Here is a 51,912-nt window from a genome sequence, read left to right as displayed (position 1 = left end):
TTTTTTCGGGGGGGTGGTTCTGGGTGCCATGGGGGCACCCGGACCCGCGCCGTTGTGCGCCGCACCTCTCTACACTGGACTGCGTGGCTACCACCGACTGGCAGAGCGACCTTCGGGCGCGCGGATACCGGCTCACTCCGCAGCGCCAGCTCGTGCTGGAGGCCGTGGACAAGCTGGAGCACTCCACGCCCGACGACATCCTCGCCGAGGTCCGCCGCACGGCCGGCAGCGTCAACATCTCGACGGTCTACCGCACGCTGGAGCTCCTGGAGGAGCTGGGACTGGTCTCCCATGCGCACCTCGGGCACGGCGCGCCCACCTACCATCTGGCCGACCGGCACCACCACATGCACCTGGTCTGCCGGGACTGCACCGATGTGATCGAGGCCGAGCTGTCCGTCGCCGAGCCCTTCACAGCGGCCCTGCGGAAGCGCTTCGGCTTCGAGACGGACATGAAGCACTTCGCGATCTTCGGCCAGTGCGCGAAGTGCATCGCGAAAGCCGGCGACGACGGCGACAGCGACGGTGACAACGACGCTGCGGCCGATGCGGGCGGCAAGCCGGAGAGCCGCTCCTAGCCCGTCGTGGCCGTCGTGGCCCGTCGTAGGCTGGGCGTATGTCCTCCAGCAGTTCGAGCAACAGCGCCGCCGCTCCCGCCCCCAGCCCCCTGCTGGCCCTCCCCGGCGCGGTAGCGGCCGAAGCCCCCGACGAGGGCGTCGCGGCCCACTACGGCGACCTGTTCAAGGAACAGCGCGCCCTCGCCGACGGCACCGGTTTCGTGGACCTCTCGCACCGCGGTGTGGTCACCGTCTCCGGTGAGGACCGGCTCCCCTGGCTGCATCTGCTGCTCACCCAGCACGTGGAGCAGCTCCCGGCAGGCCAGGCCACCGAGGCGCTGATCCTCTCCGCCAACGGGCACATCGAACAGGCGCTTCAGCTCGTGGACGACGGGACGACGGTGTGGATGCACACCGAACCCGGCAAGCAGGGCGAGCTGATCGCCTACCTGGAGAGCATGCGGTTCTTCTACCGCGTCGAGATCGCCGACCGGACACCGGACGTCGCCGTCGTCCATCTGCCGGCAGGCTCCATCGCCGATGTGCCGGGCAGCGTCCTGGCCGTACGGGAGACCTCGTACGGGCGCGATCTGTTCCTGCCGCGCGGCGAGCTGGCGGACTTTGCCGCAGCGCACGGGCCGGCCGTCGGGGTGCTGGCCTACGAGGCGCTGCGGGTCGAGGAGCGGCGGCCGCGCCTCGGGATGGAGACCGACCACCGGACCATCCCGCACGAGGTGGGCTGGATCGGCTCGGCCGTACACCTGGAGAAGGGGTGCTACCGCGGGCAGGAGACCGTGGCCCGTGTCCACAACCTGGGGAAGCCGCCGCGACGGCTGGTCTTTCTGCACCTCGACGGGAGCGAGGTGCGGCTGCCGGTGCACGGCGACGCGGTGCGGCTCGCCGCCGACGGCCTGGAGGGGCGGCAGCTCGGGTTCGTCACCACCTCCGCGCGCCACCACGAGCTGGGACCGATCGCGCTGGCGCTGGTGAAGCGGAACGTCGATCCTGCCGCGGCGCTGATCGTCGGGCCCGACGCCACCGCCGCGGCACAGGAAATTGTCGTCACCCCCTGAGCCGGTGACGTCTCCTGCTAAGGGGCCCTCATACGTCCAGCAGCACCGTGAAGGGGCCGTCGTTCGTCAAGGACACCTTCATCGCGGCGCCGAAGACGCCGGTGGCGACGGTGGCGCCCAGCGCCCGTAGCTGGGCGACCACCTCGTCGACCAAGGGTTCGGCGACATCGCCGGGCGCCGCCCCGTTCCACGTGGGCCGCCGCCCCTTGCGCGCGTCACCGTAGAGAGTGAACTGACTGATCACCAGCAGCGGCGCTCCGATGTCCGAACACGACTTCTCCTCATGCAGGATGCGCACGGACCACAGCTTCCGTGCGAGCTGTGCCGCCTTCTCCTTCGTGTCGTCGTGCGTGACTCCGACCAGCACGCACAGGCCCTCGCCGACTATCTGACCAACGGTTTTACCGTCCACGGTGACGCTCGCGCCGTCCACTCTCTGCACCACTGCTCGCATGCCGCCATGATGCCGTGCCGCCGTCCGGCGGGTCGGGCAGCCGCCGCCCCGGGGTGAGGAGCGCTGCGAGCAAGGGCACAGAATGGCACGATGCGCACACGCGGTGCGTTCAGCAGGTACCGCGCAATGGGGATGAGGGGACACAAGCCCATGAGCACTACCGGAGCGGGCCGGTCCCGGACGCCGCGACAGTCCGGGGCCCTGGAGGCGCTGCGTGAGCCGGAGCAGCCGGAGCTGCACACGCTCTGCCTGCACGAGCTGCGAGCCCTGCGAGGCTCGGCACAACAGGACGAGGCGGATCTGAGCTATGTGCGCAGACTGCTCCAGGGGCGTATCGACATCCTCCGCGCCGAGCTGGCCCGACGCAGCTCCGCGGGCTCACCGCTGCTGGATCTGCTGCCGCAGATCCTCGCCGACGGCCCGCCCAGCCACCGCTCCTCGGCCCGGCATGTGACGCTCGCCGCACCGCGCAGCGAGGAGTACCGCGCCCTGGCCGAGGAGATGCTGGCCGAGGTGGAGCTGAGCGACCTTCAGGCCCGTACGGACGGTGAGCTGCACGACGCGATGGCCCGGCTCGTCCGCTACGAGCAACAGGTCTCGCGCCGCCGCCAGTCGCTCCAACGCACCGCCGACGAGTGCAGTACGGAGATCGCCCGACGGTATCGGGAGGGCGAGGCGCAGGTGGACGACCTGCTGCCGTAGCCGGGACCGTGCGGGAGGGGTGTCCCTTCTGCGGTACCGGGGGTCCGGTTACCGTGAAGGGTCGCACAACCGACTGCCCCGCATGCCGCCGTACGGCGTACACCATTTGGAAGGTCCCGAGATGCCCGAGATATCCCCCGTGCTCGCCGAGGTCGTCAGGTCCGGCTTCACCGAGGGACGGCACCGGGGCTCGCTGGTGGTGCTGGCAGCCGACGGGAGCGTCACGTTCGCGCTGGGCGACCCGGAGGCGCCGGTCTTCCCCCGCTCCGTGAACAAGCCGTTCCAGGCCGCCGCCGTGCTGAGCTCCGGACTGGAGCTGTCCGGTGAGCGGCTGGCGCTGGCCGCGGCGAGCCACTCCGGGGAGGGGTTCCAGCTCGACCTGGTCCGTACGATGCTCGCCGAGCAGGGGCTGGCCGAGTCGGATCTGCAGTGCCCCGCCTCCCTCCCGCTGGACGAGGAGGAGGCCGAGGCGTTCCTGGCGGCCGGCTCAGCGCGTACGCCGCTGGCCATGGACTGCTCCGGCAAGCACGCCGCGATGCTCGCCGCCTGCCGGACCAACGGCTGGCCGGTGGACAGCTATCTGGACCCGGACCACCCGCTGCAGAAGCTGGTCCGCGAAACGCTGGAGGAGGCCACCGGCGACCCGGTGGCGCACACCGGTGTGGACGGCTGCGGCGCCCCGCTGATGGCCGTCTCGCTGACCGGGCTGGCGCGCGGCTTCCGTGCGTTGGCGCTGGCCTCCGCGCAGACGCCTCAGGGACGGGTCGCCGAGGCGATGCGCACCCACCCCGAATACGTGGGCGGCACCCGGCGGCACGACACCTGGCTGATGCGGGAACTGCCCGGCGCCGTCAGCAAGATGGGCGCCGAGGCCGTACAGGGCTTCGCGCTGCCGGACGGCCGCGCTCTCGCCCTCAAGGTGGAGGACGGCGCGGCCCGGGCGCTGGGCCCCGTGCTGGCGCGGGCACTCTCCCTCCATCTGGGAGTGAGCTCGTCGGTGCTGGAGCGGATCGCGACGGCTCCGATACTGGGCGGCGGCGTGCGGGTCGGCGAGGTCCGCGCGGCGTTCTGAGGGCGGTCCGCGCGGCTGCCGGACGGTGGAAATCCGGGTGCGGCTCCGGGGGCGCGTGCCTAGCGTGAACGCATGGCGAACCCTGTCGAGCGCATGGCGAACCCCGTCGAGATCCGTACCCTGACCAGTTCCGACGAGTTTCCGGAGTGGCTCCGCGCCGTCTCCACCGGTTTCTTCCGCGGCCCCACCGTCGGTGAAAAAGAGGTCGCGGCCCGCGCGCTGGGCACGGAACTCGACCGTATCCAGGGCGCCTACGACGGCGGACGGTGCGTGGGCACGTTCCGCACACTGCGGCAGTCGTTGACCGTCCCGGGAGGCGCGGTGCTGCCCGCCTGCGCGGTCTCCGGTGTCACCGTCTCGCCCACGCACCGGCGGCGCGGGCTGCTGAGCAGGATGATGGCGAACGCGCTGGGCGCGGCCAAGGAGCGCGGCGAGGTGTGCGCGAGCCTGATCGCGGCCGAGTACCCGATCTACGGGCGGTACGGCTTCGGCCCCGCGACCTGGACCACCGAGTGGGAGGTCCTCATCGCCCGTACGGGCCTGGACCGGCGCTACGCGGGCCCGGCCGACCTGGGGGACGGCGGACGGGTGGATCTGGTGGACGCCGCCGAGTTCCGGGCGCAGATGCCGGCCGTCCACGAGCGGTTCCGTACCGGGGCGCAGCGGCAGGGCGCCATCGACCGCGACGGGAAGTGGTGGCGGACCGCGACCGGCGACCTGCGCTTCCCGGACGACGGCTTCACCCCCGCCTTCCACGCCGTCTACCGCGACGCCGACGGGCAGCCGCAGGGCGGGGTGACCTACACCTCCGACGACGTATGGCAGGCAAAGCAGCCCGAGCAGACCGTGACGGTTCGGGACCTGTTCGCCACGACGGCCGCAGGCGAGGCGGCGCTGTGGAGGTTCGTCCTGGCGATGGACTGGGTGCTCCGGGTACGGACAGGCTGTCGCGCCCCGGACGACGTACTGCCGCTGCTGCTGCCGGACCCGCGTGCCGCGCGCACCGTCACACACGCCGACTGGCTGTGGATCCGGCCGCTGGACGTGCCCCGCATGCTGGCGGCCCGCAGCTACGCGGTCGAGGGCTCGCTGGTGCTGGAGGTGCGGGACAAGGACGGCTACGCGGGCGGGCGCTTCAAGCTGGAGGCGGCCGGGCCGGAGGGCGGGGCCCAGTGCGCGGCCACCCGGGAGGACCCGGAGCTGTCGCTGGACGTCGCCGAGTTGGGCGCCCTCTTCCTGGGCGACGAGTCGGCCGTGCGGCTGGCGGCACTGGGACGGCTTGCCGAGCACCGGGAGGGGGCGGCGGAGCGGGCGGAGGTGCTGTTCCGTACGGCCAGGCGGCCGTGGTGCCAGGACGTGTTCTAGGAGACAGGCCCCCGGAGTTCGGGGGAGTGCCGTCGTCAAGCCGCCTTCCCCATTGGCGTGGGTTGATGGGAGGGGAAGGCGGCATGACAGCGGCCCCCGGTCGGGGCGAGCGCCCGTGCGCTCAGGGCGCCCCGTGCGGTCAGGGATGGAGCAGCAGGGTGGCGAGCACGAGGGCTCCCGCGGTGCTGCATCCGGTGTGCCGGGCCTTGAGGCCGATGCTCAGCAGCAGGAAGCCCACGAGGCCCAGGACCCCGTAGCGCACCTGGACGAGCTGTTCGAAGGCGACGACGGCGATGGCTACGGCGAGCGCGAAGAGTGGCATGGCGGTCCCTCCTTCTCAGGCACGAGAGGAACGGCTGTGCTGGGAGTGCGGGTTCGCCCATGGGACGTCGGACGGGCGGATGGCTCAAGGCCGACCAGAAGCGGGATGGCACTGTGCAACTGTGGAACCGTTGGACTGGTTGGCGAGGTTGTCTGCCAGGTAGGAAAGTTGGCGACCAACTCGCTTACTACATTCCCACTTGTCCACCATCTGAAAACGTATGGCAGACAACTAACGCCGAGTGACCGGAAGTTGTATGGTCATCGCGTGACCAGGAAGCCGACCTCCGCAAGCGGCCACCGCCCGCGCGATGTGGTCGCCGACACTCTCCGTGAACGGATCCGGACCGGAGAGCTCCGGCCCGGCACCCGCCTTCCCACCCAACGGGAGCTGGAAGCCGAGTTCTCCGTAGGCCGCAGCGCCGTACGGGAGGCCCTGGCCGCCCTCACCCAGGAGGGCCTGCTGGAGAACGTGGGCCGAGGAGCCTCACCGACCGTAGCCGAGCCCACGCATCACGCGGACGCCCCGCGCAGTGCCGGAGTGGAGCTGACGGACCGCCTCCACGAGGCATTTCAGGCCGAGGATGTGACCATCGACGCGTTCTCCCTTACCACCGAGACCCTCAACAACGCCCTGGCCTGGCCCATCCGCCAGGTCATGGACCGGCAGCTCACCCCCCGCTCGGTCACCGCGCGCGTGCTCATCCCCAGCCTCGAGGCCCGGCTGGCCCTCCCCCGCCTCATAGACGACCCCGAGAACCCCAAGCCCCGCGAACGGCTGCACCAGATACAGACCACCTACGTCAACGCCCTCAGCAACTCCCTGGGCTCGCTCTCCCAGTTCAACACCGAGGTGACGCTGACCGTCCGCGCCGTTCCGCTCACCCCCACCCACAAGCTCTACCTGCTCAACGGCGACGAGGCCCTCATCGGCTACTACCAGGTCGTCAAGAACGAGGAGGCCGCCTTCGAAGGCGAACAACTGGCCCTCTACGACGTACTCGGCCTCACGGCCAAGCTCTTCCGCTCCAACCGGGGGCCGGAGGCACGGGACGAGCAGGAGGTCAGCTTCGTGGAGGAGTCGCAGGAGTTCTTCGACTCCCTGTGGACCACCATCGCCGCTCCCTTCCGCTGACAGACGATGGCTGCTCCCTTCGGTGACCTTCGGTGACCTTCGGTGACAGACCATGGCCGCTTCCTTCGGGTGACAGACCTTCGGGTGACGGGCGAGGGAGCCGCGAGATGGGGAAAAGAAGAGCCCGGTAAAGTTCCGGCACCCCGGTGATCCCCGTGGCCCGGCCCCATCGCCCCTGAGGACAGCGCCGATGACCTCACCCGCCCTGCAACAGGCCGAAGCGATCGGCGCCGTGGACGGACCGCTGGCGGGCTACCACCGCGAGTGGTACGTCGTCCGGCCACAGGGCGAACTGACCCGGCTGGGACGGGTCAAGATCGGTGAACCCCGGGCGGGGGCCCTGTGGTTCGACCGGCGGTACTTCGCCTCCGAGGACGAACTGCTGCTGGAGCTCGCCCGGCTCGGCGTACCGCGCGTGCCGCCCGTCCACCGGGTCCGCTCGACCGGGACCGTCTTCCACGGGTTCATCGAGGGCCGGACCCTCGCGGCGCTCTCCCCGGGGGGTCATCCCGTGGAGCCCGCCCAGCTGCGGCAGATCATGGAACGGTTCGCCTCGCTGTGCCGGCTGCGGCCCGGCGACGTACGTGCCTGTCCGCTGGGCTCTGACGACGGTGACAGCAGCGACAGCTCCGGCTTCTTGCGCGGGCTGCTGGAATTCACCCGCGAGCGCGCCTACCACGCACGCCTGCCGCGCTTCGGCCCGCTCTTCCAGCGGCTCGGTGTGCCGCGCGACGCGCTGGGACCCCGCTCCAGGCTGGCGACCGAGGCCGCGCGACAGACCGACCGGCCAGTATGTCTACTGCACGGGGATCTGCACCGGGCCAACTTCATCGTCGACCCGGCAGGCGCGCTGTGGACCATCGACTGGGAGCTGGCCTCGTTCGGCGACCCGCTGTACGACCTGGCCACACATCTGTACCTGATGGACTACCCGGCCCGGCAGCGCACCGAAGTCGTCGAGGGGTGGCGGCGGACCGTCACCCCGCTGCTGCCCGGAGCCGACGCCGGGCTGGCGGAGGATCTGCCGCGCTACCTCGACTACAAGCGGGCCCAGTCCGTCTTCACCGACGTGGTCCGGCAGGCCGTCGTGGTCGCCGACGCCGTGGGCTCACCTGCCTTCGCCGACCTGCTGGGGCAGGTGGCCAAGCTCGTGCACGACGTACTCGTACGGGGCGCCGAGCCCCTTGAGCTGGCCGACGTGCCGAGCCCGGGCGCCGTCGAGCTGGCGTACGCCGAGTTCTGCACGGGGTCGAACGGACCGCTGCCCGCGCGCGGGTGAGCCTGCAACAATCGCTGCCCGACGTGCGACCCACGACGGGGCGACGGGGGACAGAGGATGGTGGCGGCAGTGGAGCATGCGATCAGCTCGGCGCGGTGCGTGATATTCGACTTCGACGGCCCGCTGTGCCACCTCTTCGCCCGGCGCACCGCCGCCTCGGTCGCGCGGCGGCTGCGCGAGACGTACGCCGACCGGCCCGACAGCTCCGCCGGAACATGGCCCGAGACCACCGACCCGCTGCGGCTGCTGACCGCCGCTTTCGACGACGTGACGCTGCTACCGCAGGAGCGCGTGCGAGAGATGGAGCGGTCCTTGTCGAGCGAGGAGGTCGCGGCGGCGAAGGTGGCCTTCCCCACCGGGTACGCGGACACCCTCGTACGCACACTGTGCGCTACGGGCCGCACGGTGGCCGTCGCCACCGACAACTCCGCCGAAGCAGTGGAGCATTACCTCGCCGGCCGCTCCCTGCTGGAAGCCTTCGGAGGGCGCGTGTGCGGCCGGGTCAGCGACGGCACCGCGCCGCTCCGGCTGAAGCCCGACCCGGACTGCGTACTGCGCGCCCTGGAGTCGACGGGTGCCGACGCCGCCGAGTCGCTGATGCTCGGGGACTCCGCACGCGATGTCGCCGCCGCGCGGGCCGCCGGGGTCGGCTTCGTGGGCTACGCCCGTAACGAGCGCAAGGAGCGGGAGCTGCGGGAAGCCGGCGCCGAGTGGGTCGTCCCCTCCCTCCGCGATGTACTCCTGACGGTCGACCCGCTGGCCCATGCGTGAGGGGGGCTGGGGCGAAACCCTTCGTGGCCCGCGATGATCCGTACGCTGGCCCCATGAGCGACGCACCCACCCCCGCGAGCGACGAGCCCGCCCACGACCCCGAGGTCCTCGAACTGGCGCAGAAGGTCTTCGACCTGGCGCGGCACGGCGACACCGACACCGTCGCCGCCTACGTCAAGGCGGGCGTCCCCGCGAACCTGAGCAACGACAAGGGCGACACCCTCCTGATGCTGGCCGCCTACCACGGCCACCCGGAGACGGTCCGCGCCCTCCTCGCCCAGGGTGCCGACCCGAACCGCACCAACGACCGGGGGCAGTCCCCGATCGCCGGTGCGGTCTTCAAGGGTGAGGACGAGGTGGTGCGGGTCCTCGTCGAGGCAGGCGCCGACCCGCACGCCGGGACGCCGTCCGCCGTGGAGACGGCCCGCATGTTCGAGAAGCGGGAACTGCTGGACCTCTTCGGCGAGCAGTAGGCCCGCGCGGGCGGCTTGCTCCCCGTGCGCCGCCCGCAGGCGCTCAGTGGTGCCCGCCGCCGTGTCCGCCCCCGGGGCCGTGGTCGAACTTCAGTACCTCGCCCGGCATGACGGCGAACGGTCGCATCATGCCCATGTCCTCGTGTTCCAGCAGATGGCAGTGGTACATGAAGCGGCCGTGTGCGCCGTCGAAGCGACCGAGAACGTTGACCATCTGGCCCGCAGGCACCTGGAAAACGTCCTTCCAGCCGGCCTCGTTCGGCGCGACCGGCACGGAAGCGCCCGGCGCGAAGGTGACCGGTCGGCCCTCGCTCGTACCTCCGAGTGCTCGGTCGAAGCCCGAGACGTCGAAGCCGTCGCGGGAGAGGATCTGGAAGTCCGCCAGATGGATGTGCATGGGATGGGTGGGACCGCCGAGGTTGAGGAAGCTCCACTGCTCGTAGTCGTCGTGCGCCACCTTGAAGCCCAGCGTGTCGTCGAATGTCCGGGCGATCCGCCGGTACGTCCGCAGCTTGCCGTCCCTCCCCCGCACCTGGATGACGCCGTCCGCCCGCGGGACCGCGCGGTGGCCGACCTCCTCGGTGATGTCGGCCATCTCCCAGATCTCCGGGTGCCCGCCGCCGCCCACGGTTCCGGGCGGGGTGAGCACGACGAGGCGGTGGTGGTGCGGAATGTCATGGGTGAGCTTCTGGAACGAGGCGGAGAGCGTCGCAGGCAGCACGAACGGGTCCTCGACCGGCTCGGCGCCCACCCGGAACTCCATGACGTGTGGATACGGGATGTTCCGCGCCGGGTCGGGCACGCCGAAGCCGGTCGCACCCACGTTGACCAGGCGCAGCTTCCTGCCCCGTAGCGCACGGAAGTCGACCAGCAGATCGAACCGTTCGGCCGGCGCGGCCGACAGCACCCGGCGCCGCGCGGGGTCGGGATCATCGGTGAAGCCGAGATCCACCGGGCGCGGCAGCAGACCGCCGTCGCTGCCGATCTGCTTGACCGTGCCGTCGGGCACCGGAACGCCCTCCTCGTCCACGAACGCGAGCTCGTAGGTGCGCGCGTTGGACGCGTTCAGCAGCCGGAAGCGGTACCAGCGCGGCTCCACCTCCATGTACGGCCAGATGGTGCCGTTGACCGTGGTGTACGGGCCGGTGAACGGGAGGGTGACGTCCTTGCCCGTCTCCGGGTTCGGGCCGAGGCTGAGCACCTTGTGCAGGAGGCGGCCGTTGAGCGGGCCCTCGTCGCCCGCACCGCCTGTGCCCTCCGCCTCGTCCCGGTCGAGGTTGCGGTCGGCCAGGATCAGCGGCAGCTCGTACGGCGCACGGGGCAGCCGCAGCGCGTCCTCCTCCGCGTCGCGGATCAGATACGTGCCGACCAGTCCGGCGTAGACGTTCCACCGGGTGATGTTCATCCCGTGGTCGTGGTACCACCACTGGGTCGCCGGGTGGTCGTTCGGATACTCGCAAAGCTGCGCGTCCCCGTGGCCGACCGCGTTCTCCGCCCAGCCGTCGTTGCCGCCGCCGGTGACCGCGCCGTGCAGATGGGTCACGATCCAGCCGGGCAGCGCCGCCACATCCGGGTCCGGCTTGACCCCGTCCCGGCCCGGGTGGTTGCTGTTGGGATCGGTCGGCTCGCCGCGCGGGACGGCGACGGCTGTGACGGGGAACGGCCCGGTCAGCCGGTTCGTCCACGCCACCCGGATGCGCCGGCCGCGCCGTACCTCGAACGTGGGCCCGGGGAAGTGACCGTTGTACGCCCACACCCGGGTGGGCGGCAGCTCGGAGTGCAGCCGCGTCCAGGTCTCGGTCAGCTCGATCTCGACCTGGCTGCCGCGCGGGTCGCTCGTCGGCTCGGGGCGCAGGGTGGGCGGTACGCGGAGCGGGTCGATGTAGGGCGTCAGCTCCCCGGGCGTGGGTGCGGGTGCGGACGTGGGTGCGGGCGCTGAGGTGGGTGCGGGGGCGGGCGTGTATGCGGGTACGGGTGCGGGTGTTGCCTCCCCGTTCCCGTTGCCGTTTCCGTTGCCACGCCCGTCCGCGTCCCGTACGTGCTCGATCTTCTCGATGGAATCGATGGAGTCGATGGAGTCGATGGAGTCGATGGAGTCGGTCACCGTGTTGTCCCCCCGTTGGGCTGTTGCTACGGGGGGCGGGACGTGACGTGACCGCGCCTGGGTTGCCGTATCGCGGATTGAGCGGTCGATCCACGCCGACTGTCGAACAGGTGGGGGAGGCTTGTCGTAGCCGTCGGACGCATTCCCGTCTGGTCGCGCAACCCGGACGCGCGGGCTCAGCCTCCTACGGGCCGGGCTTGCGGGCCTCGATGAGGAAGCGTGCCGAGTGCGCGACGAACGGGCCCTCCGTCTCGATCCGGTCGTGCAACTCCCGCATCCGGTCGCGGTACCGCTCCACGGTGAAGTCCGGGACCATCCACACGACCTTGCGCAGGAAGTAGACGACCGCGCCGATGTCGAAGAACTCCATCCGGAGCCGCTCGGACCGCAGGTCCACCACCTCCAGCCCCGCCCCCTCGGCCGCCGCCCGCTCGTCCTCGGGCCGCCGATGCCGCCGGGCCTCAGGTTGAGGGCCGAGGAAGTACTCCACCAGCTCGAACACCGACGCCGGACCCACATGCTGGGCGAGACAACTGCCGCCCGGCTCCAGCACCCGGGCGATCTCCGACCACCAGGCCCGCACCGGGTGACGGCTGACCACCAGGTCGAACGCGCCGTCGCCGAACGGCAGTGGCGGTTCGTCCGGGTCGGCGACGACCACCACCCCGCGCGGCCGCAGCAGCGCGGTCGCCTTGGCGACGTTCGGCGGCCATGACTCGGTGGCGGCCATGGTGGGCGGCAGCTTCTCCGCCTCCGCGAGCACCTCGCCGCCGCCGGTCTGGATGTCCAGCGCCGCGGAGGCCGCGCCGAGCCGGGCACTCATCAGCCGCTGGTACCCCCACGAGGGGCGCTCCTCCGTCGCCCGCCCCTCCAGCCAGGAGAAGTCCCAACCCTCCACGGACACGGCAGCGGCCTCCGCCACCAAGTCATCGAACGATCGCGCCATACCCCCATCGTCACGCCCCCGCACCGCCCGGACCAACCGGTTTGTCCCGCGCAGCCACAACCCAGCCGCAGCCTGCGGACGTCGGGCAGGGGCACCCCCTCGCCAGCCGAAGGCTCACTCAGCGTGCAGCCAGAAGCCGGACCGCGTCAGCCACAGCTCCAGCAACTCCGCGTCGCCGAAAACCTCGACGGCTCCCTCCGCGCGCGGCGGACGCCCGTAGGTCCGCAGCAGCAGGTCGGTGAGAGGGCCGCGCAGCGCGACGGCGGCCTTCTCGTGTCCGTGACGCCATACGGGGGTCTCCCCGCTCAGATCGACCAGCCACTCACCCCGCGCCGAGTCGCCCGCTCCGCCCGAGACATCCGTCGCATGCAGATGCACCGTGCGGCCGGGGCCCAGCAGCGGGGGTCCGCCGGGTGGGGTGTCCGTCGCCTCCGGCAGCACCCCGTACTCCATCCACTCGTCCAGCGCGTCCAGCGCCACCTCCTCCGCCACCTCGTACCGGGCGCCTCCGCCGACCGCGAACGCCACATCTGCTCTGTGCACCACCGTCTCGTGCGTCATCCGGCGGGCCCAGAACGCCGATGTGGCATAGGGCTCCGGCGCCGGCGACCACACCTTGGCGTCGGGCCCCGCCTCGCGCAGTGTGCGCGCCAGCCGCTCGGCGCCGTCGATGAGCCACTCGCCGAGTTCGGCGACGGCCCGGCCGTCCGTTGCTGTCTCGTCCGGCTGCTCCGGGGTTGCGTTGACCTCCTCGTCGGAGACAGGCTCCTGCGCGCGGGTCCGCACGGTCAGCTCCGCCCACCGGTGTGCCGCGCCCAAGTGCCGCACCAGCTGTCCGAGGGTCCAGCCGGGGCAGGTGATCGCGGGGACCCGGAGGTCGGCGCCCACCAAGTGCTCTCTCAACTTCGCGGCCTGAGCCGGGATTTCCGCGCAGAACTGCTCGTGTATCAAGCTGGTCATGACGTCACCATACTGAGCCGGACCACCTCTCCCAGCTCCAGCGCGACATAGAGGTCGCCGTCCGGGCCGACGGTGAGGCCGTGCGGCTCCGAGCCCGGGGTGGGCAGCGGGTGCTCCACGATGTGGCCGGACGGGGCGCGGGCTGCCACGCGGTTGGCCGCCCACTCGGTGACCCAGCAGGTGCCGTCCGGGCCGACGGTCACCGCGTGCGGCCTGGACTCGCGGTCGGGCAGCGGGAATTCGTCGATGCTGCCGTCCGTACCGATCCGGCCCAGCTGACCGGCACCGATCTCCACGAACCACAGCTCCCGCGTACCGCAGGCGATTCCCACCGGTGCGGCACCCTTGGTGGGCAGCTCGTACAGGGTGACGCTGCCGTCGAGCGCGATACGGGCGATCGCGTCCGCCTGGTTGAGCGTGCACCACAGCGCACCGTCCGGCCCTGCCACCAGTGCGGAGGGAAAGCACCCGCTGGCCGGGAGGGGGAACTCGGTGACCTCTCCATGGGTGGTGATGCGGCCGATGCGGTGGGCGCTCGTCTCCGTGAACCAGAGCGCGCCGTCCCCGCCCACCGCGATGCCGTACGGGGCGCACTCCGGTGTCGGCAGCGGGAAGGACTCGGCCTGCCCGTCCACCGTGATCCGGCCGATGCGGTGGTCCTTGGTGCGGGTGAACCACAGGGCGCCGTCGGGGCCCGGCGTGATCACTGTCGGACCGCAGTCGGCGGCGCCGAGCGGGAACGTCGTCGCCCGGCCCTCCGGGGTGACGCGGGCGACGGCGCCCGTACCCACGAGCGTGACCCACAGCGCCCCGTCGGGACCGGTGACGACGTCGTAGGGAGCCGCTTCGGAACCGAAGACCGCCGTGGTGGTCACGGCCACCGCCGGCGCGGGTTCGGCAACCGGCCCCTCGGGAGCGGCAGGTGGGGTGGGGCTCTGGCGGTCGGGATTCACAAGTAGCTCCTCTCCTCGGCCGTCCCCTCGGGGAGCGACGCGGTCGGTTCTTCCAGGGCGAGCTGCGCGCCTCGCCAGCGCTGCCGCAATCTGCGGTCGTGGCTGACGACGACCAGCGCGCCGTCGTAGGCGTCCAGCGCCGCTTCCAACTCCTCGACCAGCGCTGGTGAGAGGTGATTGGTCGGCTCGTCCAGCAGCAGGACGTCGACCGGTTCGGTCACCAGCCGGGCCAGGGCCAGGCGTTGCCGCTGGCCCGTGGAGAGCCGGGCGGCGGGCACTGCCGGCCGCTCGACGTCGAACAGGCCCAGCGTGAGCAGCCGTCGGGCGTGCTCCTCCAACGATCCGGGACGGCCCTGGGCGTACGCCTCCAACAGCGTCTGCCCGGTGTCGGCGGGGAGCTCCGGGTCCTGGGGGAGGTAGCCGATGCGGCCCCTGCGGGAGACGCGACCGGTGTCGGGCGCCAGCTCTCCGGCCAGGACGCTCAGCAGGGTGCTCTTGCCGGCCCCGTTGGGCCCCGTCACCAGCAGCCGTTCACCGGCGGCGAGGGTCAGACCCGTAGGGGCCAATCTGCCTCGGACACCGGCCTCCTCGGCGTCCAGCACCGTGCCGCGCAGTCCGGCGCCGCGCAGGGCCTGGGCGGTGAAGCGCAGTGGTACCGGCGGGGGTGGCACGGGGTCCGCCAGCAGTCGGCGCAGCCGCTCCTCGGCGTTGCGGACCCGGCTGGCGAGGGACTGCTGGACGCGCCCGGCGGCCCGGTCGTACGCCATCTTGTTGCCGTCCTTCATCGCCCGGCCTGGGGCCACTCGGCGGGCTGTGGTGGCCGCGGTCTCGCGCAGCCGTTCCGTCTCGGCCCGCCAGCGCTCGTGCGCTTCCGCCCAGCGCCGCCGGGCGGCGGCCTTCTCGGCGAGATAGCCCGCGTATCCGTTGCCGTAGCGGACGACTTGGCGGCGGTCGGCGTCGACTTCCAGCAGCGTCGTCGCGACGCGCTCGAGGAAGGTGCGGTCGTGGGAGACGGCGATCGTGGTGCCGCGCCGGGCCCGCAGATGCTCCTCCAGCCAGCGCAGCGCGGCGTCGTCCAGATGGTTCGTCGGCTCGTCGAGCAACAGCACCTCGGGGCCGGCAGCGAGCAGGGCGGCCAGCCGGAGCCGTACCCGTTCGCCGCCGGAGAGGCCACCCACCGTGCGGGCGCGGGGCAGCAGGCCCAGTCCGAGCCCGTGCAGGGCGCGTTCGACGCGGGCCTCGGCCTCGTAGCCCCCGCGCAGCTCGAAGACGGTCAGCAGCTCCCCGTACTGCCCGAGAGCCGATTCGTCGCCCTTCGACATCGCCGCTTCCAGCGTGCGCAGGCGCTGTTCCATGGCGCGCAGCTCGCTCATCGCGCGGTCGACGACCTGCTGCACGGTCAGCTCCGGGGGCAGCACCTCTTCCTGGGCGAGGTAGCCGACGCCGCCCTCGGCATGCAGGACGATCTCTCCCCCGTCCGGCTTCTCCTCCCCCGCGAACAGGCGGAGCAGGGTCGTCTTGCCGGAACCGTTCTCTCCGACGATCCCCGCGCGCTCACCCGCCGAGAGCGCGCAGCTCACCCCGTCCAGGACAGTCCGGCCGTCGTACGACTTCGTGACGGCCGAGGCCGTGATCTGAGTAGGCATCCGTGCTCTCCAAAGCGATCAAGGGTGAGACGTCCAGGGGGGACAGGACCGGGTGAACGCTCTGGTTGAGCATCGGCAACTCCTCTTCCGTGTCGCCGCATGTGTGATGCGCGACGGATACGACCGGGCACGCGACCGGCGAGACTTTACAGCGACGCCTGTCGCGTTAAGATAGTGACACGTCGTCCCCACCACGGCAAGTGGGAATCCCGAGCGGGGCGAGCGAGGACGGGAACGAGCAGGGCGGCGAGGACGAGCAGGACGGCAAGGACGGGAAGCGAGATGGTCGTGACGTGACAGCGGGACTGACAGCGGGAAAGCCCGGAGAAGGCAACGACAACGCGGCCGACGAGGCCGCCGCCGACGCTGCGGAGCCGCCGACCCCCGGCTCGCGGCGGCCCGGCGGGCGTACGGCGCGCGTCCGCGAGAAGGTGCTGGGAGCCGTCGGCCCGCTGCTGGTGGAGCAGGGGTTCGACGGCCTGACCGTCGACGCCGTCGCCGCGCGCTCGGGCGTGCACCGCGCGACGGTCTACCGCCGCTGGCGCGATGTGGGCGGACTGCTCGCCGACGTGCTCGACGCGGCGGGGGACGACGGCTGGCGCCCGGCCGACACCGGCTCTCTGGAGGGTGACCTGCGGGCGCTGAACGAGGAGGTGCAGGAGGCGCTGACGGAGGAGCCGTCAGTCGCACTGGCCCTGATCGCCGCCTCCTTCCGCTCGGAGGAGGCGGCGCGGGCGCTGAGACGGTTCTGGGAGGAGCGGTACGCACGCTGCGAGGTGGTGGTGGACCGCGCGGTGGCGCGCGGGGAGCTGAGTCCGCCGGTCGACGCGCGGAAGCTGGTGGTGAGTTCGACGGCCCCCGTCTATCACCAGCGGGTGCTGCTGCACGCCGAACCGGACCCGGAGCTGCCGGCGGAGGCGGCCCACGCGGCTGCGCTCGCCGCGCGGGCCGGGGCGTTCGCCGGCGCCTCCGCGGGAGGTCACGCCAGTTCGTAGATCCGTCCCGTATGGCTGCCTTCGACGGAGCGGACGTACGCCTGGGCGACGTCCGCAAGGTCCACTGGCAGGACGCCGGGGAAGAAGTCGCCGTAGTCCGGGACGCTTTCGGTGAAGATCGTGGGGCTGACGGCGTTGACGCGCTGCGGAGCGATCTCGACGGCCGCGGCGCGTACGAAGGCTTCCACGGCGCCGTTGGCCATCGAGGCGGCGCTGCCTGCGGGGATGGGCTCGCGGGTCAGCACACCGGTGATCAGTGTGAACGAGCCTCGTTCGGCGATCCGCGGGATGCCCTGCCGGACCAGTTCGAGCTGGCTGAGCACCTTGCCGTGGAAGGCTGCGGTGTAGTCGGCGGCCGACATCTGGACCACCGGCTTGTACGGCACATCGCCGGCCGCGCTGACGACGGCGTCCAGCGGCCCGCCCGCCGCGCGCGCCGCCGCATCCGCCGCTTCGTACAGGCCGGTGACCTGTTCGGGGTCGGCGATGTCGTAGCGCAGGTCGCCGCCGGTGCGGCCGACGGTGAGCAGCTTGTGGCCGCGCTCGGCCAGCGCGGAACGCACGGCGGCGCCGAGCCTGCCCGTCGCGCCGATCAGAAGAATGTTCATGCCGAGGACGCTAGGTCCCGTTCTCAGCGCAGTAAAATGCCGATTGTGCAGGACTTATGCTCGGTGATTATGAATGTGGAGCTGCGTCATCTGCGGGCGCTGGCCGCCATCGGCGACGAGGGCACCATCACGGGCGCTGCCCACGCCCTGCACATCAGCCAGCCCGCGCTCTCCCGCACCCTCGACCAGTTGGAGGCCAGGCTGGGGACCCGGCTCGTCGAGCGGACCACCCGTCGGCTGGAGCTGACCGAGCCGGGACGGCGGCTGTGGGAGCGCGCGCACCGGATGCTGCGGGAGCTGGACGACGCGCTGGCGGAGGTCGTGACGGGCCCGCGCCCGCTGCGGATCGGCTTCCCCTGGGGAGCGCTCGGCCGCCACACCGTGCCGCTCCTGCGCTCATGGCGTACGGAACACCCGGGCACGCCCCTGGGTGTGCGCCGGTGCGACGACCCGGAGGCCGAGCTGCGGCGGGGCGAGATCGATGCGGCCTTCCTGCGGACGCGCCCCGCACCCGGCGCGGGGCTGCAAGCGCTCGCCCTCTACCAGGAGTCCCGGGTCGCGGCCGTCCCCGACGGTGATCCGCTCGCCGAGCGCGGCACGGTGCGGCTGGCCGATCTGGCGCCGCGTCCGGTCGCGATCTGCGCCACCGCCGCCACCACCAGCGCCGAACTGTGGCCCGAGGAGGCACGGCCCGACACCTTCGAGGTGGCCAACGTGGACGAATGGCTCACCACCATCGCCACGGGGGACTCCGTCGGGGTGACCGCCGAGAGCACCCTCCACAGCTATCCGCACCCCGGCGTTCGCTATCTCCCGCTCGCCGACGCGGACCCGATCACCGTCAGCCTGGTGTGGCCGCACACCCCGACCCACCCGGCCACCCGCGCCCTCTGCGACCACGCCGCCCGGCTGCTGCGCGGGGGCGCCCCGCGCGGGCAGTCCGGACAGCGCGGGCCGCGCGAACCGCGGCGGCCTTGACCACGGGATGAGCAGCCTTCGGTGATGCGGGTCAGCCAACAGCAGCGCCGGCAGCCACCACGTCGGCGACGGCCAGCAACTGCGCGTCGGCGTATGCCGTGTCCTGGTTGCTCTCCAGTACGCGTCCGGTGTCGGAGTGGGCGGCATAGCGGATGTTCAGGGGGACGTCGGGGGCTTTGGAGGTATGAGATATGGGGTCCACGTCCTTCCGTGACAGGTGGTCGACGAGGAGGGTGGCCAGGTCCCGGCGCGCCGCGAGTTCCGCCTCGGTCTCCGCCCAGTACGCCCGCACTTCCCGCGCGGCAGCCGAGCCCGCCGCGGCGGAGTCCGCCGCCGCGGAGCCCGTTGCCGTCGCATCCGCTGCCGCCGCTGCCTCCGCGTCCCCTGTCGTCGCCAGGTCGCATACGAGTTCCGCTCGGCAGCCGGCCGGCCGCCGAGCGGGGTGCCGCAGCACCGGATGTGCCGTCCCTCGCGGGCCTTGGCCGTCCGGCCCGTCCCGTCCGGCCCGTCCCTGCAGTACGCGCCGCATCCGGGCGGCCGGTCAGTGCCGCCCAAGCACCTCCGCGACCCGCATGAAACCGTCCGCCCCGTGCCCCAGTCCGATGGTGCGGCGGGCCCAGCCCTCGACGGCGCGCATGACTGCCGCGTCGATGCCGTGCTCCTCGGAGGTGTGCACGATGTGCGCCATGGAAGAGGCCCCCGAGGTGAGCGGGTTCCCCTCCCCCGAGAACGTGCCGTTGTCCATGTCGCTCGCCAACTCCTCGAAGAGCGGCGGAAGGATCGCGCCGATCCCCTTGGCGAACGGCGCCAGCTCCCGCGCGCTGATGCCCTCCGCGCGGGCGACCGCGAGGGCGTGCGCGTAGCCCGCCATCGCGGTCCAGAAGATGTCGAGCAGGGCGATGTCGTGGGCCGCCGCGCGACTGATCTCCGTACCGAGGTGGGTGTGGGTGCCGCCCAGCGCCTCCAGTACGGGCAGGTGCTGCTCGTACAGCTCGCGCGGTCCGCTGTGCAGGAAGACGGCGTCGGGGGTGCCGATGGTGGTGGTCGGCGTCATGATCGCGCCGTCCAGGTAGTGGATGCCGTGCCGGTCCGCCCAGTCGCCCGTGTCCCGGGCACGGCCTGGGGTGTCGGCGGTCAGATTCACGACCGTACGGCCCTTGAGCGCGTCGGTGACGGCATCGCGCCGCAGCACGGCGTCGGCCGCGTCGTAGTTGACCACGCAGACGACGGTCAGCTGGGCCGCCGCGACCGCCTCCTCGGCCGACGCCGCGCTCGATGCGCCCCGTTCGACCAGCTCCTTGTCCTTGCCGGGGGTCCGGTTCCAGACGGTGGTCCGTACCCCCGCGTCCAGGAACGCACCGGCCAGTGCCTGCCCCATCGGCCCCAGCCCGAGCACCGTGACGGCGGACCGGCCGTCGGAAGACGGACGGCCGGTGGATTGTTCGTCGGATGGGGACGTGGAGGAAGAGGCGGAGGAAGACGTGGACGAAGACATGGCTCAACTCCCTTGTAAATAGGATGAATAGCAGCAAGAAGTAACTGTTGATGACAAAGGGGGCGACGATGACGCGCAGCCGTGCTCAGGACCCGAACGTGTGCGGGGTGACCGCCGCGATCTCCGTGATCGACGGCAAGTGGAAGACCGCCCTGCTCTGGCAGTTGGAGTCAGGCCCACGCCGCCCCGGTGAGCTCCGCAGAAACCTGCCGGGGCTCACCGAGAAGGTGCTGACTCAGGCACTCCGCGAGATGGAGACGGACGGCCTCGTGCACCGCGAGGTGTACGACGTGCTGCCGTTGAAGACCGAGTACTCGCTGACCCCGTTCGGCCGCGACCTCGCCGAGGCGCTCGGGCCGCTGTCCGACTGGGGCCACCGCCGACTGGAGATGCTCACCAGGGCGCTGGAGCCGCAGACGCCGGTCTCCTGACATCGAGCCACCCGAAGCCCCTCTCGCCGGTTGTCCGTCGTTCATACCGGCCGGTCGGTCGCCCGACCGGCCACCACCAGACTCGCCCGGCCGCCTGCCGCTGCCAAGTACCCACAAAAAAGTGGCTGCCGCCCAAAGCGGCACGCTGTGAAGCCGAGGGCGAGGGGGCGCAGGCAGCTTGACCTTCACGCCGGCATCTCGTTGTCCACCGGCGTTCGGAACTCGGCGTTCAATCCGGGCATCGCCGCGGCCGTCCGGCTGAAAAGCCCGGCCGTGGTGGTCCGGCTCATTCACTCGCTGCCGGTATCAGGGAAATATTCCAGTAATCGGCGTAACGGCCACCGCGGCGCAGAAGTTCGTCGTGGCTGCCCTCCTCCACGATCCGGCCGCCGTCCAGAAAGGCGATGCGATCGGCGCGTTGGACGGTTCGCAGCCGATGCGCGACCATCACCACCGTCCGGCCCGCCATCAGGCGTTCGATGCCCTCGTGGACCGCCGCCTCGTTCACCGGGTCCAGCGCGGAGGTCACCTCGTCCAACAGCACGACGGGCGCATTCTTCAGCAGCGCCCGCGCGATCGAGACACGCTGGCGCTCACCGCCCGACAGCAGTGCGCCGCCCTCGCCGACATGCATCGCCCACCCGCCGGGCAGCCGCTCGATCACCTCGTCCAACCGCGCCACGGTCGCTGCCGCCCGCACCTCGGCTTCGTCGGCATCGGGGCGCCCGAGACGCACGTTTTCCTCGATCGTGCCATCGAAGAGATGGACATCCTGGAAGACGATGGAGATATGCGCCATCAGCTCCTCGGTGTTGATGGCGCGTACGTCCACGCCTCCGACGCGCACCGCGCCCGCGTCCACGTCGTAGAACCGTGCGAGCAGCTGCAGCAGTGTGCTCTTGCCCGCGCCCGACGGGCCGACAACGGCAAGCCGCCGTCCCTCAGGCACGGACAACGACACGTTGTCGATCACCGTACGGTCGCCATGCTGGAAGGAGACGGACTCGAACTCCAGGTCATGGCTTGTCGGCTGGACGGGTTCGGGAGCTTCCGGCAGCGGTTCGGTGCGCAATACCGTGTCGAGTCTCGCCAGCACGGAACGTGCGCCGCGGAGTTTGCCACCGATATCCGACAGCGAAAGCAGCGGATCCGCACAGCGGGCGGCCAGCACCAGAATCGTCAAAGTCTCTGCCACCCCGATATTCCCGCCGAGCGCGAGGTAGGCACCCAGGACCAGCAGCGCGGTGAACATCGCCTGCACCGTGACCGTCAAGCCCAGTACGCCGGGCAGCGCCGACAGCGTGGAACGGCGGGACGCGCGCTGGACCTCCCGCAACGAGTCGTCGAGCAACCGGAAACGTTCGACGGTCCGGCCGCCGGCTCGCAGTACCGGCTGGGCCTGGAGATATTCGATGACCCGCCCGGTGGCCTCATGGTCGCGTTCTTGGCGCTCCGCGTCGTCGGCAGCCATCGAGCGTCCCGTCCAGATCTGGATCGCCGCCACGGCCGGTACGGCAGCCAACGCGGCCAGCCCCATGTGCCAGTTGAAGGCAAGCATCACGGCAACGATCGTCAGCGGCGTCACACAGGCGGAGATGAACGGTGCCAGCAGATGCGCGATCACGCTCATCGCCTGCAGGACGCCGCGACTGGCCAGGACGGACACCTCCCCGACGCGGCCGGCCCCGTACCAGCCGATGGGCAAGCGGGCCAGATGATCGCCGAGACGGTGGTACGTACCACGCAACAGCGCGGCCCCGACGCGGAAACCGGACAGATCGCTGATGTAGCGGAGCGCCGCGTAACCCGCGACCGCGGATCCGAACGCGAGCAGCCAGGGCCAGGCATCCGAGGGCGTGCCCCCGAACAGCGCCCGCAGTACGGGAACCAGCAGTGCGTAGGACAGCCCCTCGGCCATCGCGGTCGTCGTCATCAGGGCCACGGTGCGGCGCATCGGCCGGGCGTACTCGCGCCCCAGCACGCGCAGCAGGGTTTGAATCATCGCGGCTGGTCTCCTTGCAGCACGCCGGCGTGGGGCTTCACAAAGATGTGATCACTGAGTTCGTGCGGGAACGTCGCCTGCTCGTCGCCGGTCACGCGCACGCCGCCCTCGGTGGCCATGACCGTGACCTTGTGAGCGGGTCGCATCCCGACGCGTTTCAGGCGCAGCAGGACCGAGGGATGGTTCTGGAGTTGTTCGCTGATCCGGACGACCATCACCGTGCTCTCTGCGGCGGTGGCCGCATCCGTCATGGTGAGGACGGGCTCAAAGACGGCGTCGCTCTCGTCCCGAGTGGGAATGGGGCTGCCGTGCGGACAAGTGGCGGGGTGGCCGAGGATCTCCGTCAACCGGGTCTCCACCGCGTCGGACATGACGTGCTGCCATCGGGATGCCTCGACATGAACGTCCTCCCATTGAAGACCGATCACGTCCGCCAGAAGGCACTCGGCCAGGCGGTGTTTCCGCATCACCCGCACGGCCCGCCGACGGCCCGGCCCCGTCATCACCAGCCGCCGGTCGTCGGCCACCCGCACCAGGCCATCGCGCTGCATCCGGGCCACCGTCTGTGAGACGGTCGGCCCGCTCTGCTGAAGTCTCTCGGCGATCCGCGCCCGAAGTGGGACGACGCCCTCTTCCTCCAGCTCGAACATGGTGCGGAGATACATCTCTCTCGGATCGACCAAGCCATGCGTTCTCACGGTCGTTCTTCCTTCCTCGCACGCTTCTTCGCACCCCCGCCTGTCGGCATCGCCCGGACCTCTTCGGCCGACCGGTCGGTATCGATCTCCTCGGTGCTCACCGATTCGGTGCTCACCGACCGGTGGGATTGCCAGAACGCGGCGAACTTTCCGTTCTGTTTCAGCAGCTCGGCGGGGCTGCCGCGCTCGACGATCGACCCGTTCTCCAGCATCACGACGGTGTCGGCGTCGGCGACCGTCTCAAGGCGATGGGCGATGACCAGAACGGTCCGCTCGCCCTCCGGCGTCACCAGGGCCCGGCGTACTGCCTGTTCGGTCTGCGGGTCGGCGAAGGCGGTCGCCTCGTCGAGCACCAGAACGGGCGCGGCGGTGAGCAGTGCGCGTGCGATCGAGATCCGCTGTGCCTCGCCGCCCGACAGTCCGGCGTCCTCACCGATCACCGACTCGTATCCGCGCGGCAGTTCGCAAATTCGGTCATGAATGTTTGCCAGCCGGGCGGCGCAAACCACGTCGTCGAGGTCGGCATGCGGTACGGCCAGCGCAATGTTGTCCGCGATCGAAGCGCGCAGCAGGCGAACGTCCTGGAAGACGAAGGAGACCTTCCGGTAGAGCTCCCGGCTGCCGAGTTCGCGCAGATCGACACCGCCCAGGGAGACCGAACCGTGGGTCGGGTCGAAGAATCGCGGCAACAGCTGAACGAGCGTCGACTTTCCGCTGCCCGACGGCCCGACGATCGCGGTGACCGTCCCCGGTTCGAGCACCAGGTCGATCCCTCGCAGCACCTCGCGGTCGGCTTCGTATCCGAACCGGACGTCACGCAGTTCCACGCGGTGCCCCTGTGGTGCGACAGGGTGCGCGGGCTCCGGCAGCGACTGCACCGCCAGTACGTCCCGGATCCGGCCGACCGCACGCCGGGCGGCCTGCATGTCGTCGAAGCCGTGGCCGAGGGCTGCCACCGGAGCGGTCAGGCCCAGCCCGAGCAGCAGGAAGGGCAGCAGGTCGGCCGGGGGCATGTCCTCGCTCGTGATCAGAGCCGCGCCGCCGATCAGCACGACCAGCAGCACGAATGGCGGCGACAGCACCATCTGCATCCCCGCGGCGATCCCGGAGACACCGCGCACCCACCGGTAGAAGGTGTCGACGAAATTGTCTGCGGCCGTGCGGAATTCACGATGGGCGCGCCCGGATCCGCCGAACGCCTTGACCACCGAGATGCCCTGCACGAATTCGACGACGGAGTTGGAGATCCGCCCCATGCCCTCGTCGAATTCCCTCTGCTCGCGCTGCCGGGCCGGGGTCATCATCAACGGGACCAGCGCGATTGCCAGCACCACCGGTATCAGCGTGATCAGGGTGAGCCGCCAGTCGACGGTGAACAAATAGATCAGCGACACCAGTGGCACCACGAATGCGGAGACGAGTTCGCCGGGGGTGTGGGCGATGAACGGGTGCACCGCACTGACGTCCTCCCCCACCACCTTTGCCAGCTCACCGGTCCGGCGCCGGGAGAACCAGCCGATCGGTACGCGCCCCAGCCGCGCGGCCAGCGCTCGGCGAAGAGACAACTGCACCTGGCTGTCGAGAATGTGCCCGATACCGGACGAAGCGGCCGTGAACAGCAGCCGTACGAGCAAGCCGGCCGCCCCCGCGATCACCACGGTCCGGACATGGCCGTGATCGGCCGGCCCGGACGACAACAGCGCACGGCCCAACTCGACGACCGCCAGCAGCGGCGCCAGGCCCGCGACAGCGCCGATGACCTGCAGGACGACAACGGCCGCGAAACCCCAGAAATACGGACGCAGCAGCCGTGCCATGCTCTGTCGCGGCGCGGAATCGGCATCCGGTGGTGGTGTGGACTCTTCCCTCGCCCGGGAAAGGCCGGTGGCGGTCATCGCTCTCCCGTCTTCGTCGATTTCGTCATGAACAGGCCCTCGGGGTCGAGCCGGTGTCCCCTGGCCCGGCGTCATCTGCCCGTGTGCGGCGCGTGCGCTGCGGCGAAGGCCAGCAGCAGTCCGGCGGTCCGGGGCGGTTCCTCGAGCAGGGGTGAGTGCCCGACGCCGGGGAGCATTTCGACCGTCGCGCCGGGGACGATGCGGTAGTCGGCCGCGGAGGAGGATCGCCACCGTCGGTCCTGGCCCCCGAAGATGACCAGCAGCGGCTTGCCGAGAGTGGCCAGTCGATCGGGCAGTGGGCGCTGCTGGAGATAGCGGCGGGCCGCATGGGATGCCGCCGTGAACGCGCGGTAGGTCATTCCGCGTACGTCGTCGACGATCGCCTGCGGGATGTCGATGTCACGGGTGACGGCGGTGGCCGCCGCCCTGCGGATCATCGAGTCGGTGCGCAGCCCCCACAGCAGTTGGCCGATGACGGGCAGGGAGATGAGCCGGTCGACGGGCCCTTGCGGAATGTACGCGTCGAGACGGGGCCCGGAGTTGATGAGGGCGAGCGCGGTCACCAGGTCCGGCCGTCGCTCGGTGAGCGCGGTGGCGACCGAGCCGCCGGTGGAGTGGCCGACCACGACGGCGTGCCGGACACCAAGCCGGTCCAGTGCCTCGCCGACCCGGCGTCCCTGTTCGGCGATCCGGTAGCCGGCGCCGCCGGCCGGCTTGGCCGACCGGCCGTGCCCGAGCAGATCGATCCGGATCACTCGATGGCTCTTGGCCAGCATCGGGACCAGCAGGTCCCAACTCCTGCCCGACGCGGCGAACCCGTGGATCAGGACGAGTGCCGGGGCGTCGGCCGGGCCGTCCTGTACGACGTGGATCCCCCCGTCGTCACCGCACAGGGTCGGGTTCCCCGTGTCCGGCGCTTCCTTGGGTCCTGGACCGGGAAGAGTCCGCAGTTTCTTGGCCATGGGGCCCACCCTGACCGGCCCGGCCGGGGCGTGTATTGGACGAATGTCAGGGGCTGCCCGCGTCTCACACCGCTCCGCCGGGGAGGCGAGGCTCGTAGCATGAGGTCATGCGGTCCGCCGGGTACAAGCGTGCTGTATTCGATGTCGTGCCACCGTCGCGGCCCAGCCGGTTGACGGGCGTCAGCATGGCCGGGTTCCAGCATCACGGTCCCGAGCCGATCGAGATGCGGGCGATCCCGCATCCGTCCGTAACCCTGGCTCTCGTCCCCGGGCCCGGCACGCTCCTTGTCGACGACGCGACCGGCAGCCGACGGGGAAGCCTCCTCGCCGGGCTGGCGTTCAGCGATATGCAGGTGCATGGCCGGGACGTCGAAGCCGTGCAGGTACGCCTGTCCCCGATCGTCGCGTACGCCGTGCTGGGCGTCTCCCCCGCAGACCTGGCGGGCGCCGTAGTGGCGCTCGACGATGTGTGGGGCCGGGAGGCCGCTCGGGTCCAGGAGCAATTGAGCCGGGCCCGCTCCTGGCAGGACCGGTTCACGCTGACGGACGAGCTGCTCGCCCGCCGATGCGAGGCGGGACGATCCGTGCACCCCGAACTGGCCTGGGCGTGGGACCGGATCGTCCTCAGCTGTGGCCGGATCCGGGTCGAGTCCCTGGCGGCCGAGATCGGCTGGAGCCGCCAGCGCCTGTGGTCCCGGTTCCGGTCGCACATCGGCCTCACCCCCCGTAGTGCGGCGAAGCTGGTCCGCTTCCACCATGCGGTCCACCGGCTGGCCGGAGGCCAGAGCCCAGCCCGCGCCGCAGCCGAATCCGGCTACTACGACCAGTCCCACCTCCACCGGCACGTCCAGGACTTCGCCGGAGTCACGCCGGCCACCGTTGCCGACGAGCCCTTTCTGGCGGTGGACGACATCGCATGGCCCGGCCACGCCCCACCCGTCACGAACCCCGCCCGCCGGTAGAGCCCCGTGCCTTGGCGGCACCGCAGGCTCCGCCGGCCGGTGGGCTCGGTCTTCACCACTACCGAGCGGCACACTTGCAAGCAGCTTGCTTGCAATAGTTAGCAATCGGGTGCACTCTTGAGGCATGGCCTCGCTCAATGTCGGGAACCTCGGCGAGTTCCTGCGGGAACAACGGCGGACCGCGAAGCTGTCGTTGCGGCAGCTCGCGGAGGCCGCCGGCGTCTCGAACCCGTATCTGAGCCAGATCGAGCGCGGCCTGCGCAAGCCGAGCGCGGAGATTCTGCAACAGCTGGCCAAAGCGCTGCGGATCTCGGCGGAGACGCTCTATGTGCAGGCCGGGATTCTCGACGAGCGGGACCGGCAGGACCTGCTGCAGGTCCCCGCCGCGATCCTCGCGGACTCCTCGATCAACGAGCAGCAGAAGCAGGCGCTGCTCCAGATCTACGAGTCGTTCCGCAAGGAGAACGCACAGCAGCGGGCGACCGCCCATGACGCGGCGGACCCGTCCGCCGAGGGGCCTCGGCAGCCGGAGTAAGCACAACAAGCGGAGCAAGGACACCAAAGGGCCGCGACGGTGCGGGCCACCGGCACCGGGCGTCGCACACCGCGCGACGGACGGCCCTGTCAGGCGAGTTGAGCCACGAAAGGCGTACCCTCATGCCCATCGCGAACGACCTGCGCAAGACCCTCACCGACCCGACGCCCCTCTACTTCGCGGCGGGCGTCGTCGACAAGATCCGCGAAGAGGCGCCGCAGGCCCTCGCGGCGGTCCGGGAGACGGACCCCAAGGAGGTCCAGGCGAAGCTCACCCAGCAGGCCAAGGAGACCCAGGCCAAGGTGACCGAGACCCTCAGCGGACTGGACACCGACCTCAAGAAGCTCCGTGAGCAGGCCCAGCACCTCGCGCTGCAGAGTGTGGGCGTCGCGGCGGAGTACGCGATCAAGGCCCGGGAGACCTACGAGGAGCTGTCGGTGCGCGGCCGCGTGGCGGTCAAGAACTGGCGCGGCGAGGGCGACGACGAGACCCCCGAGGTGATCGTCGAGCGCGAGCCCGTCCAGTCGGTGAAGATCGCCGAGCCGCCGGTCGAGGAGACCTCCGACGCCGACACCGGCGCGGACCGCAAGGCCGCCGGCAGCGGCACGGCCGGCAAGAGCGCCACCACCGGCAAGACCGCGGGCAGCACCAAGAGCACCAGCGGTAACGGCACCAAGGCCACCACCGCCAAGAAGACGGGCACCAGCACCCGTAAGACGACCGGCAGCACCACGCCCTCCGCCCGGAAGTCGGCTCCCAAGACCGAGTCCTGAGCCGCATGGGACGGCGGGGGAAGAGCACGGAACGGGCCGGGCACCCATCGCGGTCCCGGCTCGTTCCGTGAGTGCGGGCCCTGATTGTTCCGTAAACACTGGGGTACGGTTGCGACAAAAGCCCCTGCAGGACCGAGTCGCCCCACCCACGGACCGAGACCAACCAGGAGTGTGAGCACCATGCTGTTCGAGGGCTTCCAGCTCACCGTCATGACGTTGATCAGCGTCGTGCTGCTCGCCCTGGCGGTCTTCACCTTCGTGGACGCCGCACTGCGGCGGGAGGACGCCTACCGCGCGGCCGACAAGCAGAACAAGCCGTTCTGGCTGATCATCCTGGGCCTTACGGCCGTGGTGAACGTGTTGCAGGTCCCGTTCTTCCTGCTGCAGCTCATCGGCCTGGTCGCCACCATTGTGTACATCGTCGATGTCCGCCCGGCGCTCAAGCAGGTCATGGGCAACTCCCGGGGCCGGCGTTGGGGCCAGCGCCGCGGAGGGAGCAGCAGCGACGGTCCGTACGGGCCGTTCAACGGCCGGTGACCGCTGCGCAGCCGTCGAGTGCGGAGCCGGGTGCTTGCCGGTTCACCGGCCGCGCTCCAGGCCGCGGTCCAGCAGCAGGACCGCCACGTCGTCGGTCAGCTCGCCTCCGTTGAGGCGGCGTACCTCGTCCATCGTCGCGTCCAGCAGTCCCTGACCCCGTGCGCCCTGGGCCAGCCGCCGGGCCACGATGTCGAGCATCCCCTGCTGGCCGAGCCGCTCCCGGCCCGGCGCCCGGCCCTCTGAGGCGCCCGCCTCCGCACGCCCCGCCTCGGTGCGTGACTCCGTACGCGCCTCGTCCACCCGGCCCTCGTCCACCCGGCCCTCGATGAGCCCGTCCGTGTACATCATCAGGCTCCAGGAGTGCCCCAGCGTGACCTGGCGGCGCGGCCAGCGCGCCTGCGGCAGCAGGCCGAGCGCGGGACCGCTCCCGTCCTCCGGCAGCAGCCGGGGCACCGGCGCCGCGCCTGCCGCGTGCCCCGCGAACAGCGGCGAGGGGTGCCCGGCCAGATAGACCGCGGCACTGCCGCCGTCGGCGGCGATGTCCACGGTGCACAGCGTCGCGAAGATCTCCTCGCTGGCCCGCTCGTTCTCCAGCACCTTCTGCAACGTACTCAGCAGCACGTCGCCGCAGAGCCCGGCGAAGGTCAGGGCGCGCCAGGCGATCCGCAGCTCGACGCCGAGCGCCGCCTCGTCCGGGCCGTGACCGCACACGTCGCCGATCATGGCGTGAACGACGCCGTCCGGGGTGCGGACGGTGTCGTAGAAGTCGCCGCCCAGCAGCGCACGGGAGCGGCCGGGGCGGTAGCGCGCGGCGAACCGCAGATCGCTGCCCTCCAGCAGCGGCCGGGGCAGCAGCCCGCGCTCCAGCCGGGCATTCTCCTGGGCCCGCAGCCGGGTCTCGGTGAGCTGGCGCTGAGCCAGGTCGGCCCGTTTTCGCTCCACGGCGTAGCGGATGGCGCGCATCAGCAGCCTGCCGTCCAGCTCGTCGCGGAAGAGGTAGTCCTGGGCGCCGACCCGTACGGCCTCGGCGGCCCGCTCCGCGTCACTGCCGTCCGTGAGCGCCAGTACGGCGTGCCGCGGGGCCATCCGCAGGACGCGGCGGAGGATCTGCAACTCGTCGGGCTCCGGAGCCGGGCCGGAACCGGCCCCGGCAGGGGAGCCGGACTCGGTCACGGCACCGGTAGCCGCGCCGGCACCGCCCGCAATTCCCGCACCACCGCCGACGCCCGCAACGGTGCCGGCGCCGGGCGCACCACCGAGGACAACAGCGCCCCCAGCGCCTGTGACGCCACCAGCGGCACCGATACCGGGACCCGCGCTGCCGGGGACGCCGCCGATGCCGGGGATGGCGCCGCCCGGCGCGGCCTCCGGGAGCTCGGCAGGGAGCCCCTCGACCGGCGCCTCCTCGGAATCCCCGCGCGCCTCACAGTGCAGCGCGAGGTCCAGCAGGATGCAGTGGACATCGTCCGTGAGCAGCCGTGCGGCCTCGGTGAGGTTGCGGGCCGTACGGACCCGCACGGGCCTGCCGTACGCGTCGAGCATGCGGGGCACACTCAGCGCTCCGGCTGGATCGTCCTCGATGACCAGCAGGGTCAGGCTGCTGCCGGGTGTCGGCGCGGCCTGCCGGGCCGGCGCGCCGGCGGGCTGTGCCGCCGCCCCGGCCAGGGGCGCGCTTACGGGCATGCTGAAAACCTCTCCCTCCCCCGAGGGCAGTGGTGCGCGCGTCGAGCGGCGGCACCGTGGCTGAGCCCGGAACACGCGCGGTGGTCGGGCGCTCGTCATCCCGGGCTATCGGACAGGACCTTAGCGCCCTCGTACAGATGGACGGAATGGCTGACGATAATCCGCCACTGTCATATGCCCACATCAGAACGGGAGTTCACGCCGCGATACAGCCGTTTTCGCCGACCCCGCATGACCAAGCTCACGCGCGGAAAAACGTAAAGCGCACACGCCGGAAGAAATCCACCCGGAATTCCCTTGTGCGCGTCGTTACACCGGAACGTATGCGTTATTTGTCCGGGCGTACGACACCAAGGATCGGCATGGTGCCCGCGCCCTCGACGGTGATCTGCCGTCCGGTGCGCGGTGCGTGCAGCAGCGCTCCGTCACCGATGTAGATCCCCACGTGACTGGCGTCCTTCTTGTAAATGATCAGGTCACCGGGGCGCATTTTCTCGACCGGCACATGCGGCAGCTGCTTCCACTGCTCCTGCGAGGTGCGCGGAATGTGCTCGCCCGCCGCCTCCCAGGCACGCATCGTAAGCCCCGAGCAGTCGAAGGTGTCGGGGCCCTCGGCGCCCCACACATAGTCCTTGCCGAGCTGTTTGGTGGCCCATTCGATGGCCCGCCGGCCGGCCGGGGACGCCTTGCCCTTGAGGCCCTTCAGCACCCCGGATTCCAGCCACTTGGCCTGCCGCGCCTTCGCCGCCTCGTCCTCCAGCTGTCGCAGCCGCTCCCGCTCCTCCTTCTTCAGGCCGGACTCGATCTTCTTGGCCTGCTTCAGCTGCGCGGTGATCTTCTTCTTCGCGGCGGCCTTCTTCTTCCGGGTCTTCTCCAGCTTCTTCCACTCGTCCGTGGCGTCCTTGGCATACCGCTGAAGCGTGCTGCGGGTCTTGGTGAGGGTGCCGATGAAGCCACGGGTGGCGTGCTGTCCCTTGCGGGCGAGGGAGACGCCGTGCAGGAACTTCTCCGGGTCCTCGCCGAGCATCAGCTTGGCCTCGTCCGGCATGCCACCGCCGCGGTACTGCGCACGGGCCATGGCGCCTGCCGTTTTGTTGAGTTCGTCCAACTTGCCCTGGGTCTTGTCGATGCGCTTGGCGAGCTTGACGATGTGCTTCTGCTGCTTCTTGGCGGCGTCCTCGGCGGCGTTGTAGGCGTCTGTCGCCGAACCGGCCTTGTCGTGCAGCCGCTCGATCTGCCGACGGACCTGTTCGAGGCCCGGCTTGTCGGCTCCGGCCTCGGTGCCGACCGGGTCCGGCTTCCCGGGCTCGGCGTATGCGGTGCCGAGCGCGGGCCCCGCGAGCAGCGAGATGGTGCAGGCCAGCACGAGCGTGCCGGACCGACCGGACGGGAGGGTCGAGCTGGTCTGCAGCCGTCTCACCCCGGGCCACCCCCTGGTTATGGTCAACTTTGGCCGACGCAGCGGATGGTGCCATGCCCGTCCCGAAGACAACAGAGGGATGTACTGACGAGTATCGACGGCGCCCGTCCTGGAGGCACTCGCCGCGAGGGAGCACCGGGCTGTCCGCCGAGGTTCACTCGGCGTTCACTCAGCTCCGTCGGCCGCTTCACTTGATCTGGCTAATTTCGGCCGTATCAAGCGCGCGGCACCCCCCGAGACAGGGACTGCGCCCCGTAGCCAGAGAACCCGACGGCCGGCCGGTCGTCGCTCCCGGGCCCAGGAAGGAACTGAACGAAAGTGAAGCTTCAGCGCACGCTCCGGCTCCGCACCGCAGCTGTCGGCGCTCTCACGGTCTGTGGCGCCCTGGCCCTGAGCGCCTGCGGCTCGGACGACAACTCCGGCGGTTCCGGCGGCGACACGACGAAGGCCGCCAGCAAGATCAAGTGTGATGGCGAGGGCAAGCTCCTCGCCTCCGGGTCCACGGCCCAGAAGAACGCCATGGACATCTGGACGCAGACCTACCAGTCGGCCTGCAGCAGCACGCAGCTCAACTACAAGCCCACCGGCTCGGGCGCGGGCATCCAGGAGTTCCTCCAGGGCAAGACGGCCTTCGCGGGCTCCGACTCGGCGCTCAAGCCGGAAGAGGTCGCCCAGTCCAAGAAGGTCTGCAAGAGCGGCCAGGGCATCAACCTGCCGATGGTCGGCGGTCCGATCGCCGTCACGTACAACCTCGGCGGCGTCGACGACCTGGTGCTGGACGCCGACACGCTGGGCAAGATCTTCGACTCGAAGATCACCAAGTGGAACGACCCCGCGATCAAGAAGCTCAACCCGGACGCGAAGCTCCCGGGTAAGAAGATCCAGACGTTCCACCGCTCCGACGAGTCGGGCACCACGGACAACTTCACCAAGTACCTCAACACCGCCGCGCCCTCCTCCTGGAAGCACGAGCCGGAGAAGGCCTGGGCCGGCAAGGGTGGCCAGGGCGCCGACGGCTCGTCCGGCATCGCCACGAACGTCAAGCAGAACGACGGCTCCATCGGCTACGTCGAGCTCTCCTACGCCACCGGCAACGACCTGAACACGGTCAAGCTGGACACCGGCGCCAAGGCGCCGGTCGAGGCCACCACGGACAACGCCTCCAAGGCGATCGCGGACGCCAAGGTCGTCGGCCAGGGCAAGGACCTCGCCCTGGACCTGAACTACAAGACCAAGGCCGAGGGTGCCTACCCGATCACCCTGGTGACATACGAGATCGTCTGCGACAAGGGCAACAAGAAGGAGTCGCTGGACGCGACGAAGTCCTTCCTGAAGTACACCGCCAGCGAGGACGGCCAGAAGGCCCTCAAGGAGAAGGGCTACGCCCCGATCCCCGATGAGGTCATCTCCAAGGTCCGCACCACGATCGACGGCCTGAGCTAACCGGGCTGCCGCGGAAGCGGCACCTCCCTCGCCGCCGCGGCGGCGAGAACCACGACGGGGTGGGGTGGGGGCACCCCCGGCCGAAGGCTGGGGGAGGTGCCAAGCGCACCCCCCGCCCACTCCCTCCATGCAAAGGCGCCCCAAGTCTCACTGATTGGGAGCCGCAAAAGAGTTCCGGTGCACCGCCAATGGGCCGCCCGCGCACCAACGCCGAGCGCGCAGCGACCCGCACCGTCAGACCGGAGAAACCATGGCTACCGAAAACCCTCCCGCGACAGCGGGCCCCGCGGCACCGCAGCCCGCGAAGGGCGCCACGCGCAAGGGTGACCGAATATTCCTCGGGCTCTCCCGAGGCTCGGGGATCACCCTCCTGGTGATCATGGCGGCGATCGCCGTCTTCCTCACCTGGCGAGCGGCGCTCGCCATCAACGCCGACGAAGTCAACTTCCTCACCAGCTTCGAGTGGGACGCCAACGCGACCCCGCCCCGCTTCGGCATCGCGGTCCTCGCCTTCGGCACCGTCGCCAGCTCGATCATCGCGATGCTCCTCGCGGTCCCGATCGCCGTCGGCATCGCGCTGTTCATCTCGCACTACGCGCCGCGCAAGCTGGCGACCCCGCTCGGCTACGTCATCGACCTGCTGGCGGCCGTCCCCTCGATCGTCTACGGCCTGTGGGGCGCGCTCTTCCTCGTCCCGCAGCTGACCGGCCTCTACGAGTGGCTGGATCAGTACCTCGGCTGGACGGGGATCTTCACCTACGAGGGCGGCGCGGCCCGCTCGCTGTTCACGGTCGGCATCCTGCTCGCGATCATGATTCTGCCGATCGTCACCAACGTCTCCCGTGAGGTCTTCCGGCAGTCGCCGAAGATGCAGGAGGAGGCGGCCCTCGCACTGGGTGCCACCCGGTGGGAGGTCATCCGCATGTCGGTGCTGCCCTTCGGCCGCTCCGGCGTCATCAGCGCCTCCATGCTGGGCCTCGGCCGCGCGCTGGGCGAGACGATGGCCGTCGCCACGGTCCTCTCCCCCAGCTTCCTGATCAAGGCCAGCCTGCTGGAGCCGGGCGGCGGCACGTTCGCGCAGAACATCGCCGCGGGCTTCAAGGAGGCCGGATCCATGGGCCGCGACGCGCTGATCGCCTCCGGCCTGGTCCTCTTCGTCATCACCCTGCTGGTCAACGGTGCGGCCCGACTGATCATCGCGCGCCGCAAGGAGTACTCGGGAGCGAACGCATGAGCCAGACAGCTGTGGCCGACGCCCCCGTCGAGGGCGCGGCGCTGCCGCTGCCCAAGCTGCGCCAGCCGCGACTTCCGCGCTGGGCCCCGGTCGGCCTGGCCGCCCTGGCAGCCGCGCTCGGTATCGGTATCGGCCTGGTGGCCGGGCTGGAGAGCCGTGTCCAGTGGGGCCTGATCGCCGCCTTGCTCTACCTCGTCCTGACCGCGGGCATCGCCGGCGCCGTCGAGGGTGGCAGGCAGGCCAAGGACCGGCTGGCGACCAGCGTGATCTGGGTCTGCTTCCTGCTGGCCGTCGTTCCGCTGGCCTCCCTGCTGTGGGAGACGGTCGCGCGGGGGGTGAAGGTCCTCGACGGCTACTTCCTGACGCACTCCATGAGCGGAGTGATCACCATGGAGCCGGGCGGCGGTATCTACCACGCGCTGATCGGCACCCTGGAGCAGGTCGGCCTGGCCACGCTGATCGCGGCGCCCATCGGGCTGCTGACGGCGATCTACCTGGTCGAGTACGGCAAGGGCCGGCTGGCCAAGGCCATCACCTTCTTCGTTGACGTCATGACCGGCATCCCCTCGATCGTCGCCGGCCTGTTCATCCTCTCGTTCTGGATCATCATTCTCGGCTTCGGCTACTCCGGGTTCGCGGGCGCGATGGCACTGGCGATCCTGATGATGCCGATCGTCGTGCGCTCGACGGAAGAGATGCTCAAGCTCGTTCCCAACGAGCTGCGTGAGGCGTCGCTGGCGCTGGGTGTGCCGAAGTGGAAGACGATCCTCAAGGTCGTTCTGCCGACCGCGGTCGGCGGTATCACCACCGGCATCATGCTCGCCGTCGCGCGCATCGCCGGTGAGTCGGCCCCGATCCTGCTGCTGGTCTTCGGCTCGGCCGAGATCAACAACAACCCCTTCGAAGGCGCGCAGTCCTCGCTCCCGTACTACATCTACGAGCAGTGGGCCCTCGGCAACGAGCCGTCCTACGACCGCGCCTGGGCAGCCGCCCTCGTGCTGATCGCCTTCGTCATGATCCTCAACCTGGTCGCCCGCGGCATCGCCCGCTGGAAGGCCCCCAAGCACTAAGACGGTGATTCCCATGGCCAAGCGCATCGACGTCAGCGGCCTCTCCGCCTACTACGGCAACTTCCGCGCCATCGACGACATATCCATGACCGTCGAGCCCCGCTCCGTGACCGCCTTCATCGGCCCCTCCGGCTGCGGCAAGTCCACCTTCCTGCGCACCCTCAACCGCATGCACGAGGTGACGCCCGGCGGGCGCGTGGACGGCAAGGTGCTGCTGGACGACGAGGACCTGTACGGCACCGGGGTCGACCCCGTCTCCGTACGCCGCACCATCGGCATGGTCTTCCAGCGCCCCAACCCCTTCCCGACCATGTCGATCTACGACAACGTCGCGGCGGGGCTGCGGCTGAACGGCGAGACGAAGAAGAAGGACCTCGACGAGATCGTCGAACGCTCCCTCAAGGGCGCCAACCTGTGGAACGAGGTCAAGGACCGGCTGAACCGGCCCGGCTCCGGCCTCTCCGGCGGCCAGCAGCAGCGGCTGTGCATCGCCCGGGCCATCGCGGTCGAGCCGCAGGTGCTGCTGATGGACGAGCCCTGCTCGGCGCTCGACCCGATATCCACCCTCGCGATCGAGGACCTGATCGGTGAGCTGAAGTCGCGCTTCACCATCGTGATCGTGACGCACAACATGCAGCAGGCGGCGCGGGTTTCCGACCGGACCGCCTTCTTCAACCTCGCCGAGGTGGGCGCTCCCGGCAAGCTCATCGAGATCGACGACACCGAGCGCATCTTCTCCAACCCGTCGGTCCAGGCCACCGAGGACTACATCTCCGGCCGCTTCGGCTAAGCCCTCGGGCCGGGCCGGCCCTTGACCGCCCGCGGTGCTGCATGGCGGTGCCACCGCGGGCATCTTTTTGCCCCCTCCCTGCTGCTCCGGGGAGGGGGTGCTCCTTGCCGACTCCCGCGGGCTGCGGGTGCTCCCCCAAGCTCTTCGAGCAGGGAGGTACCCCCATGGCTTGCCGCGCAGTTCCCCGCGCCCCTGACGGGGCAGGGCCTCAGCCGAAGACCAGCTTGATGGCCCCATAAGTGAGCGCCGCCGCAACAGCCGCGGCCGGCATGGTGATGAACCAGCCCAGAACGATGTTCTTGGCGACGCCCCAGCGCACCGCGCTGACCCGCTTGGTCGCCCCCACGCCCATGATCGCGGAGGTGATGACATGGGTGGTCGAGATGGGGGCGTGGAACATGAAGGACGCGGAGTACATCACGGACGCCGCGGTGGTCTCCGCCGCGAACCCCTGCGGCGGGTCCAGTTCGATGATGCGCCGCCCCAGGGTGCGCATGATGCGCCAGCCACCCGCGTACGTACCCAGCGAGAGCATGGCCGCGCTGGCGACCTTGACCCAGATGGGGATCTCGTTGTGCTGCTGCACATCGGCGATGGTGAGCGCCATGACGACGACACCCATGGTCTTCTGCGCGTCCTGGAGACCGTGGCCGAGCGCCATCCCGGCCGCCGAGACGGTCTGGGCTATCCGGAAACCCCGCTTGGCGCGGTGCGGATTCGACCTACGGAAGATCCACATGATGACGCACATCACCAGGTAGCCGAACAGCAGCCCGACCAGTGGCGAGAGGAACATCGGCACGACGATCTTCTCGAACACGCCCCACCAGTGGACGGCGATACCACCGGCCAGCGCCGCGCCCACCATGCCGCCGAACAGGGCGTGGCTGGAGGACGAGGGCAGCCCGAAGTACCAGGTGATGAGGTTCCAGACGATGGCCCCGACCAGGGCGGCGAACAGAATGGCCATGCCGCTGTCGCCGTGCGGGGTCTCGATCAGCCCCTCGCTCACAGTCTTGGCGACCCCGCTGCCGAGGAAGGCACCCGCGAGGTTCATCACCGCGGCCATGGCCAAGGCTGCACGCGGGGTCAGCGCCCGGGTGGAGACCGACGTCGCGATGGCGTTCGCGGAGTCGTGGAAGCCGTTCGTATACGTGAAGAAGAGCGCGACACCGACGGTCACGATCAGCGCGAAGGTGTCCACGGAGCGTCAGGACTCCTTGACCGTGATGGTCTCGACGGTGTTGGCCACATGCTCGAACGCGTCGGCGGCCTCCTCAAGCACGTCCACGACCTGCTTGAGCTTCATGACCTCGATGGCGTCGTACTTGCCGTTGAACAGATGGGCCAGCAGCTTGCGATGGATCTGGTCGGCCTGGTTCTCCAGCCGGTTGACCTCGATCCAGTACTCGGTGAGGTTGTCCATGGTCCGCAGGTTCGGCATGGCCTCGGCGGTCAGCTCGGCGGCCCGCGACAGCACCTCGATCTGCTGCTCGACCCCCTTGGGGAGCTCCTCGATCTGGTAGAGGACGACGAGGTCGACGGCCTCCTCCATGAAGTCCATGATGTCGTCGAGGGAGGACGCCAGGTTGTAGATGTCCTCGCGGTCGAACGGCGTGATGAAGGAGGAGTTGAGCTGGTGGAAGATCGCGTGCGTCGCGTCATCTCCCGCGTGCTCCGCCGCGCGCATCCGTTCGGAGATCTCGGTCCGCGCGGAGGAATCAGCCCCGAGCAGTTCCATGAGGAGCTTGGAGCCGGTCACGATGTTGTCCGCGGAGGCCGCGAACATGTCGTAGAAGCTCGTCTCCCTGGGGGTCAGACGAAAGCGCACTGGGGGTCCTCGGGGTGCATCGGCGACGGTCTCGTTGATGCTAGGCGCATCATCCGGCCACTGCGAACCGGCGTCCCCAGTGTCACCCATGGAGACTCGCCTACTGAAGCGGGCTCCGAGAAGTCCGGTATCATATACCCTACAGGGGTATCGAGAACCCGTCATTACGGCCTCGACAGCCCCCCACCACCACCTGGGAGGACCGCATGACGTCGCCGCAGACCACACCGGACGCGCCTCAGACCGTGGCCGAAGCCACTTCGGAGGGCTGCTCGGCACACGCGGCCACCGGCCTGCACGGTTACACCAAGAACAAGGACGCTCACGTCAAGCGACTGCGCCGGATCGAGGGCCAGATCCGCGGCCTCCAGCGGATGGTGGACGAGGACGTCTACTGCATCGACATACTCACCCAGGTCTCCGCCTCCACCAAGGCCCTGCAGTCCTTCGCGCTCCAGCTCCTCGAGGAGCACCTGCGGCACTGCGTGGCGCATGCCGCGCTGGACGGCGGCGCCGAGATGGACGCCAAGGTCGAGGAAGCCACCGCCGCCATCGCCCGCCTGCTGCGCACCTGACCCGCCGAGGTTCTCCCCTCAGCCCGCAGGGGGCCTCAACACGCGGACGACCGTGGAAGGTCGTCCAGCTCGTCCGCCGCGCGCCGCAGCACCTCGTCGATACGGGCCACACTCAGCGGCCCCTCGGCGGCGGACGCGGCGATCATCAGCTCGCCGCACAGCTCGATCTCGGCGAGAGCGACGTGGTCCTGCATCAGCGAACGCCGTCGGCAGCGGCTCCCACGGCCGTCGCCCCTGTCGTCACGCTTCGTTACGGGCACACGTATCACCTCCCGTGCTGCACGGATCCACCGGGCGGAGCGCCGCGGCCAGGCCGGGGCCCAGCCTCCCAGCCTAGGGAGACCGCCGCCCGGGCGCATGGCACTTCCGAATCATTTACCGGCCCGGCACGGCTGCGGCTCCGCCCCGCTCCGCCGCCGTGCGGCTCCCGTGCGACCGCTGCCCGGCCGGCGTACGACTGCCCTTACGGACGCTGTACGGATTCCGCGCGGGCGCTACGGTGCGGCGATCTTCCCGGTCCAGATGTCGCCGGGGCCCGGCATCGTGATCCGCACCCGGGTACCGAACGCATGCAGCGCCGTCGTCGAGGAGACCGCGTAGTCCGCGTCCGGCGGGCTGTCCGGGTCGGCGGCGAAGGTGAAGCGGTGCTGGACCTTCCGTAGCCGCCCCTGCTCGTCGAGGTAGGCGTCGAAGGGCACCGTACGGCCGGAGAACCCTTTCTCCGCGGCCTTCAACTGACGTCGCGCCAGCGGCGGGGCCCCCGCAGCCGCGCGCTCGATGTCCACCACGCCGCTGTAGCGCCACACCCGGACCCCGCCCAGCTCGGTGACGCCCTCGTAATCCACCTCGCGGGCCCCGCGGAGCAGTTGGGCGGCGGTAACCGGATCGGTTGCCCCGCCCGTCACCAGGTTCCCGTCCGGCAGCCCCGTGGTGTCGACCCGTACCCACTTGTCGTCCGGCACGCCCGCGCGGTTCCGCATGTAGAGCGCACCCGGGGTGACCAGCTCGCGCACCAGCCTGCGCTCCCCTGGCGGCGCCCCGTCGGCGCCGGGCGGCAGCGTGACCCGCAACCGGCCGGTGCGGCGGGCCAGATCGAAGGCGCCACGGCCCTCGATGGTGACCCGGGTGTGGCCGCTGACCATCTCCATGGCCGTCCGCACCCGCGCCGTCCCGGCCCGGGCCAGCTCCTCCGCCGCCGCCCGTACGGCAGCCCGGCCGGGGCGGGAGGGTCCGGCGACGGTGGGAGGCCCGGCGGTCGCCACGGCGCCCTCCCCCGAGCAGCCGGCCACCGACAGCAGCACGGTGCCGAACGCCACCGCCATGAGCGGGAACGGCACCGTGCCGCCTCGGTACTGCCGCCGCGCCGCCATTTCCTGCCGACCCCTCGCTCCCGGTCGCCGCCTCCCCCGCCTTCGCACGGGAGGTGCCCCCAGGTCCGAGGGCCGGTCCGGATCCGACGGTTCAACGAGGCCCCTGGGAACGCCGTCACGGCCCGAGTACGGTGGTCACGTGCGAGAGCGAGCTCCCGAACACCAGCCGGACCCGGCGCATCCGACCCTCCCGGCGGCCCAGACGGCCCCGCACGGGACGTCGTTGAACGAACGGGGCTCCTTCTGCTCCGCGTCGTGCAGCTGCGGCTGGCGCGGCCCCGCACGCCGAGCCCGCGACCGCGCCCGCGAGGACGCCCGCATCCACCAGCAAGGGCACGGCGACCGCACGACAGCGCCCCCACCGGACGGAGCGGCAGGGGCGCTGTAGTTCGTTCGTTCTTTCCGGCTGCAGTTCTTTCCGTGCTGCGGGGCTTCCGGTTCAGCAGCTCAGCGTTCAGGCCGCCAGGTCGCGGTCTCCCGCGGGGCGCGGCTCCCCCTCGCCGGGCCGGCCGACAGCCCGGCGGCGGCCCGCAGCGGCAGCGCCCACGGCGGCGGCAGCGGCGCCCGCCCACAGCAGCGTCTCCAGCCGTGCGTTCCCGGCCATGCCCCGCACCAGCGGCGTCAGCGCCCACATGGCGACGGGGGCCAGCAGCAGCGCAACGGCGGTGCCCAGCGCGAGTCCGCCGATGACGTCGGTGGGGTAGTGCACCCCCATGTAGACGCGGCAGAAGCCCTCCAGGAGAGCCAGCGCGATCGCGACGAGGCCGGGCTTGCGCTGGACCATGAAGATGCCGACAGCGATGGCCATGGTGAGCGTGGCGTGGTCGCTGACGAAGGAGAAGTCCGTCTTGCCCTGGACGAGGACCTCCACGCCCTTGTGCTCCACAAAGGGCCGCGGTCGCTCCACGAAGCCGCGGATGGGAATGTTCACGGCCAGCGCGATCAGCGCCGCCAGCGGGGCCCAGAGCAGCGCGGCGAAGCCGCTCAGCGCCTCGTCCCGGCTCTCGCGCTTACGCGTCACACCCCACCAGGCCCACACAGTCAGTAGGACGAGCCCGACCGCAATGCCGTACTCCCCGATGTACTCCATGATCCGGTCGGCCCAGGTGGGCGCGTCCTTGGCCAGCCCGTTGATCTCGTAGAGCAGTTCGACATCAGGGTTGTCCCAGAGTGCCATCGCGGTGCGGCCCCTCACTTCGGCTGTGTGCTCATCGCTGGATCTGCGCTGACGACCCCCCGTGGTCGCGGTGCGGAAGTCCCGTTCCGTGGAGAAAACGCGCTGCGGCAGGTGGAGCGTTCCGTTCTTACCGAACGATCACCAGGACGTTACCCAAGGGTGACCCATAGGCGCAGCTCAGGGCCTATGCCTCACGGATTGTTGACGTAATCCCTGCGCTGCGCGCACAAACAGTGCCCCTGGGCTACGTACCCACCGGAGCTGCCTGTCCAGGTGTACCCCGAGCCGTATCCACCGGTCACTTGGCGCTCGGCCGGGTCGCCCCGAAGTAGTCCGGGCTGTCGATCGGGTCGTAGCGGATCTTCGCTCCCGTGTAGGGAGCATTGATCATTTTGCCACCGCCGACGTAGATGCCCACATGGTGGATGGAACGGGAGTTGTTCAGGTCGTGGGCGAAGAAGACCAGATCGCCGGGGAGCAGTTCGCTCCGCTTGGGATGCGGTCCGGTGTTGTACTGGTCGTTGGCCACCCGGGGCAGCTCGACGCCGACCTTCGCGAACGCCGCCTTCGTCAGGCCCGAGCAGTCGAACCGGCCGCCCTGCTCCGGCGTACCGTTGCCGCCCCACAGATACGGGGTGCCCAGCTTGCTCTGCGCGAAGGCAATGGCACCGGCGCCCTGCTTGGTGGGGCTGAGCCGGCCGGTGGGCGCGGCGAAGCTCTGCTCCATCTTGCGGATGGTGGACACGTAGTTCTTGGTCTCGTTGTAGGGCGGCACCCCGCGGTACTTGATGACGGCGTACGGACCCGCGTTGTACGCGGCGAGCATGTTGTTCGAGGCGTCGCCGGGCACGTCCTTGACGTTGGCGGCCAGCTTGCAGTCGTAGCTCGCGGCGGACGGAATGGCGTCCTCCGGGTCGTGCACGTTCTTCTTGCCGTCGCCGTTGGCGTCCATGCCGTGGGTCGCCCAGGTGCCGGGGATGAACTGCGCTATGCCCTGCGCCTTCGCAGGGCTCTGCGCCTTGGGGTTCCAGCCGCTCTCCTGGTTGAGCTGCGCGGCCAGCAGCGCGGGGTTGAGCGCCTTGCACAGGTTGCCCCACTTCTGGACGAGCCCCGCGTAGGCTGCCGGCACGGAGCCCTTGGCCAGCCCGACAGCGCCGCCCACCGCGCCCGTCAGGTTGGCGGAGGCCACATAGGTGCCCACCACGAGCAGCGTGACGAACAGGGACAGCGTCCCCACTCCGCCACCGATCGCCAGCAGCCACACTCTTCTACGGCGCACTCCCCAACCCTCCCCCACAGGACACCAGTTCGTTGACGCCGACCACGCGCTCACATCATTCCAGGCCGACTCCCCGAGCGGAACGGCGGACAACGGGCGCGGAGGTGAACGAGATCATCCGCCGCGACCCGGACCAGGCTCACCAGGGGCGCACAGAGGTACGATCGAACGACCGATGCCCCGTCAGTGGCCGTCCCATGCGCCGCTGCCGAGCACCCCTGTCAGTCCAGGACGTCCGACAGCCCCGCCACGTTCCCGAATCGGCCACGAATCGGGGCCACTTCGGGCAACTCGACGCGCCCCGATGTCACCGGACCATGGCACAATCCGTCAGAGACGAACCTTGAAACTAGGCGGTGAGTTCACCATGTTCCTGGCGGCTGACAAAGGCGATATCACCACCATCATCGGCGGGATCGCGCCGGACTGGGGCCCGTTCGGCTCCCTCGGGCAAGAGGCCCGGATAATGATCGAGGTCATCATGGCCGTGGCCATCCTGCTCTGCCTCGGCATCGCCATCTGGGGCGCGGCCAAACAGCGGATCGGCGCGACGGCCCTCCGCGACACCTTCAGCGCCGAGCAGGGGAAAGGTTTGATCGTCGCCGGATTGACCGGCGTGTTCATCATCGGCTCGCTCGGCACCCTGTTCACCATCGTCTACGGCATGGCGGTCTAGCGCCGGCCACGGCAGGGCGTTCCAAGGACCGCTCCGTCGACGCGACAGACGACACAGAGGCGCGCCCGGCGCCCGCCCGCGCCTGCACGCTAGGAGCTCCATGAACATCGTGAACCCTGCCCTCGAGGACTATCTGCTGGCCCACTGCACGCCGGCCGACGAGGTCCTCCGCGACCTGGTCGAGGAGACCCACCAGCGCGTGCCGGACCATCCCACCATGCAGATCACGCACGACGAGGGCGAGTTCCTCACGATGCTGGTGCGGCTGACGGGTGCCAGGACTGCCGTCGAGGTCGGCGTGTTCACCGGCTACTCCTCGATCTGCATCGCCCGCGGTCTGCCCGCGGACGGACGGCTGATCGCCTGCGACGTCTCGGAGGAGTGGACGTCCATCGCCCGCCGCTACTGGGAACGCGCCGGCCTCACCGACCGCATCGAGCTGCACCTCGCACCGGCCGTCGAGACGCTGCACGCGCTGCCGCAGGAGCAGTTCGTCGACTTCGCGTTCATCGACGCGGACAAGACCGGCTATCCGGCGTACTACGAGGCACTGGTCCCCCGGCTGCGCCCCGGCGGGCTGATCGTGCTGGACAACGTGCTGCGTGCCGGGCGGGTCGTCGATCCGGCCGCGCAGGACGAGGCGGACGTCGCCATCCGCCGGATCAACGACACCATCACCGCGGACGAGCGTATGGAATCCGTCATGCTGCCCCTCCGGGACGGTGTCACGCTGGCCCGCAAACGCGCGTAAGCGGACCTGAGACGGCGCGGAGGGCGGCACGGGCCTCGGCATGGCCGCCCTCCTCGAACGCGAGACCGAGGACCCGGCCGAACCGGCCGAACCGGCCGAACCGGCCGAACCGGCCGAACCGGCCGAACCGGCCGAACCGGCCACTGGACGCTACGGGTGAGTCCCGCACTTCTCGTTCCCCGGTCTCACCGAACTTCCCCAGGGCCAACGGTGGTGACGCACGGCGGCGATGCCCTGCCGCCTCCCACCGCACCCGGGCGCGTCCAGCCTCCACTCACACCTTGGCCTGACCGAACGGATCGACCTCGGTCAGCAGCTTGTCGATCCGCGCCTTGTCCACCCGGTTCGTCACCTCCGACACCTCCTGCCGGTCCCGTACGCACTTGGCCAGCGTGAACGCGGAGGAGACCACGAAGACGAGCCCGAGCCCGAGGTATCCGCGCTCCCACGGGCCGACCGGCAGCCGCACGATCCCGACGAGCAGCGCGAGCAGCGACACCCCGAAAGCAATCGCCGACTGCACGAAGAACGCCGCGGTGGTGGGTCTTTGCACGGAAGGAGTCACATCAGTCATACCCGGCAGCCTGCCGCCCGCTGGCGCCCCGCACATGGGTACGCATACTCAAACCCGTCCACAACCCGCCCCCGGCCCGCCCACGGCCCCGCCGAGCACCGGGGGCGCACCGGTGCGCGGCCGACCCCCTCACCGCGCGCGTAATCGCCCGCAGAGCGGCAAGAACACAGACGGCGCACCGTCGCGGTGTTCGAAATGCTGCCGTTCACCTGGCTTGCACACGGCACATGCGCGGTGTGACCCCGCTACCGTCATCTGAGGAGACAATGCAGTGACGGCAGTTGAGCGACAGAGGTCGAGGGGGCCAGGCCGGCATGAACATCGGCGGCGGCGACGAGTACGAAGCGCGTACTCGCACCAGCGAAGGCGTGCCCGGCGCCCGTGAAGGCGCACGGGCAACGACTCGAACACGCCTACCGGGCAGCGAGGGCGGCGGCAACCGCCCGCCCACCCGCCCCGGACGGAGCCTGGTGACAGTCGTCGCCGTGGTCGTCCTGCTCATCGCGGCCATCGCCTTCGCCAACCGCGGAGGCGGCGGGGAGGACGGCGGCGGCGACAACGCCTCCTCCGACGGCAAGGGCGGCACCGCTCCCCAGGCCCAACCCACCGCCCCCTCCGGTGAAAAACCCGTGAAGAACTCCCCCGACACCCTCGCCTCCGGCTTCCCCCACACCGAGAAGGGGGCACAGAGCGCCGCGGCGAACTACATCGTCGCCCTGAGCGGCGAGGGCATGTTCACAGAGGCTTCCCGCGAGAAGATCGTCGATTCCGTCTATGCCCCGAACATCACTGATGAACGGAAGGCCGACCTCGACAAGGACTACGGCGACTCCAAGTTCCTCAAGAAGGTTGGTTTGAACGAAGACGGCAAGGCCCCGAAGGACTCGACGTTCGTCGCCCGTACGACCCCGGTCGGCGCCAAGGTGATCGATTACAGCGCGAAGAAGGCCAAGGTTGCGGTCTGGTACTCCTCCCTCTTCGGTCTGGCCGGGGAGGATTCCAAGCGCCCCGTCATCGAGAGTTGGTACACCGTCACTTTCGGAATGTCGTGGGTGGACGGTGACTGGAAGGTCACGGACTTCAAGCAAAAGGATGGGCCCACACCGATCGGGAAGGACCAAAGAGCGTCGTCGGCTGACGAGATGGCCGACGCAGTTAAGGGGTTCGGAGGGTTCACTTATGCCCGGTAATCGGCGCCGCGCGTTCACCGTCGGGGCTTTCCTGGCCGGCGTGCAGTCCACCGCCGTGCTGCTCGCCACCCGGGCGGCAGCGGAGCCGGACGACGACTGCCTGGGCCCCGCCAACGAGTACTGCGAGGACGGTGGTGACGGGGGCGGCGGCTCCCCCTCCAACCCCGCCAATGACCCCACCGCCGCCACCGACCCCCTCGGTTCCGTCGCCAAGTCGTGTGCCGAGGCGGCGAGCTGGACGGTGCACAAGCTGGGGAAGCTGGTGGATTCGACGACGAAGGTCGACTTCACCAATACGGAGTTCCTGCGGCAGTACGCTGTGGTGTTCGCCGCGTCGACGATTCTGACGCTCACGCTGTGGCTGCTGGCGGTGGCCAAGCGGGCTGTGCGCGGGGTGCCGTTCACCGAGGCGATCACGGAGGCGATCGGCTTCCTCTGGCTGACGGTGCTGGCGTCGGCCTTCACACCGCTGATCCTCTACACGGTGGTCTCGGCGACCGATTCGGTCACCGATATCCTCGCCTCGGGCACGTCCGAAAAGACCGACGCCTTCTTCGGCACGTTCTCCGAGGCGCTCAAGAAGGGCGACGACATCGGCGGCGGCCCGATCATGCTGATCGTCGTCTCGCTCGTGTCGATCATCGCGGCAGGCGTGCTGTATCTCGAACTGGTGGTACGCGCAGCGCTGCTGTACGTCGGCGCCCTGCTCGGCACCGCCGTCTACGCGGGGCTGGTCGACAAGAATATGTGGGGACATGTCCGCCGCTGGGCGGGCATCATGATCGCTGTGATCCTCGTCAAGCCCGTGATCGTCATCGTGCTCGGTCTCGCGGGCGCGCTTGCGGGCGAGGACGGGCCCGACTCGGTCTCGGCGATCGTGTCCGGGCTGGCCATCATCCTGCTGGCGATCTTCGCCAGCGCGATGATCTACCGCTTCGTACCCGGCTTCGGCGACGACATCGCCGCCCACCGCAACGCGGTCCGCACCTCCGCCCGTGGCGCCGCCGCAGTGGTGTCCTCGCCCGCCGCACTCGTCCGCCAGGGCATCAACACCCACGGCGGCCGGGGAGGCGGCCAGAACGCCACTGCGGCCAGTGCCTCCTCCACCGGCGGCGGCAACTCCGGTTCCACCGTGACCGGCGGTGTGGCCGCCCACAGCTCCCGTGCGGGCGGCGCCGAGGAGGCACCGCCACCCCGGCAGCAGGCCCCCGCGCCCGCCGCCACCACCCCGCACTCGGCCCGCCCGCCCCGGCACAACCCCTCGGGCACGGGCCGCTCCCAACCCAGTCAGCCCCGCAGTTCGGGAGGTGACCGCGGATGACGACCCCGTCCCACACGGCAGGGTCCTCGCTGGGCGCGCCACGCCGTACGTACATGATCGGCAAGGCCCGGCCCAACGCCATCGTCGGAAAGAACCGCGAGACGGGCGAGATCGGCCTGATCGTCGTCGGTGCCTTTCTCGGCATGATGAGCGGCCTGCTCATCCCCGTCCTCTCGTTCCGTATCCCCGCCCTGATCGGCTTCCCGGTGCTCGCGCTGGCGGCTGTCTACGTGCCGTACAAGGGCCGTACGTTCTACAGGTGGTTCGAGATCAACCGCTCCTACAAGCGGCTGCTGCGCCGCGGTACGACGTATCGTTCCGACGCCGTCGAGGCCGGCACCATGCTCGATGGCCGTGAGGTGGAGATCGGCCCGCCGCCCGGCGTGGGCCGCATAAACTGGCTGTCGGCACCGTTCGGGCCCGACGAGATCGCCGTGCTGCTGCACGCGGACCGCCGCACCGTGACCGCCGCCATCGAGATCGAGGGCCCGGGCGTCGGCCTGCGCGACAGCGAGGACCAGGAGGCCCTCGTCGAGCGCTTCGGCACGCTCCTGAAGCATGTGGCGAACGGCGACGGCTATGTGACGCGGCTGCAGATGCTGGCCCGTACGCTGCCCGCCGACCCGGACGCGCACGCCAAGGACGTCACCCAGCGCGGCAACGAGCGGGCCGCCGGATGGCTGCGCTCCTCCTACGAGCAGCTGCTGTCGATGGTCTCCACCTCCAGCGAGCAGCACCGCGCCTACCTGATCGCCTGCATGCCCTACGGCCGCGAACTGGCCACCGAGGGCGCCACCATCGCCAAGGCAGCGCGGAGCACCGCGGGCCGCAAGCTGACCAGGGATGAAGGGCTGGCCATAGTGATGGCCCGCGAGCTGACGGACATCTGCGCCCGGCTCACCGAGGCCGACATCCGGGTGCGGCAGCCGCTCGGGCAGGCCCGGCTGGCCTCGCTCGTCCACTCGATGTACGACCCGGACCACCCCATCGACCACATCCAGGCCATGTCCAAGCGCAACGCCTGGCCGGCCGAGCTGGACGCGGTCGAGCCGACGTACCTCCAGGCCAAGACCCGTGAATCGACCACCCGCGAACCCTGGTGCCACGCCACGGCATGGGTCAAGGAGTGGCCGATGACCCCTGTCGGGGTCAACTTCCTGGCGCCACTGCTGGTGCACACCCCGGATGTGATCCGTACGGTCGCCGTGGTGATGGACCTGGAGCCGACCGAGCTGGCCATCGAGCGGATGCTGACGGAGAAGACGAACGACGAGGCGGAGGCCAGCCGTTCGGCGAAGATGAACCGCACCGTCGACCCGCGCGACATCGCCGCGCACGGCCGCGTCGACCAGCGCGGCGAGGACCTGGCGTCGGGCGCGGCGGGCGTCAACCTCGTCGGCTACATCACCGTTTCCTCCCGCTCGCCGGAAGCGCTGGCCCGCGACAAGCGCACGATCCGCGCCTCGGCGGGCAAGAGCTACCTCAAGCTGGAGTGGTGCGACAGGGAACACCACCGCGCCTTCGTCAACACCCTCCCCTTCGCCACCGGTATCCGGCGCTGAGGAGCCCTCCATGACCCCCACCCGCTCCGACGCCCGACCGCTCCACCCCCGCACCGCCGCTCCAGGCCGGAGGTAGCCAGCATGGCCGCGCTCGATCCCCTGTCCGCCATCACCGAAGCGTTCACCAGCTTCCTGTTCGGCAAGACGGAGACGACCCGCCTGCCCGTCCGTACGTCCACGGGCCAGGCGCAGGCCGTCTACCTGCCGACGGCCGCGCCTGGGCTGGGCGACTCCGGCGTCATCATCGGCCGCGAGGTCTACAGCGGAAAGGGCTACATCTACGACCCCTTCCAGCTCTACGGACAGCAGCTGCCGGCCCCGCACTGGCTGGTGCTGGGCGAGTCCGGGAACGGCAAGTCGGCGCTGGAGAAGACGTACGTACTGCGCCAGCTGCGCTTCCGGGACCGCCAGGTGGTGGTCCTGGACGCGCAGGGCGAGGACGGCGTCGGCGAGTGGAACCTGATCGCCGAGGAGATGGGCATAACCCCGATCCGCCTCGACCCCACCGCGGCGCTCGACCAGGGCATCCGGCTCAACCCGCTGGACCCGGCCATCACCACCACCGGCCAGCTGGCGCTGCTGCGCACCATCATCGAGGTCGCGATGGGCCACGGCCTCGACGAACGCTCCGGCTTCGCCCTCAAGGTCGCGCACTCCTACGTCAACTCCACCATCACCGACCGACAGCCGCAGCTCACCGACATCGTCGAGCAGCTCCGCCACCCCAAGCCGGAGTCGGCGGAGGCGATGAACGTCGCCCTGGACGACGTACGCGACTGGGGCCTGGACGTCGCCCTCGTCCTCGACCGGCTGGTCGACGGTGACCTGCGCGGCATGTTCGACGGCCCGACGACGGTCGGCATCGACCTGGACGCGCCGCTGATCGTCTTCGACCTCTCCCACATCGACCGGAACTCCATCGCCATGCCGATCCTGATGGCGATGGTCGGAGTCTGGCTGGAGCACACCTGGATCCGCCCCGACCGGCGCAAGCGGATCTTCCTGGTCGAAGAGGCGTGGCACATCATCAACAGCCCCTTCGTCGCCCAGCTCTTCCAGCGCCTGCTGAAGTTCGGCCGCCGCCTCGGCCTCTCCTTCGTCGCCGTCGTCCACCATCTCTCCGACGTGGTCGACGGAGCAGCGGCCCGCGAAGCCGCCGCGATCCTCAAGATGGCCTCCACCAGGACGATTTACGCCCAGAAGGCCGACGAGGCTCGCGCCACCGGTAAGGTCCTGGGCCTGCCACGCTGGGCCGTGGAGATCATCCCCACCCTGTCGCCCGGCATCGCCGTCTGGGACGTCAACGGCAATGTGCAGGTCGTCAAGCACCTGGTCACCGAGGCCGAACGGCCATTGGTCTTCACCGACCGCGCCATGACGGAGAGCGCCGCGGAAGCCGAGGCCGCGGAAGCCGAGGCGGCCGCCTCCTTCGAGGCCGCGCTGGAGGCCGACCTGGAGGCGGAGACCGAGGCACGCGCCATGGCCATGGAACGCACCCCGTCCGGACCGGCCGCCCCCGGCTCAGGCGTCGCCTGACGGAAACCAGAGGGCATCCCCACCCGTCGCAGCCGCGGCGGGGATCTTGCCGCAACCCACCGGCCCCGCTTGAATACCGGTACCGATGTCATACGACGACCGAGAGCGTCACCGCCGCCAGGGATATCACCCGGGCCACTACCCCCACCATGAACCGCACCGGATGCGCCGCGCCGCCGGTGGGGGCGGCGGAGGCATCCCCGACGGCCTCCTGGTGGCCGTCCTCGCCTTCCTGCTGGGCCTCACCATCTTCGTCTGGACGGCCACCGGGCTCGCGGGCCTCTTCTCCCACGGCGCCTGGCCGGACGGCGTCACCTTCGCCAGGACCCCGCTCGCCGTACGGGAACTGGTCACCGAGCCGCACGACATCCCCGGCGCCTGGCCCACCACCCCGCGCAGCCAACTCTCCGGCTACGGCCTGTTCTGGGGCATCTTCATCAGCCAGCTGTTGGTGCTGATGGTGCTCACGGTCTTCGTCATGGGCACCATCGCCCGCGCACGAGCCGTACGAAAGGCCAGGCGCATCCGGCAGGACCACGCGGGGGACCCCCCGGAGCACAAAGGCGCGGCGCCCACGGAGGCCGCCCGGGAGCCCGGTGCCGCCCCGCTCCCCTCGCAGCCGCCCGCGCCGGCTCCAGCCCTCCAAGAGCAACCCGTACCGCCCCACGAGCCCTCCGCACCAACGCCACAGCCGCCCTCAACCGCCCCACCGAGCCCGCTGGCGCCAACCCTCCTCGGCGCAGCAGCGACCACCGGAGCCGCTTCCCCCGTCGACGGCCAGGACGCGACCGGCAACGGCTCGGTCAGCACCGGCACGGTCGGCAGCGCGACAGGCGGCCCGCCGGCTGACGACGATCCCGTGACCCAGATCCTGGAAGCTCCCGGCGCCGCACTCGTCAACTCGGCCACGCCCGCTCTGTGGACCGCCACCAAGACGGCCCGCGCCAAGCTCGGCCCTGTCCACCTCTTCGACCCGACACACGCCTGCGACACCCCCGACCGCCTCCGCTGGTCACCGCACCACGGCTGCGCCGACCGCGCCACCGCCGCGGCCCGCGCCACGGCCCTGCTGGCCCCCCTGCGCTCCCCGCGCCCCATCGACGCGACGACGCACACGACGGCCGAGACCGTCCTACGCTGCTGGCTGCACGCCGCAGCCCTGGAAAAGCGCCCATTCCGCGAAGTCCACCGCTGGGCCCTCGCAACGGGACAGACAGCGGACGCCGTACGCATCCTGCGGACCCACCCCAAGGCCGCCTCCGGCACCGCCGGCGAGCTGGAGTCCGCCCTCGCTGGGCACCCCCAACTCCGCGCCGACGCCGTCGCCCTGATCCGCCGGGCCCTGGCACCGCTGGGCCAGCTGCACGTCCGTAACGCATGCTCCGCGGAGCGAGCCGATCGCCTCGCGTTGGAATCCTTCATCGCCGAAGCGGGCACCCTCTACGTAGTGGGCGAGGACCCGGACGTACTTCCGATCCTCAACGCGCTCACCCAGAGCGTGGTCGAGCACGGCCGCCGCATGGCCGCACGGTCATCTGACGGCCGGCTCGACCCACCACTGACGACGATCCTCCAGCTGCCGCTGCAGCCGTAACCGGCCATGCCGGAACTCGGGCCTGGGCATGGAAAAGCCCCGTTGGCGTCAGCCAACGGGGCTTATTCACACAATGAGTTCGGCGGTGTCCTACTCTCCCACACGCTCCCGCATGCAGTACCATCGGCGCTGTAAGGCTTAGCTTCCGGGTTCG

General features: G+C 70.3%; 51 protein-coding genes, 1 rRNA gene and 1 pseudogene. 29 read left to right on the top strand and 24 right to left on the bottom strand.

Annotated elements, in window-relative coordinates:
• The first annotated feature begins 83 nt into the window (after positions 1–83).
• Positions 84–578, top strand: coding sequence for a Fur family transcriptional regulator (locus ACTWQF_RS34800; RefSeq protein WP_443283758.1), 495 nt, complete (start codon positions 84–86; stop codon positions 576–578).
• 38 nt (positions 579–616) lie between these two features.
• A complete protein-coding gene (ygfZ, locus tag ACTWQF_RS34795) occupies positions 617–1,630 on the top strand; it encodes a CAF17-like 4Fe-4S cluster assembly/insertion protein YgfZ (protein WP_443283757.1) in 1,014 nt (337 codons plus the stop codon).
• Between the two features lie 28 nt (positions 1,631–1,658).
• On the opposite strand, the gene dtd is transcribed toward ygfZ, so the two are convergent.
• Entirely contained in the window at positions 1,659–2,084 is a 426-nt protein-coding gene (dtd, locus tag ACTWQF_RS34790; RefSeq protein ID WP_443283756.1) for a D-aminoacyl-tRNA deacylase, read from the bottom strand.
• Positions 2,085–2,234: 150 nt separating this feature from the next.
• Here dtd and ACTWQF_RS34785 point away from each other — a divergent pair, with 150 nt between their 5' ends.
• The 3 genes from ACTWQF_RS34785 (at position 2,235) to ACTWQF_RS34775 (ending at position 5,223) form a co-directional block, all read left to right on the top strand.
• A complete protein-coding gene (locus ACTWQF_RS34785) occupies positions 2,235–2,786 on the top strand; it encodes an RsiG family protein (RefSeq protein WP_443283755.1) in 552 nt (183 codons plus the stop codon).
• Positions 2,787–2,907: 121 nt separating this feature from the next.
• Positions 2,908–3,858 (top strand): asparaginase, encoded by a 951-nt coding sequence (locus ACTWQF_RS34780; RefSeq protein WP_443283754.1) that lies wholly within the window; start codon positions 2,908–2,910, stop codon positions 3,856–3,858.
• A gap of 72 nt (positions 3,859–3,930) precedes the next feature.
• The gene (locus ACTWQF_RS34775; RefSeq protein ID WP_443283753.1) at positions 3,931–5,223 is read left to right on the top strand and encodes a GNAT family N-acetyltransferase; all 1,293 of its coding nucleotides are present in this window, start codon (positions 3,931–3,933) and stop codon (positions 5,221–5,223) included.
• Between the two features lie 139 nt (positions 5,224–5,362).
• On the opposite strand, the gene ACTWQF_RS34770 is transcribed toward ACTWQF_RS34775, so the two are convergent.
• Positions 5,363–5,545 carry a hypothetical protein gene (locus ACTWQF_RS34770; protein WP_443246289.1) on the bottom strand — a complete coding sequence of 61 codons (183 nt, stop codon included), beginning with the start codon at positions 5,543–5,545 and terminating at the stop codon, positions 5,363–5,365.
• 267 nt (positions 5,546–5,812) lie between these two features.
• Here ACTWQF_RS34770 and ACTWQF_RS34765 point away from each other — a divergent pair, with 267 nt between their 5' ends.
• The 4 genes from ACTWQF_RS34765 to ACTWQF_RS34750 all read left to right on the top strand — a co-directional run bounded on the left by ACTWQF_RS34765 (position 5,813) and on the right by ACTWQF_RS34750 (position 9,202).
• Positions 5,813–6,679 carry a winged helix-turn-helix domain-containing protein gene (locus ACTWQF_RS34765; RefSeq protein WP_443283752.1) on the top strand — a complete coding sequence of 289 codons (867 nt, stop codon included), beginning with the start codon at positions 5,813–5,815 and terminating at the stop codon, positions 6,677–6,679.
• A 190-nt stretch (positions 6,680–6,869) separates the two neighbouring features.
• A complete protein-coding gene (locus tag ACTWQF_RS34760) occupies positions 6,870–7,958 on the top strand; it encodes a phosphotransferase (protein WP_443283751.1) in 1,089 nt (362 codons plus the stop codon).
• 69 nt (positions 7,959–8,027) lie between these two features.
• A complete protein-coding gene (locus ACTWQF_RS34755) occupies positions 8,028–8,729 on the top strand; it encodes an HAD family hydrolase (protein ID WP_443283750.1) in 702 nt (233 codons plus the stop codon).
• 53 nt (positions 8,730–8,782) lie between these two features.
• Positions 8,783–9,202 (top strand): ankyrin repeat domain-containing protein, encoded by a 420-nt coding sequence (locus ACTWQF_RS34750; protein WP_443283749.1) that lies wholly within the window; start codon positions 8,783–8,785, stop codon positions 9,200–9,202.
• Between the two features lie 43 nt (positions 9,203–9,245).
• On the opposite strand, the gene phsA is transcribed toward ACTWQF_RS34750, so the two are convergent.
• The 5 genes from phsA to abc-f form a co-directional block, all read right to left on the bottom strand.
• Positions 9,246–11,096, bottom strand: a complete 1,851-nt coding sequence (phsA, locus tag ACTWQF_RS34745) for an O-aminophenol oxidase PhsA (protein ID WP_443283762.1) — start codon at positions 11,094–11,096, stop codon at positions 9,246–9,248.
• Positions 11,097–11,490: 394 nt separating this feature from the next.
• Entirely contained in the window at positions 11,491–12,252 is a 762-nt protein-coding gene (locus ACTWQF_RS34740) for a class I SAM-dependent methyltransferase (RefSeq protein ID WP_443283748.1), read from the bottom strand.
• Between the two features lie 114 nt (positions 12,253–12,366).
• Complete coding sequence (locus ACTWQF_RS34735) at positions 12,367–13,212, bottom strand: maleylpyruvate isomerase N-terminal domain-containing protein (protein WP_443283747.1); 846 nt, start codon at positions 13,210–13,212, stop codon at positions 12,367–12,369.
• The gene (locus ACTWQF_RS34730) at positions 13,209–14,093 is read right to left on the bottom strand and encodes a virginiamycin B lyase family protein (protein ID WP_443283761.1); all 885 of its coding nucleotides are present in this window, start codon (positions 14,091–14,093) and stop codon (positions 13,209–13,211) included. Before ACTWQF_RS34730 ends, ACTWQF_RS34735 begins: the two co-directional genes overlap by 4 nt.
• A 68-nt stretch (positions 14,094–14,161) precedes the next feature.
• Positions 14,162–15,811, bottom strand: coding sequence for a ribosomal protection-like ABC-F family protein (abc-f, locus tag ACTWQF_RS34725; protein ID WP_443283746.1), 1,650 nt, complete (start codon positions 15,809–15,811; stop codon positions 14,162–14,164).
• 305 nt (positions 15,812–16,116) lie between these two features.
• On the opposite strand from abc-f, the gene ACTWQF_RS34720 reads away from it, so the two are divergent.
• Positions 16,117–16,806 carry a TetR/AcrR family transcriptional regulator gene (locus tag ACTWQF_RS34720; RefSeq protein WP_443283760.1) on the top strand — a complete coding sequence of 230 codons (690 nt, stop codon included), beginning with the start codon at positions 16,117–16,119 and terminating at the stop codon, positions 16,804–16,806.
• On the opposite strand, the gene ACTWQF_RS34715 is transcribed toward ACTWQF_RS34720, so the two are convergent.
• On the bottom strand, positions 16,791–17,414 hold the full coding sequence (locus ACTWQF_RS34715; RefSeq protein ID WP_443283745.1) for a short chain dehydrogenase: 624 nt from the start codon (positions 17,412–17,414) through the stop codon (positions 16,791–16,793). The genes ACTWQF_RS34720 and ACTWQF_RS34715 overlap by 16 nt on opposite strands.
• Positions 17,415–17,483: 69 nt before the next feature.
• Between ACTWQF_RS34715 and ACTWQF_RS34710 the strand changes: the two genes are divergently transcribed.
• Positions 17,484–18,392: a LysR family transcriptional regulator gene (locus ACTWQF_RS34710; protein ID WP_443283744.1), complete on the top strand. Its 909-nt coding sequence runs from the start codon at positions 17,484–17,486 to the stop codon at positions 18,390–18,392.
• 61 nt (positions 18,393–18,453) lie between these two features.
• On the opposite strand, the pseudogene ACTWQF_RS34705 reads toward ACTWQF_RS34710, so the two are convergent.
• Together ACTWQF_RS34705 and ACTWQF_RS34700 are read right to left on the bottom strand one after the other, a co-directional pair.
• A pseudogene (locus ACTWQF_RS34705) lies at positions 18,454–18,699 on the bottom strand (hypothetical protein); the annotation flags it as partial.
• A 234-nt stretch (positions 18,700–18,933) separates the two neighbouring features.
• The gene (locus tag ACTWQF_RS34700) at positions 18,934–19,887 is read right to left on the bottom strand and encodes an NAD(P)-dependent oxidoreductase (RefSeq protein ID WP_443283743.1); all 954 of its coding nucleotides are present in this window, start codon (positions 19,885–19,887) and stop codon (positions 18,934–18,936) included.
• A 68-nt stretch (positions 19,888–19,955) separates the two neighbouring features.
• On the opposite strand from ACTWQF_RS34700, the gene ACTWQF_RS34695 reads away from it, so the two are divergent.
• Positions 19,956–20,318 (top strand): winged helix-turn-helix transcriptional regulator, encoded by a 363-nt coding sequence (locus ACTWQF_RS34695; protein WP_443283742.1) that lies wholly within the window; start codon positions 19,956–19,958, stop codon positions 20,316–20,318.
• A gap of 286 nt (positions 20,319–20,604) precedes the next feature.
• On the opposite strand, the gene ACTWQF_RS34690 is transcribed toward ACTWQF_RS34695, so the two are convergent.
• The 4 genes from ACTWQF_RS34690 to ACTWQF_RS34675 form a co-directional block, all read right to left on the bottom strand.
• The gene (locus tag ACTWQF_RS34690) at positions 20,605–22,320 is read right to left on the bottom strand and encodes an ABC transporter ATP-binding protein (protein WP_443283741.1); all 1,716 of its coding nucleotides are present in this window, start codon (positions 22,318–22,320) and stop codon (positions 20,605–20,607) included.
• Positions 22,317–23,018: a metal-dependent transcriptional regulator gene (locus ACTWQF_RS34685; RefSeq protein ID WP_443283740.1), complete on the bottom strand. Its 702-nt coding sequence runs from the start codon at positions 23,016–23,018 to the stop codon at positions 22,317–22,319. Before ACTWQF_RS34685 ends, ACTWQF_RS34690 begins: the two co-directional genes overlap by 4 nt.
• Positions 23,015–24,913 carry an ABC transporter ATP-binding protein gene (locus ACTWQF_RS34680; protein WP_443283739.1) on the bottom strand — a complete coding sequence of 633 codons (1,899 nt, stop codon included), beginning with the start codon at positions 24,911–24,913 and terminating at the stop codon, positions 23,015–23,017. Before ACTWQF_RS34680 ends, ACTWQF_RS34685 begins: the two co-directional genes overlap by 4 nt.
• A 71-nt stretch (positions 24,914–24,984) precedes the next feature.
• The gene (locus ACTWQF_RS34675) at positions 24,985–25,875 is read right to left on the bottom strand and encodes an alpha/beta fold hydrolase (protein ID WP_443283738.1); all 891 of its coding nucleotides are present in this window, start codon (positions 25,873–25,875) and stop codon (positions 24,985–24,987) included.
• Between the two features lie 107 nt (positions 25,876–25,982).
• On the opposite strand from ACTWQF_RS34675, the gene ACTWQF_RS34670 reads away from it, so the two are divergent.
• From ACTWQF_RS34670 to ACTWQF_RS34655, 4 genes are all read left to right on the top strand, one after another.
• Positions 25,983–26,837 carry a helix-turn-helix domain-containing protein gene (locus ACTWQF_RS34670; protein WP_443283737.1) on the top strand — a complete coding sequence of 285 codons (855 nt, stop codon included), beginning with the start codon at positions 25,983–25,985 and terminating at the stop codon, positions 26,835–26,837.
• A gap of 124 nt (positions 26,838–26,961) precedes the next feature.
• The gene (locus tag ACTWQF_RS34665; protein WP_443283736.1) at positions 26,962–27,372 is read left to right on the top strand and encodes a helix-turn-helix domain-containing protein; all 411 of its coding nucleotides are present in this window, start codon (positions 26,962–26,964) and stop codon (positions 27,370–27,372) included.
• A gap of 122 nt (positions 27,373–27,494) precedes the next feature.
• Entirely contained in the window at positions 27,495–28,145 is a 651-nt protein-coding gene (locus ACTWQF_RS34660; protein WP_443283735.1) for a hypothetical protein, read from the top strand.
• A gap of 180 nt (positions 28,146–28,325) precedes the next feature.
• Positions 28,326–28,682: a DUF2516 family protein gene (locus ACTWQF_RS34655; protein WP_443283759.1), complete on the top strand. Its 357-nt coding sequence runs from the start codon at positions 28,326–28,328 to the stop codon at positions 28,680–28,682.
• Between the two features lie 42 nt (positions 28,683–28,724).
• On the opposite strand, the gene ACTWQF_RS34650 is transcribed toward ACTWQF_RS34655, so the two are convergent.
• Positions 28,725–30,365 (bottom strand): SpoIIE family protein phosphatase, encoded by a 1,641-nt coding sequence (locus tag ACTWQF_RS34650; protein ID WP_443283734.1) that lies wholly within the window; start codon positions 30,363–30,365, stop codon positions 28,725–28,727.
• A gap of 328 nt (positions 30,366–30,693) precedes the next feature.
• Entirely contained in the window at positions 30,694–31,785 is a 1,092-nt protein-coding gene (locus ACTWQF_RS34645) for a C40 family peptidase (RefSeq protein ID WP_443283733.1), read from the bottom strand.
• Between the two features lie 318 nt (positions 31,786–32,103).
• Between ACTWQF_RS34645 and pstS the strand changes: the two genes are divergently transcribed.
• The 4 genes from pstS to pstB all read left to right on the top strand — a co-directional run bounded on the left by pstS (position 32,104) and on the right by pstB (position 36,322).
• Complete coding sequence (gene pstS / locus ACTWQF_RS34640) at positions 32,104–33,228, top strand: phosphate ABC transporter substrate-binding protein PstS (protein ID WP_443283732.1); 1,125 nt, start codon at positions 32,104–32,106, stop codon at positions 33,226–33,228.
• A 250-nt stretch (positions 33,229–33,478) separates the two neighbouring features.
• Entirely contained in the window at positions 33,479–34,462 is a 984-nt protein-coding gene (gene pstC / locus ACTWQF_RS34635; RefSeq protein ID WP_443246266.1) for a phosphate ABC transporter permease subunit PstC, read from the top strand.
• On the top strand, positions 34,459–35,532 hold the full coding sequence (gene pstA, locus ACTWQF_RS34630) for a phosphate ABC transporter permease PstA (protein WP_443283731.1): 1,074 nt from the start codon (positions 34,459–34,461) through the stop codon (positions 35,530–35,532). The genes pstC and pstA overlap by 4 nt, the downstream gene beginning before the upstream one ends.
• Before the next feature lie 13 nt (positions 35,533–35,545).
• Positions 35,546–36,322 (top strand): phosphate ABC transporter ATP-binding protein PstB, encoded by a 777-nt coding sequence (gene pstB, locus ACTWQF_RS34625; RefSeq protein ID WP_443283730.1) that lies wholly within the window; start codon positions 35,546–35,548, stop codon positions 36,320–36,322.
• A gap of 208 nt (positions 36,323–36,530) precedes the next feature.
• Here the strand turns inward: pstB and ACTWQF_RS34620 are convergent, their stop codons facing one another.
• Positions 36,531–37,526 carry an inorganic phosphate transporter gene (locus tag ACTWQF_RS34620; RefSeq protein ID WP_443283729.1) on the bottom strand — a complete coding sequence of 332 codons (996 nt, stop codon included), beginning with the start codon at positions 37,524–37,526 and terminating at the stop codon, positions 36,531–36,533.
• 6 nt (positions 37,527–37,532) lie between these two features.
• A complete protein-coding gene (locus ACTWQF_RS34615; protein ID WP_443246262.1) occupies positions 37,533–38,153 on the bottom strand; it encodes a DUF47 domain-containing protein in 621 nt (206 codons plus the stop codon).
• A gap of 206 nt (positions 38,154–38,359) precedes the next feature.
• Between ACTWQF_RS34615 and ACTWQF_RS34610 the strand changes: the two genes are divergently transcribed.
• Complete coding sequence (locus tag ACTWQF_RS34610) at positions 38,360–38,728, top strand: metal-sensitive transcriptional regulator (RefSeq protein WP_443246261.1); 369 nt, start codon at positions 38,360–38,362, stop codon at positions 38,726–38,728.
• Between the two features lie 35 nt (positions 38,729–38,763).
• On the opposite strand, the gene ACTWQF_RS34605 is transcribed toward ACTWQF_RS34610, so the two are convergent.
• Positions 38,764–38,988, bottom strand: a complete 225-nt coding sequence (locus ACTWQF_RS34605) for a hypothetical protein (RefSeq protein WP_443246477.1) — start codon at positions 38,986–38,988, stop codon at positions 38,764–38,766.
• Positions 38,989–39,222: 234 nt separating this feature from the next.
• Positions 39,223–40,098: a hypothetical protein gene (locus ACTWQF_RS34600; RefSeq protein ID WP_443283728.1), complete on the bottom strand. Its 876-nt coding sequence runs from the start codon at positions 40,096–40,098 to the stop codon at positions 39,223–39,225.
• A gap of 139 nt (positions 40,099–40,237) precedes the next feature.
• Between ACTWQF_RS34600 and ACTWQF_RS34595 the strand changes: the two genes are divergently transcribed.
• On the top strand, positions 40,238–40,486 hold the full coding sequence (locus ACTWQF_RS34595; RefSeq protein ID WP_443283727.1) for a hypothetical protein: 249 nt from the start codon (positions 40,238–40,240) through the stop codon (positions 40,484–40,486).
• 66 nt (positions 40,487–40,552) lie between these two features.
• Here the strand turns inward: ACTWQF_RS34595 and ACTWQF_RS34590 are convergent, their stop codons facing one another.
• Together ACTWQF_RS34590 and ACTWQF_RS34585 are read right to left on the bottom strand one after the other, a co-directional pair.
• Positions 40,553–41,275: a phosphatase PAP2 family protein gene (locus ACTWQF_RS34590; RefSeq protein WP_443283726.1), complete on the bottom strand. Its 723-nt coding sequence runs from the start codon at positions 41,273–41,275 to the stop codon at positions 40,553–40,555.
• Positions 41,276–41,573: 298 nt separating this feature from the next.
• A complete protein-coding gene (locus ACTWQF_RS34585) occupies positions 41,574–42,554 on the bottom strand; it encodes a C40 family peptidase (protein WP_443283725.1) in 981 nt (326 codons plus the stop codon).
• A gap of 367 nt (positions 42,555–42,921) precedes the next feature.
• Between ACTWQF_RS34585 and ACTWQF_RS34580 the strand changes: the two genes are divergently transcribed.
• Together ACTWQF_RS34580 and ACTWQF_RS34575 are read left to right on the top strand one after the other, a co-directional pair.
• Positions 42,922–43,230, top strand: a complete 309-nt coding sequence (locus ACTWQF_RS34580) for a hypothetical protein (RefSeq protein ID WP_099882465.1) — start codon at positions 42,922–42,924, stop codon at positions 43,228–43,230.
• A gap of 100 nt (positions 43,231–43,330) precedes the next feature.
• Positions 43,331–43,981, top strand: a complete 651-nt coding sequence (locus ACTWQF_RS34575; RefSeq protein WP_443283724.1) for an O-methyltransferase — start codon at positions 43,331–43,333, stop codon at positions 43,979–43,981.
• Between the two features lie 274 nt (positions 43,982–44,255).
• On the opposite strand, the gene ACTWQF_RS34570 is transcribed toward ACTWQF_RS34575, so the two are convergent.
• The gene (locus ACTWQF_RS34570) at positions 44,256–44,555 is read right to left on the bottom strand and encodes a YiaA/YiaB family inner membrane protein (RefSeq protein WP_443283723.1); all 300 of its coding nucleotides are present in this window, start codon (positions 44,553–44,555) and stop codon (positions 44,256–44,258) included.
• Positions 44,556–44,869: 314 nt separating this feature from the next.
• On the opposite strand from ACTWQF_RS34570, the gene ACTWQF_RS34565 reads away from it, so the two are divergent.
• From ACTWQF_RS34565 to ACTWQF_RS34545, 5 genes are all read left to right on the top strand, one after another.
• Positions 44,870–45,745 carry a hypothetical protein gene (locus ACTWQF_RS34565; RefSeq protein WP_443283722.1) on the top strand — a complete coding sequence of 292 codons (876 nt, stop codon included), beginning with the start codon at positions 44,870–44,872 and terminating at the stop codon, positions 45,743–45,745.
• Positions 45,735–47,066 carry a hypothetical protein gene (locus ACTWQF_RS34560; RefSeq protein ID WP_443283721.1) on the top strand — a complete coding sequence of 444 codons (1,332 nt, stop codon included), beginning with the start codon at positions 45,735–45,737 and terminating at the stop codon, positions 47,064–47,066. The genes ACTWQF_RS34565 and ACTWQF_RS34560 overlap by 11 nt, the downstream gene beginning before the upstream one ends.
• Positions 47,063–48,628, top strand: coding sequence for an SCO6880 family protein (locus ACTWQF_RS34555; RefSeq protein ID WP_443283720.1), 1,566 nt, complete (start codon positions 47,063–47,065; stop codon positions 48,626–48,628). The genes ACTWQF_RS34560 and ACTWQF_RS34555 overlap by 4 nt, the downstream gene beginning before the upstream one ends.
• A gap of 81 nt (positions 48,629–48,709) precedes the next feature.
• Complete coding sequence (locus tag ACTWQF_RS34550) at positions 48,710–50,164, top strand: ATP-binding protein (protein ID WP_443246251.1); 1,455 nt, start codon at positions 48,710–48,712, stop codon at positions 50,162–50,164.
• An 85-nt stretch (positions 50,165–50,249) separates the two neighbouring features.
• Positions 50,250–51,758, top strand: a complete 1,509-nt coding sequence (locus tag ACTWQF_RS34545; RefSeq protein WP_443283719.1) for a hypothetical protein — start codon at positions 50,250–50,252, stop codon at positions 51,756–51,758.
• Between the two features lie 77 nt (positions 51,759–51,835).
• Here ACTWQF_RS34545 and rrf read toward each other — a convergent pair.
• Positions 51,836–51,912: ribosomal RNA gene (gene rrf, locus ACTWQF_RS34540) — 5S ribosomal RNA — on the bottom strand; the annotation flags it as partial.

Origin of the sequence: Streptomyces sp. 8N114 (genome assembly GCF_052245835.1) — a bacterium.
Classification (GTDB): domain Bacteria; phylum Actinomycetota; class Actinomycetes; order Streptomycetales; family Streptomycetaceae; genus Streptomyces.
Note: the sequence above shows the minus strand (reverse complement) of the source record. Positions and strands in the feature narration are given on the sequence as shown.

Excerpts from the sequence above, each read along its gene's own strand:
- ACTWQF_RS34695 (WP_443283742.1), top strand. The coding sequence starts at position 19,956 with ATGACGCGCAGCCGTGCTCAGGACCCGAACGTGTGCGGGGTGACCGCC.
- ACTWQF_RS34555 (WP_443283720.1), top strand. The coding sequence starts at position 47,063 with ATGACGACCCCGTCCCACACGGCAGGGTCCTCGCTGGGCGCGCCACGC.
- ygfZ (WP_443283757.1), top strand. The coding sequence starts at position 617 with ATGTCCTCCAGCAGTTCGAGCAACAGCGCCGCCGCTCCCGCCCCCAGC.
- ACTWQF_RS34780 (WP_443283754.1), top strand. The coding sequence starts at position 2,908 with ATGCCCGAGATATCCCCCGTGCTCGCCGAGGTCGTCAGGTCCGGCTTC.
- ACTWQF_RS34655 (WP_443283759.1), top strand. The coding sequence starts at position 28,326 with ATGCTGTTCGAGGGCTTCCAGCTCACCGTCATGACGTTGATCAGCGTC.
- ACTWQF_RS34710 (WP_443283744.1), top strand. The coding sequence starts at position 17,484 with ATGAATGTGGAGCTGCGTCATCTGCGGGCGCTGGCCGCCATCGGCGAC.
- ACTWQF_RS34715 (WP_443283745.1), bottom strand. The coding sequence starts at position 17,414 with ATGAACATTCTTCTGATCGGCGCGACGGGCAGGCTCGGCGCCGCCGTG.
- ACTWQF_RS34600 (WP_443283728.1), bottom strand. The coding sequence starts at position 40,098 with ATGGCGGCGCGGCGGCAGTACCGAGGCGGCACGGTGCCGTTCCCGCTC.
- pstC (WP_443246266.1), top strand. The coding sequence starts at position 33,479 with ATGGCTACCGAAAACCCTCCCGCGACAGCGGGCCCCGCGGCACCGCAG.
- ACTWQF_RS34785 (WP_443283755.1), top strand. The coding sequence starts at position 2,235 with ATGAGCACTACCGGAGCGGGCCGGTCCCGGACGCCGCGACAGTCCGGG.
- pstA (WP_443283731.1), top strand. The coding sequence starts at position 34,459 with ATGAGCCAGACAGCTGTGGCCGACGCCCCCGTCGAGGGCGCGGCGCTG.
- ACTWQF_RS34665 (WP_443283736.1), top strand. The coding sequence starts at position 26,962 with ATGGCCTCGCTCAATGTCGGGAACCTCGGCGAGTTCCTGCGGGAACAA.
- ACTWQF_RS34735 (WP_443283747.1), bottom strand. The coding sequence starts at position 13,212 with ATGACCAGCTTGATACACGAGCAGTTCTGCGCGGAAATCCCGGCTCAG.
- ACTWQF_RS34610 (WP_443246261.1), top strand. The coding sequence starts at position 38,360 with ATGACGTCGCCGCAGACCACACCGGACGCGCCTCAGACCGTGGCCGAA.
- abc-f (WP_443283746.1), bottom strand. The coding sequence starts at position 15,811 with ATGCCTACTCAGATCACGGCCTCGGCCGTCACGAAGTCGTACGACGGC.
- ACTWQF_RS34545 (WP_443283719.1), top strand. The coding sequence starts at position 50,250 with ATGTCATACGACGACCGAGAGCGTCACCGCCGCCAGGGATATCACCCG.
- ACTWQF_RS34675 (WP_443283738.1), bottom strand. The coding sequence starts at position 25,875 with ATGGCCAAGAAACTGCGGACTCTTCCCGGTCCAGGACCCAAGGAAGCG.
- ACTWQF_RS34570 (WP_443283723.1), bottom strand. The coding sequence starts at position 44,555 with ATGACTGATGTGACTCCTTCCGTGCAAAGACCCACCACCGCGGCGTTC.
- ACTWQF_RS34560 (WP_443283721.1), top strand. The coding sequence starts at position 45,735 with ATGCCCGGTAATCGGCGCCGCGCGTTCACCGTCGGGGCTTTCCTGGCC.
- ACTWQF_RS34680 (WP_443283739.1), bottom strand. The coding sequence starts at position 24,913 with ATGACCGCCACCGGCCTTTCCCGGGCGAGGGAAGAGTCCACACCACCA.
- ACTWQF_RS34690 (WP_443283741.1), bottom strand. The coding sequence starts at position 22,320 with ATGATTCAAACCCTGCTGCGCGTGCTGGGGCGCGAGTACGCCCGGCCG.
- ACTWQF_RS34775 (WP_443283753.1), top strand. The coding sequence starts at position 3,931 with ATGGCGAACCCTGTCGAGCGCATGGCGAACCCCGTCGAGATCCGTACC.
- dtd (WP_443283756.1), bottom strand. The coding sequence starts at position 2,084 with ATGCGAGCAGTGGTGCAGAGAGTGGACGGCGCGAGCGTCACCGTGGAC.
- ACTWQF_RS34750 (WP_443283749.1), top strand. The coding sequence starts at position 8,783 with ATGAGCGACGCACCCACCCCCGCGAGCGACGAGCCCGCCCACGACCCC.
- ACTWQF_RS34575 (WP_443283724.1), top strand. The coding sequence starts at position 43,331 with ATGAACATCGTGAACCCTGCCCTCGAGGACTATCTGCTGGCCCACTGC.
- ACTWQF_RS34770 (WP_443246289.1), bottom strand. The coding sequence starts at position 5,545 with ATGCCACTCTTCGCGCTCGCCGTAGCCATCGCCGTCGTCGCCTTCGAA.
- pstB (WP_443283730.1), top strand. The coding sequence starts at position 35,546 with ATGGCCAAGCGCATCGACGTCAGCGGCCTCTCCGCCTACTACGGCAAC.
- ACTWQF_RS34550 (WP_443246251.1), top strand. The coding sequence starts at position 48,710 with ATGGCCGCGCTCGATCCCCTGTCCGCCATCACCGAAGCGTTCACCAGC.
- ACTWQF_RS34590 (WP_443283726.1), bottom strand. The coding sequence starts at position 41,275 with ATGGCACTCTGGGACAACCCTGATGTCGAACTGCTCTACGAGATCAAC.
- ACTWQF_RS34760 (WP_443283751.1), top strand. The coding sequence starts at position 6,870 with ATGACCTCACCCGCCCTGCAACAGGCCGAAGCGATCGGCGCCGTGGAC.
- ACTWQF_RS34670 (WP_443283737.1), top strand. The coding sequence starts at position 25,983 with ATGCGGTCCGCCGGGTACAAGCGTGCTGTATTCGATGTCGTGCCACCG.
- ACTWQF_RS34740 (WP_443283748.1), bottom strand. The coding sequence starts at position 12,252 with ATGGCGCGATCGTTCGATGACTTGGTGGCGGAGGCCGCTGCCGTGTCC.
- ACTWQF_RS34565 (WP_443283722.1), top strand. The coding sequence starts at position 44,870 with ATGAACATCGGCGGCGGCGACGAGTACGAAGCGCGTACTCGCACCAGC.
- ACTWQF_RS34650 (WP_443283734.1), bottom strand. The coding sequence starts at position 30,365 with ATGCCCGTAAGCGCGCCCCTGGCCGGGGCGGCGGCACAGCCCGCCGGC.
- ACTWQF_RS34580 (WP_099882465.1), top strand. The coding sequence starts at position 42,922 with ATGTTCCTGGCGGCTGACAAAGGCGATATCACCACCATCATCGGCGGG.
- ACTWQF_RS34700 (WP_443283743.1), bottom strand. The coding sequence starts at position 19,887 with ATGTCTTCGTCCACGTCTTCCTCCGCCTCTTCCTCCACGTCCCCATCC.
- ACTWQF_RS34660 (WP_443283735.1), top strand. The coding sequence starts at position 27,495 with ATGCCCATCGCGAACGACCTGCGCAAGACCCTCACCGACCCGACGCCC.